We start from the raw sequence: 57671 nt of genomic DNA on the forward strand, positions 1-57671 counted from the left end.
TGATGTCCTTGAGGGCTATGATGCCGCTGAGTGAACCAAACTCATCGAACACGAGGCCGCAGTTGTGGTGCGCCAGTTTAAGTTCCGCAAGCGCTTTGTAAACGGTCATGCTCTCGGGTATGTAGGTGGGTTCCTGTATGATGTCCTTCAGGTTGAAGTCTTCCTTACCTATGATGAGTACGAGGTCCTTGAGCGAGATGATGCCTAAGGTCTGTTCTATTGTCCCGTTAACCACGGGATAGTTGGCAAAGGAATGCTCCGTGAGCACTTTTAGCACTTCAGCCTGCGTCATGTTCACATCGAGTGCGACGAGGTCGGTGCGGTGGGTCATGAGCGACACCACCCTCTGGTCGCCGAGGAAGAGTGCGCGCTCCATGATGTCCTGTTCCACTTCCTGCACTTCTCCGCTTCGGGTGCCTTCTTCGATGATTGACTTGATTTCCGCCTCCGTCACTCTTGAGTCCTGGGGTTTGAGCCTGAACATCCAACTGAGCACGTTGTTGTTCCACGTGAGGAACGTAACGATGGGTTTGGTGATTTTTGCCAGGAAAAGCATGAAAGGACCTACGGCGCGCGCCAGTTTGTCGGCTATGTCGAGCCCCACGCGTTTCGGGAAGAGTTCTCCGAGTTCCACTTGCAGGTAGGTGGCAACGATGACGATGATGGTCTGCGACACTGTGCCTGCCACAGCGTGCGCCATGCCGATGTTTTCTAACAATGCAGCAAAATCGTCGGCGAGTTCTTTGCCCGAATAGATACCCGTAAGGATGGACACCACGGTGATGCCTATCTGGCAAGTGGAGAGGTACATGTCTGGGTTTTCCTGCAACAGGAGTGCAGCCTTTGCGGCTCGGCTGCCGTTTTTAGCATCGGTTTTTAACTTTGTTTTCCTGGCTGAGATGAGCGCCACTTCTGATAGGGAGAAGAAGCCGTTGATGGCAACCAGGATGAGTATGATGATTATCTCTGTCATTGTTCAGTGGGAGGCGTAATCTTTTTTCGTTATTACGTTATGACGTTATTTCGTTATTTCGTTATTTCGTTGTTCTTTTTAGTGGTTTATTGCCTGCGTTTCGGTTTGAGTTCCACAATAGGTATGAGCATTTCTTCGAGCGATATGCCGCCGTGCTGGAACGTGCCTTTGTAGTAGGAAACGTAGTAGTTGTAGTTGTTGGGATAGGCAAAGAATTTCCTGCCGAAGGTGTAGATGTAAGTAGTGGAGAGATTGGGCGATGGCAGCCCGAACTGTCTTGGCTCTTTCATTTCGAGCACGTCTTTCTTGGGGAAGGTCAGGTTTTTGCCGAGTTTATAGCGCAGGTTGGTGTTCACGTTTCTGTCGCCCACCACTTTCACAGGTGTGTCCACATAGATGGAGCCGTGGTCGGTGGTGATGATGATGTCGTAGTCGAGTGTGGCGAGCGTCTTGAAGAGGTCCTTGATGGCAGAATGTCGGAACCAGGAGAGTGTGATGCTTCGGTATGCCGCCTCGTTCTGTGCCAGTTCGCGCACCATTTTCGACTCTGTACGCGCGTGGGAGAGGATATCGATGAAGTTGACCACGAGCACGTTGAGGGGTGTCTGTGTGAGTTTCCCGAATTGCCCCAGGAGGTGGTCGGCAGCCACGGAATCGTTCAGTTTGTTGTATGTAAACGCTTCTTTCCTGCGGTATCGCTCCATTTGCAGGCGTATGAGGCTTTCCTCGTTGAGGTTCTTGCCTTCGTCCTCCTCTTCTTCCACCCAGAGGTGTGGGTACATCTCCTTGATCTGCTGCGGCATGAGCCCTGAGAAGATGGCGTTCCGGGCATATTGTGTGGCTGTGGGCAGGATGCCGAAATAGAGGTCTTCGTCGATGTCGAAATCGTCGGACAATGCCTGGCTCAGCACGCGCCATTGGTCGAATCGGAAGTTGTCGAGCACGAGGAGGAACACTTTCCTCCCTTCGCGCAGGAGGGGGAACACCTTCTTCTTGAAGATGTCGGGACTGATGAGTGGGCGGTCGTCGGGATTGTCGAGCCAGTGCTTATAGTTGTTCTTTATGAACTTTACGAACTGCAGGTTGGCTTCTTCCTTCTGACTGGCGAGCATTTCGCTCATGGGTCCGTCGGTCTCGCTGAGTTCGAGTTCCCAGTACACTAGTTTCTTGTAAAGGTCCTTCCATTCTTCTGTGGTGAGGTGTTCGCTGATTTGCATGCTGATTTGCGCAAACTCCTTGCTGTAGGCGGTTTGCGACACGGTTGATACTATTTCGCGCTGGTGTATGTTCTTCTTCAGTGCGAGGAGTATCTGGTTGGGGTTGACGGGCTTAATGAGATAGTCGGCTATCTTTGAACCTATCGCCTGGTCCATGATGTCTTCTTCTTCGTTCTTCGTGACCATCACCACAGGCACATTGGGCTGTATCTCCTTGATGCCTTGCAGTGTTTCAAGTCCGCTCATGCCCGGCATGTTCTCGTCGAGAAGAATGAGGTCGAAATTCTCCTGCTTACACTTCTCTATGGCATCGGCACCGTTCGTGGCCGCCGAAACGCTGTAACCTTTCTTTTCGAGGAACATCACGTGCGCCCGGAGCATGTCGAACTCATCGTCCACCCATAAAAGTCTTGCAATCATAATGCTGTTTTTTCTATTTTCATGCGAATTTAGTGATACAGACTGGATTGGCGAAATAATTGGTATTTAAAAAAGGTTAAGAAGTGTGTGCTGCCTGCAGATATAGCACCCTGAAATCATTATCTTTGCACCATGAAGCGCTTATCGTTCCTGATGATTACTTTTTTTGTGCTGTCAGTCTGTCGTGCACAGGAGGCAGTCAGCATTCCGATGCCTTCCATTGATGGCGACACGCTTATGCTGGTAGGGACGGGATTTGCAGTGGATGGGAAGGATACCGTCAGCCTGCGCGGCTTTCCCACCGACCGGTTTTATGCCATGACGGTGAAAACATGCATGGCAGGCGACTTCGACAGCGACGGCACGCGCGATATCTGCATCGGGTGGAATGAGGATGGCATAGGCTACACCAAGTTCTATTTCGGCAACGGCGACATCAAGATGCGCACACATTCTGCCACACTGATGCAACTGCTCAATTTCAAGGGACGCCTTGCTGCCATCACGGTCAATGCCGGGCTCTACTGCCTCGTGCGCTTTTCTTCAAAAATGCGGCTTTGGCACAGGCTACTGCCACTTTATTTCAACCATAAGAGCAGCACACCGCTCGAATTCTGGTACGAAGCGCCTTCACTCCGCTTTCGCGACAATAAAGGTGCTGTGTGGTACAACAAGCGCGGGAAAACACAGCGGCTTATGGACAGGGGGAGTTGATTGTTGGCAGATAATCGGAGTATTCTGAGTTTTCTGATTATTCCGAAAATTCCGATTTTGAAAATTCCGTTAAAAAATGTATAAACGCGCCTTTATTTAAAAAGGACGTTGTATTTTTGCAGCCCAAACCTGAATCGGGGCTGAATGGATTTGACAGCGACTGAAGGGGTTTGTAAGCACGCAGTGCGCCTGGGAGTGGGCACTTTAATATCGGCTTCCGAAAATTTAATTGGCGAAAATAAATACGCTCTCGCTGCCTAATCTGAAGTACAGTAGGATTGCTTAATTCCGTCTCCAGGAGGCGGAACGGGACATCGCCCGAAACAGCCGTTTTTTCCGAGGCGGTTTCATAGTGGCGGTGCTAAGAATATCGGGAATAGTCAGGGTGTGCCTCGGCATTTTGGCGAAATTTAAGAGGATAAGGCGTTGGTTGGTGGCTCCGGTCTTGCCAACGCACGAAAAACGAAGCGGAGATAAGCGTGTAGAAAGCAGATTCACTCTTCGTTTGGACGAGGGTTCAATCCCCTCCAGCTCCACTAAAACAATCTTGCAGGCATTTGTAGATGAATTGCTTGCAAGATTGTTTTTTTGCTGAAAAGAAGAGAAAAACCATAATTTTTATGTAATAAACATGTCATGTTGCATAAAAAAACGGTTTTTTATGCAATAAGAAATGTAAATTACACAATATTTTTTATCTTTGCCTGTGTAAAAACTGAACAATGAAGACAATTCTTTTCAATCAGAAAAAGGAACGCGATGAGCTGATGTCGCGCCCTTATTTGATTCGCCGGACAAAATTGGATGCACGGCTTTTGTTAGGCAGTAATCTTATCAAGTTAATCACCGGTCCTCGGCGTGTCGGCAAATCCACTCAGGCTCTGTTGATGTTGAGGAATACGAACTTTGCCTATTTGAATTTTGACAGTCAGGCTTTGTTGGAATCCTGGAATTCTAATCTCGTAATGCGTATGTTGGATGATGTATATCCCGATTACGATTATATTCTTCTTGATGAGGTACAGAATTTAGATGGATGGGATTTGTGGATAAGTGAACTTTATAGGGAAGGTAAGAATCTTATAATAACGGGAAGTAATGCCAAGATGCTTAGCAGTGAGATGGCAACTGCGCTGACCGGAAAGTATCTTCAGGTGGAGATGTTGCCGTTCAGTCTTGAAGAATTCTTTGATTGGAATGGTCTTAATCTTAAAGAACTTGGTTCAGAGCAGACTACTGAGAGGGCAGTACTTATAGACGACTACCTGAGAAATGGCGGTTATCCTGAGGTGGTGAAAGCGCGCCAGTTGACCCGCACTTATCTTGACACGTTGTTCGATTCAATCGTGTGGAAAGATGTGGCAAAGCGGCATCATGTGCGTAATGTATCCGACTTGAACAACCTTGCATTGTACTTTGTCTCCAATTTCTGTAATGCCGTGAGCGCCAATGAACTGACAAGGGAATTAGGGTTCTCCAGTGTGAATACTACTAAAAAGTATATGGATTATCTTCATGAACCATTCATGTTCTACTATTTGTATCGTTATAACAATAAGTTAAGACTAATGAAGAAGGCATCACGAAAGGTTTATGTGGTAGATAATGGTTTTGTAGCAGCAAAGGCTTTCTCGTTAAGCGAGAATCTGGGGCGTTTGCTTGAAAACCAGGTGTTTATAGAGCTCCTACGTCGCGGATACGATTCTGAAAAGTCAATTTTCTATTATCGTTCACGCAATGACAAAGAAGTGGACTTTGTGTTGCGTGATGGAGCGCGCATAGAGCGGCTGGTTCAAGTGTGTTATGACATGAGTTCTCCCAAAACACAGAAGCGTGAGACAGATAGTCTGGTAGAGTGTGCTGAGGAATTGAACTGCAGAAACCTTGTTATCGTGACGAACGCTGAAAAACGAACGATTGAGAAAGATGGTTACAAGATAGTTGTAGTACCCGTTTTCGATTTTTAGAATACCTCCCAAGCGTGCCCTCAACTCAGTTTTTTGACTATCGGGCTGAAGAGGAAGGAGACTGCAAGAGAGAGCAGGAATACTGCAGGTACCGCGACGAAGAACCAGATGCCGAACTGTCCCTGTGAGACGAAGTAGCGGTCTTTCAGTAAGGGGTACACCAGCATGTCGAACATATAGCTGAGCAGATACATGTCGAGCGAGAGGAAGGATACCTTTACAAGGATTTTCTTCGTCGTAGCATTGCTGACATCGCGCTGATAGAGTAGCAAGAAGACGATGACGGCGATGATGACGCCGAAAGCACCATCCACACCGCCTGTGATTTGTATCAGCGAGTGGTTTTTCACAAAAAGCACGTTGAAGAAGGGATTGAACAGGCTGATGCCGAAGATGGTGGCGAGCCCTTTTGCTGTGTTGACTATAGGGCGGTATTCCCGGATATAGCATCCGATGAAGAAGAACAGCAGTGGCCAGATGGTTTGCCACCAGTCGGGGAAGATGTGTTGTTCGTAGCGGTTGGTGAGCGATGGCACAGCCGTCATCAGAAACAACGTGGCTATGAGCACTTGTTTTGTGCGCTTGTCGGGGATGTGTTTGTAAAGTATGTTAAGGAAAGGCGTGAGCAGGAAGAGACCTATCCACATCTCAATGTACCAGCCATAGTTGATGGCAGAGAAATCAAGGATTTTCCTGACCCATGCCACAGCCGTGAGGTCCTCGTGTATGTAGTACTTGCGGAAGAGGATGGTGATGACGGAATAGAGCAGATAGGCGACGAGTACCCTCACCATGCCACGATAGTATTTCTTGCAGACTACCTTGTTGATGTTGAGGTAGCCCGTGAGCATGAGGAACAGTGGTACGCCTATTTCAAAGATATTTCTGAAAACCGCCTGAATGAACATTGAAACACCGGCAAATGGTGTTTGCATGAAAGGTGTATTCAAGAAGAAATGCCCTGCTATGACGCAGAAGATGGCTGTTACACGGACAATGTCAAGTCCGGCTATGCGTTTCTTTACATCTTGCCCCTTCCGTTTAGTTTCTTCTAAATTATTCATTTTCAGATAGTTATAATCGGATTATTGTTGTCGGTTTCTTTGGGTTTTCAGAAAAGAAAAATCCTGCAAGTTGTTGGCTCGCAGGCATTTTTCATGTTATTTTATTGACCCCTCCTTTATTTCTGAAGCAGTCTTGCTGAGAGTCTCTCGAGCATGTCTCGTGTCATGGAGTCGAGATTAAACTCAGGATTCCAGTCCCATTCCTGTCGTGCGCAGACATCGTCAATTGAATTGGGCCAACTATCGGCAATGCTTTGTTTGAGTGGGTCGATGTTGTATTCCATTTCGAATTCCGGGCGATATTTCTTGATGTTGGCGAAGATTTGCCCTGGTTCGAAACTCATAGATGCGATGTTGAAGCCATTACGGTGGATGAGGCGCGAGGGGTCAGCCTCCATCAGTTGGATAGCACCATTAAGTGCATCAGGCATATACATCATGTCCATATAAGTGCCTGCTCCGATGGGACAGATGAATTTTTCGCCTCTCACGGCGCTATAATAGATGTCCACTGCATAGTCGGTAGTACCTCCGCCCGGAGGAGTAACGTAGGAGATGAGGCCAGGGAAGCGCACAGAGCGTGTGTCAACGCCATACTTGTTGTGGTAATAGTCGCTGAGGAGTTCTGTGGTTACCTTGCTTACACCATAGATGGTGCGCGGACGCTGAATAGTGTCCTGAGGTGTGTGGTCGCTTGGTGTTTCGGGACCGAAAGAACCGATAGAACTCGGTGTGAATACAGCACATTCATTTTCGCGTGCTACTTCAAGCACGTTCCAAAGGCCGTCAATGCCGATTTTCCAAGCCAGTTTTGGTTTACTTTCTGCAACTACAGAGAGGAGAGCTGCAAGATTGAAGATGGTATCGATTTTGTGTGTCTTTACCACTTCTGCGATGGCTGCACCATCCGTTACGTCGCATACTGCTGATGGTCCTGATTCTGCAAGTCTGCCTGTTGGTTCTGCGCCATGTATGTAACCTGCCACAACATTGTCACTACCATAAATGCTACGCAATTTCATTGAGAGTTCGGAACCGATTTGTCCAGTTGCTCCGATAACTAATATATTTTTCATCCGTCTTGATAAAATTAGTTTTATTTCAATTCGATTTTTTTCTTTTTTACACGAATTGTGTTCTGTTGTGCAAAGGAAATTCTTTTTTCTCAAATTAACTCAATTTTCGTAGGTTATTTTTAAAAATAATTGTGTTACTTTGTGTGTTTTTATCAGAAAGAATATCTATAACCTCGCCCAAACAGCGAAAAACAATATCTTAAAACAATGTACGGTAAATTTCAAGAACATCTTCAGAAACAACTGCAGGACATTAAGGATGCAGGTCTTTACAAGGAAGAACGCCTTATAGAAAGTCCTCAGCAGGCTGCCATTGAAGTTGGCGGCAAAACAGTGCTCAACTTTTGTGCAAACAACTATCTCGGACTGAGCAACCATCCTCGTCTTATTCAGGCTGCAAAGGATGCTATGGATAAGCGCGGTTTCGGTATGTCAAGTGTTCGTTTCATCTGCGGTACGAGCGACATCCACAAAGAACTTGAGGCTGCCATCTCCGATTATTTCAAGACAGAGGACACCATTCTTTATGCTGCTTGCTTCGATGCCAACGGTGGTGTGTTTGAACCTCTGCTCACCGATGAGGATGCCATTATCAGCGATGCACTGAACCATGCTTCTATCATTGACGGTGTACGTCTCTGCAAGGCTAAGCGCTATCGCTATGCCAATGCCGACATGGCAGATCTCGAACGTTGCCTTCAAGAAGCACAGGCACAGCGTTTCCGCATCATTTGCACTGATGGTGTGTTCTCAATGGATGGCAATGTAGCCCCGATGGACAAGATTTGCGACCTCGCTGAGAAATATGATGCCCTCGTGCTCGTTGACGAGAGCCACTCGGCTGGTGTGGTAGGTCCTACAGGTCATGGTGTGAGCGAATTCTACAACACTTATGGCCGTGTGGATATCTACACTGGTACGCTTGGCAAGAGTTTCGGTGGTGCTATGGGTGGTTTCACCACAGGTCCTAAGGAGATCATCGCCAAACTGCGTCAGAGCAGCCGTCCATACCTCTTCTCCAATAGTCTCGCTCCTGGTTTAGTGGGTGCTGGTATCGAAATGTTCAAGATGCTGAAGGAAAGCAATGCCATCCACGATAAACTCGTGGAGAATGTCAACTATTTCCGCGACAAGATGATGGCAGCAGGTTTCGACATCAAACCTACACAGAGCGCCATCTGCGCTGTGATGCTCTACGATGCTCCTCTGTCGCAGCGCTATGCAGCCGCTTTGCAGGAAGAAGGCATTTACGTTACGGGTTTCTATTATCCTGTCGTTCCGAAAGGTCAGGCACGCATCCGTGTGCAGATTTCTGCCGGACACGAGAAAGAACACCTCGACAAGTGTATCGCAGCCTTCATCAAAGTGGGCAAAGAACTCGGTGTGCTGAAGTAAGCAGAGACCAATCGCCACTCATGGCGGGAGGCAAAGAAAAAAGCCTTTTGCAGCGCTTTATGCTGCGAAAGGCTTTTATGATGTATGTGTCGGACGACAGTTCTCACACTTCAGGCACATTGGCGAGGTTCTCCTGTATTACACTGTCCTCGAGGGTGTAGTTGTGGAGGTCGCCATTGATGTAGCTGTCGTATGCCGTCATGTCGATGAGGCCATGTCCGGAGAGGTTGAAGAGGATAACCTTTTCTTCTCCGGCTTCCTTGCACCTGATGGCTTCGCGTATGGTGGCTGCTATGGCATGGCAACTTTCAGGTGCGGGTATGATGCCTTCTGTGCGGGCAAACAGCATACCGGCATCGAAACTTTCAAGTTGCGGAATGTCCACGCCGTGCATCATGCCGTCCTTGATGAGTTGGCTGACGATGGTTCCTGCTCCGTGGTAGCGTAAGCCACCGGCATGGATGTTGGCAGGTTTGAAGTCGTGCCCAAGGGTGTACATAGGGAGCAATGGCGTGTAGCCGGCTTCGTCGCCAAAGTCGTAGCGGAACTCGCCGCGTGTGAGTTTCGGACAACTTGCGGGCTCTGCTGCTATGAATTCTGTGTCCTTGCCGTCGAGGAGGTTATGGCGCATGAAGGGGAAGGCAAGCCCTCCGAAGTTGCTGCCGCCGCCAAAGCAGGCTATAATGGTGTCGGGATACTCGCCTGCCATCTCCATCTGCTTTTCTGCCTCAAGGCCTATGATGGACTGGTGGAGCGACACATGGTTGAGCACTGAGCCGAGGGTGTACTTACAGTTGGGTGTCGTTGTGGCGAGTTCTATGGCTTCGCTGATGGCTGTTCCGAGCGATCCCGGGTGGTTGGGGTCTCGGGTGATGATGTTCTTTCCTGCGCGGGTGGACATGGATGGCGAACCTACCACTGCTGCTCCGAATGTGCGCATCATCATGCTACGGTATGGCTTCTGCTGCAAACTGAGTTTCACCTGATACACTGCGGCTTCAAGTCCGAACACCTTGGCAGCATAACTGAGTGCTGCGCCCCATTGTCCTGCACCAGTTTCGGTGGTAACATTCGTTACGCCTTCCTCCTTGCAGTAATAGCATTGCGGCAGTGCGGAGTTCACCTTGTGCGAACCGAGCGGATTGACGCTCTCGTTCTTGAAGTAGATGTGCGCCGGTGTGTCGAGTGCCTTTTCGAGTTCGTAGGCGCGAACGAGCGGTGTGGCACGGTAGTACTTATATTTATCTAAAACGGGTTCGGGAATGTCTATCCACTGGTGCTCTTGGTCGAGTTCCTGACTGCAGCATTCCTGTGCGAAGATAGGATAGAGGTCTTCTGCCTTGAGCGGCTCTTTCGTCGCGGGATTGAGGGGTGGGAGCGGTTTGTTCTTCATGTCTGCCTGAATGTTGTACCACTGCGTGGGTATCTCATTCTCCTGCAGAATGAACTTCTTTTGTTTTGCCATAAAGTTCTGTCTTTTGTTAATGATTGTTTGATTTGCTAATAATACCACTGCAAAAGTAATGAATTGCAGCCAATGTGCAATACTTTTATTTGAAAATAGTTGTTCTATTTCCAAAAAAAGTATAGGCAGGAGTTCTCTTTTTACGTTTCTCTCCTGCCTATAATTCTATTCTTCCGTTGTGTTGCGAGGTTTCCTCGCTTTTCTTACTTTGTGATGAGGTCGTTGCCGGTCATCTCTTTGGGCTGTTCGATGCCCATGATGTGGAGGATGCTGGGTGCCACGTCGGCGAGTATGCCGTCCTTCACTTTTGCGTCCTTGTCTTCCGTAACGTAGATGAAGGGCACGGGGTTCAGCGAGTGAGCCGTGTTTGGTGTGCCGTCTTCGTTGAGTGCATGGTCGGCATTGCCGTGGTCGGCTATGATGATGGCTTCGTAGCCTGTCTCCTGTGCTGCTGTGATGACGTCTTTCACACAACTGTCGATAGCGACAACTGCCTTCTCAATGGCTTCGTAAATACCGGTGTGACCCACCATGTCGCCATTGGCAAAGTTGACAACGATGAAGTCGTATTTGTCTTCTCTGATGGCTGCACAGAGTTTGTCCTTCACTTCGTAGGCACTCATTTCCGGCTTGAGGTCGTATGTAGCCACTTTCGGTGATGGCACGAGCACGCGGTCTTCGCCTTCGAAGGGTGCTTCGCGTCCGCCGTTGAAGAAGAAGGTAACGTGTGCGTATTTTTCTGTCTCTGCCGTGTGGAGTTGGGTAAGCCCCTTGCTGCTGAGGTATTCGCCGAGTGTGTTCTCCACGTTCTCTTTCGGGAAGAGGATGTGCACGCCAGTGAAGGAAGCGTCGTAGGGCGTCATGCAGTAGTATTGCAGGTTGGGAATGGTATGCATGCCTTCTTCGGGCATGTCCTGCTGTGTGAGTACGATGGTGAGTTCCTTGGCGCGGTCGTTGCGATAGTTGAAGAAGATAACCACGTCGCCTTCCTTGATGCGTCCGTCAACGTTGGCGTTAACAAGCGGTTCCATGAACTCGTCAGTGTTTTTGTGCTCTTCCGTGTCGGAGTCATAACATTCCTGCACACCCTGCACCATGTCGGTGCACTGCTTGCCTTTGCCTTCGATGAGTTGGTCGTAAGCCACCTTCACACGGTTCCAGCGCTTGTCGCGGTCCATGGCGTAGAAACGGCCGATGATGGATGCCACGTGTGCGCCCTGCTTGTCGCAGTGGGCTGTAAGGTCGGCGATGAAACCCTTGCCACTCTTGGGGTCGGTGTCGCGACCGTCCATGAAGCAGTGTACGTATGTGCGCTCGGCAATGCCGTATTCCTTGGCGATGTCCACGAGTTTGAGCAGATGGTCGAAACTGGAATGTACACCGCCGGTAGAGGTCAGTCCCATCAGGTGCAGACCCTTGCCGTTCTCCTTGGCGTAGGAGTAGGCACTCACGATTTCAGGATTTTCAAGTATGCTGCCGTCTTTGCAGGCACGGTTTATCTTCACGAGGTCCTGATACACGATGCGTCCTGCACCGATGTTGAGGTGTCCCACTTCCGAGTTACCCATCTGTCCGTCGGGCAGACCCACATTCTCACCGCTCGCAAGGAGTTGCGAGTTGGGGTATGTGGCGTTGAGGTGGTCAAGGAACGGTGTCGGCGTGTTGTAGATAACGTCGTCCTTTTGGCGGTCGCCGATGCCCCAACCATCGAGAATCATTAGTAATGCTTTCTTTCTCATATTGTTTTGTTTTTTTATTGTCTTTTTATGGCACGAACCCCCATGCCGTATATTTCAACCTGCAAATTTACGCATTTTTCGGCTGATTACCATACAGGTTGCAGTTTTCTTTAGGATTCTCATACAATTTGTCAGTTTCAACTGACGAATTAGGTTTAATGATGTCCTAAACCTCGTAGAACTTGCTCATACTTCAATATGATGATTTTTTCAAGAATTTGAGAATTATAGAATTTTCTTGAGCTGGTATGTTATAAATAATTCTCGTAACTCAACTTTCGCAAGTGATTATATGTCAAGAATTTGAGAATTATAGAATTTTCTTGAGCTGGTATGTTATAAATAATTCTCGTAACTCAACTTTCGCAAGTGATTATATGTCAAGAATTTGAGACGTGTTGTTGAGCGTATGCGAAAAATTTAAGAATTATTATTATCAGTACACCCATTTCTTCCATTCATACCCTTTCAGATAATCGGCAATGAAATAAATTCTTTAATTCTTCAATTCTTGAAAATACAACAATCTGATATTGAAATACTTGACAACTTGCAAAACTTGAATTCTCGTAATAGGAGTTTCATAATCTTGAAGGTTTGTAGTCTTGATGGTTTGGTATGAATTTGTACTGTAAACTTGTCGTGCCAAAGTTCAATAATAGTCCTAATTGATGGTTTCCAACGTGAAGATAGTTAATTAGTTGGGATTCAAACTCTCCAAGAATATCATTATGTGCCTTGAGTTCGACTCCGATTTTATCATAACATAGGAAATCATAGTAGAAGTCGTGCTGAAGTAAGACTCCGTGATAGGTCATTTGAATGTGTTTTTCCCTTTCGTATGGGATGCTGTTTTCTTGCAGCAAAACTTCAAAAGCATCTTGATAAACTTTCTCTTTGAATCCACATCCTAATTCGTTATGCAGTTGAAACGCTAATCCCAACAAGATTCTCGCCTCCTCTTGATGTATGTAATTACTCATAGAAAGTTATTTATTATCAAAAATTTGAGAATTATAGATCTTATTTATAGTTGGCTTCAAGCGCAAAGTTAATATAATTATGGAAGTTTTCTAAGTCAACAATATCATTTTCTTAATCAAGAATTAGAGAATTATAGAATTTTTATGACATCTCTTCGTGTCCAGAGTTTCTATAATTCTGAAATTCTTGATATTTCTCTGTCACATGTTTTATCTAATCAAGAATTGGAGAATTATAGAATTTTTATGACATCTCTTCGTGTCCAGAGTTTCTATAATTCTGAAATTCTTGATATTTCTCTGTCACATGTTTTATCTAATCAAGAATTAGAGAATAGATGATCTCTTTGAGATGTTGAAATTCTTTAATTCTAAAATTCTTGAAAATAAATCATGATGCCAATGACAGAATAAACGGGAAATGCCGTGTTGAGCATTTCCCGTGGTGGGCATACAGTGTATGGTGTATGCAGGTTATGGTTAGCAGATGGAAATTTCTTTTATGGTGGTTGTCCTTTTCAGGTGTCAATGACCGGTTGCATAGTCTTTCTTGCAGGCATAGATGCTCAGTGCGAACCATGTGAGGCAGATGGTTGTAACGACTATGCCGGCGTTGGCGGTGAGGCAGAGCGCGAAGAGGGCGAGTTGTGCGTTCAGGATGCGCAGTGTGCAGATGGGGGAGACGGGCTCTTCGAGCAGCGCGCTGTAGAGTGCTGCAAGGCGGACGATGGGTGTCCAGTTGGCTATGCGTGATGTGAGGTTCATATTTTTTTCAGATAAGGTTGGTTTGCTGATTGAGATGGTCTGTTTCATGATGCTTTTGTTTTTACAGAGCCGCAAAAAAAAGCGGACCCTTGCTTGATTTCTGTTGCAAAGGTCCGTACAGAAAGTGTCAAAATTTGACACTAATGAATTTTAAATGTTAAATTTTCAGGAAAAACCATGAATTTCACTAACACGTTTTTTTGTTTAGTGGAATTTGGATATTAAATGCTCAGCGATTGTTTTCAGATAGTTCTTGAATTCTTCTGACTGTTCCACTTCGATATCGTCGGCGAGTCCGATGACGAAGCGTCCTACTCCTATGAAACTGCAGACTTCCGTTCGGAGTCGGCTGGTGCCGTCGTCGTAGCGTTCGAGTTCTGCGATGGATTCGGGGTATTCTTCTATCAGTAGGTTTGTGGCGAGTTTTCCGAGTCGCAGGCAGATGGGTTTGCGCTCTTCGCCGGAGAAATGGAAGATGTCGCGGCTGACCTGTTTGTGTTGTTTTTCGTTGCTCCAGTTGAGGTCGAGGAGTTTGACACTTTGTGCGCGACTGATTTTGAAGGTCTTATTTTTTTGCGATGCTATCTCGAAGCAGCGCACTTCGGAGTTTCCTGCGAGGAGTTGGTAGGGCTCAACGATGCGGTTGGACGTTTTCCGGCTGTTGCCCGAGGTATAGTTTTCGAGCACGCAAATTCTGCGTTCTCTGATGGCTTGGTAGATTTGGCTGATGTTTTGCGCCACGTGCTCATCTATGCTGTGCGAAGCGATGATGCCGGCATCGTACAGGGCAGCGAGTTTGTCGCGCAGGTGGCGCACGCCGGGCGTTTTGTCGGTTACGCTGTTGAGCACACGCTGCAGGGTGATGGCTTCGTCTTCTGAGAAGTGGATGCGCCCCGTGAGTTGGTTGAAGAAGGGCGATGCGGGGTCGATGCTGTAGCAGCCGTTGCTGAGGCGTATGCCGAATCCCATGTAGCGGAGTGTTTCGAGGTATCTGAAGAGTGTCCGTCGGCTCATCTCGAGTCTTTCGCAGAGTTCATCGGTGGTGATGCCCCTGTTCTGTGTCAGTATGAGGAGCAGCCGGAGTTCTTTTGCGCCTGTAACGTGCGACATGGCGGTTTGTGCTACTGTTTTGTTGGTCTATTCAGATGTGATGCCTGTGTCTTCGCGATATTTCCGGAGCAGCGTGATGGCTTGGTTGATTTTGTATTCACGCCGGTCGGCTCCTTTTGCCTTGACGTGCAGGTAATACACCCCGTCGGGTGCGTCTTTGCTGCCGTCCTTACCGTCCCATCCGCCTTCGGGGTCTTTCCATTCATAGATTTTACGCCCGCTTCGTGTGAACACAGCGGCTTCAAACTCTATTATACTCTGCTGATTTCTCGCCTTGAATATATTGTTTGGTTCTTCATCGTTGGGTGTGAAGGCATTGGGAAATTCCAGTTGCGACTGGCTGATGAAAACGCTGAAAGGTTCTTCCTGCACGTACTCGATGGTATCGCCTTCGTTGTAGAACGTGATGAAAAGTTGTATGACGTACGAGCCCGACTGTTCGAAGTTGTATGTGGTGTTTTCCTGAAAACGCTTGATGGTGTCGTTAGCGAGTGTGGTGCCGTCCTTGTTGGTGTAGGTGCAGTAGATGTCCCATTCGTAGTATGCCTTGTAATTGCCTACGTCCTGCGGGTTGGCGTAGAAGTTAACGCTGATTGGTGCACCGTCGTAACTGGTTTCATCGGTTACGGTGGCGCCCGTGGAGTCCACATATTCCATGATGGGCATGGCGGATTGTGCCATAGCGGTGAGGGGCAATATAAGCAGTATGAAAGAGAGGAGTTTTCGCATATTTCCTGATTGTTTTCTGCAAAATTAGTGGTTTTCGTCCGAAATGCGAAAAAAAACCGGTAATTCTTGAATTTATCGACGTTACCTCATTTTTCTTTGAAGTTAACGACGTTACCTCATTTTTCTTTGAAGTTAACGAAGTTATTGAAGTTATCGCTTCGCTCGAAGTTAACGACGTTACCTTGTGCTGATAATATTTATCGGTCCAAAGTATCGTCATTAACTTCATTAACTTCGATAACTTCAATAACTTCGATAACTACATAATTATCCTTATGCTAATTCACTCGAGCGTGATGTTTCCTTCGTTGTCTATGCGTATTGGTGAGCCTGTGATGTCTGCTTCGGTGAGGCTTTTAATCTGTTTTGCCACGGCATTTGTCGGGTCTTTACGCGGTCCGGCACCCTTCTGCTGTATGAAAGAGTGGATCTTTCCTTTCTGGAAGGCGCCATCCTTGCCTATGCTGATTTCCACTACCGGTGCGTAGCCGGAGATGCCTGAGAGGCTCATGCCGTAAGGTGTGCAGAAGTTGCCAAGGCTGTAGGCGATGAAACGCCCCTTATACACTTCCATGGCACGGCAGACGTGTGGTCCGTGTCCGAACACCACACTTGCCCCGTTGTCGATGCAGAAGTGGGTGAACTTGCGCAGTTCTCCGCGGTTCTCTCCGAGGAATGTTTCTTGTCCCTGCGGCAGATGCGCGCGGTCCTTGCCTTCTGCTCCACCGTGGAAGGTAACGATGATGATGTCGCTCTTTGTCTTGAGGTCGTCGATGATGCGCTTCACGTTGGCGAGGTCGGCATGTTTCAGCGTGTAACTGTTATGTCCGAAGGCGCAGATACCGTAGCGCACGCCATTGCGCTCCACCACAGCCGATTCGGTGCGTCCGGCAATGCCACTGTATTTGATGCCTTGCTCGTTGAGCACTTTCTCTGTAGAGACGATGCCTTCGTCGCCAAAGTCCTTGGCGTGGTTGTTGGCCTGGCAGACGTAGTCGTAACCGGCGTCTTTGAGCCATTGCCCGTAGGTGGTTGGAGTGCGGAAACTGAAGCTGTGCGGTCCGCTGCCCTTGCGCGACCTGCCACCGTCGAGCAACGTGCCTTCAAGGTTGCCCAGAGCGATGTCGGTGCGCTGTGTAATCGCCTTTGTGTCGATGAATACGTCGCGTCCCTCGTGAGGTGGCAGTTGTACGGACGGATAGGTGGTGCCCATCATGATGTCGCCCGTCATCGAGATGGTCATCGTGTCTGGCAGATTGGGGTTCGGCTTCTGCTGAGCCTGTGTTGCCTCGCTTTTTGTGCTGTCTTGATTGTCGGTGCCGTTGGTGCGCCCGTCGTTACCGTTGCACGAAACGGAACACAGCAGTGTGGCAATAAGGATGAATACGCTTTTTTTCATTGTTTGTTCTTTTGTTATGTTTTGTTCTTGAGTTGCAAAGATAGGGCTTTGGAACGCGAAGGACGCAGATTGACACGAAGTTTTTTCGTTTATGTCGCCAATTATGCCATTGCTTCGCTCGGCGATGACGCGAATGGCCTTGCGGTGAAAAACTGACTTTCCATTTTCCACAATACTGCGCCGTAGGCATTCGCGTCGCTCGAGTTTTGCTCGCTTGCTACTGCAAGAATCATCAAGCGAAGCGAAGATATAATCAGCGTCAAGAGTCAGATTCTCTGCTATCTCCTTATTCCTCGTCGAGTCTGTTCTCCCAAAGGTATTTCTTTGTTTCTCTCGCCATTACGCCGCTCAACAGGAGGAGCGAGATGAGGTTGGGTATCGCCATGAGTGCGTTCAGTGTGTCTGCTATGTTCCAGATTATGCTGAGGTTGATGATGCTGCCGATGAACACCGCAATGACGTACACGCTTCTGTAGAAAAACCGGCTTTTCTGTCCGACCAGGTATTCCATCGCCTTTTCGCCGTAGTAACTCCACCCGAGGATGGTGCTGAGTGCGAATGTTACGATAGCGACGGTAAGGATTTCCGGTCCGAAAGGTATTTTAGAGAAAGCCATCTTTGTCAGCATCTCTCCGCTACTGTAATCAATGTCGGGATAGGCGAGTATGCTGCTCACCAATACGATGCCCGTAATGGCGCAGATAACGACAGTGTCCCAGAATGTGCCCGTTGATGAAACGAGTGCCTGGCGCACAGGGTTTTTCGTCCGTGCCGCTGCCGCTATGATAGGTGCAGAACCCATACCGCTCTCGTTAGAGAACAGTCCGCGTGCTATGCCGTAGCGTGCTGCAATCATCACACTGGCTCCCAAAAATCCGCCACCTGCCGCAGATGGGTTGAATGCACTCTCCACAATCAGTTTGATGGCGGGCCATACGTATTCAGCGTTGTAGATGAGCAAAATGATGCAACCGATGATGTAGAACGCTGCCATGAACGGCACGAGTGCTCCGCAGAACTGTGCTATGCGCTTCACACCGCCCAACAATACTGCTGCAGCGAGGAGGGTGATGATGAGTCCTGTCATCCATGGTGCCACGCCATACGTGTCGAACGACAGTGTGGATATGGCATTCGCCTGCACCGTACAGCCTATGCCGAATGCCGCGAGGGCAGTGAATATGGCAAAAAGCACAGCCAGCCATTTCATGTTCAGTCCGCGCTCCAAGGCATACATCGGACCTCCGAGCATCTTTCCGTCGGTTGTCTGCACACGATATTTCACGGCAAGCAGGCCTTCGCCATACTTCGTGGCTATGCCAAACAGTCCGCACACCCAGCACCATAGCACGGCACCCGGTCCGCCGGTGGTGATGGCAAGCGCCACACCGACGATATTACCCGTTCCTATCGTGGCTGCAAGTGCGGTGGCAAGTGCACCGAACTGACTCACGTCGCCTTCTGAATTCTTGTCCTTCTTTACGGATAACTTGATGGCTGTCAGTAACTTGCGCTGGGGAATACGCAGTCGGAAAGTCAGGAAAATGTGTGTGCCAAGCAGCAACACAATCATGGGCCAACCCCAAAGGTAGCCGTTGATAAAAGTGAAAATTTCGTTAATCCCTTCCAATGTGAATAATTTATGTTATGTCTTTTTGTTTGTTATGTCTAAGCCATTATCCAGTAGGCGAGGAGCGCCACGATGTATGCCACGGCAAAGGTGTAACACGTGCCCCACAGCGCATATTTCCAGTTGCCGCTCTCATTTTTCAACGCTGCTATGGTAGCGATGCATGGGATGTAGAGCAGGGCAAAGATGAGGAAACTCAGTGCCTGGGCTGGTGTGGTGCCTTCAGCCTTGATGCGTGTTGCCAGTGAAGTCTGTCCCGCCTCTTCGCTGTTTCCGGCTTCCATATCCCTGTCCACTTCATCGGCATCTACACCATAGATTACGCCCAGCGTGCTGACCATCAGTTCTTTTGCGCTGATGCCGGTAAGGACGCTCGTAGTCATCTGCCAGTTGTAGCCGAGTGGTGCGAAAACAGGCTGTACCGCCTTGCCTATGGTGGAGAGATACGACTGTTCCTGTTGCTGTTGCTCCGTTTCGCCTGCTTCACCCCTCGGGAAGTATTGCAGCACCCAGATGATGACGCTTGCCACAAGGATGACGTGTCCCATCTTGTATAGGTATTCGCGTCCGCGTTCCCATGTATGGCTGAGCACGCTCTTTGCCATTGGGCGGCGGTAGGGGGGTATCTCCATCACGAAATGACTGTCGCCCTGTTTATGAAGTAATCTGTTGATGAGGATGGCAGAAAGGAATGCCACCACTATGCCGCCCATGTAGAGGAGGAACATCACTGTTCCTGCACTTTTGGGGAAGAAAGCGCCGGCAAAGATGAGGAATACGGGTATGCGTGCGTTGCACGGCATGAATGGTATGACGAGCATGGTAACGAGCCGGCTTTTCCTGCTTTCGATGGTGCGTGTTGCCATCACTGCCGGTACGTTGCAGCCGAAACCCATGAGCATGGGTATGAACGACTTTCCGTGCAGTCCCGCCTTTTTCAGCAGTGGGTCGGCGAGCGTGGCAGCACGGGCGAGGTAGCCGGAGTCCTCGAGCAGAGATATGAGCAGATAGAGGATGAGAATGTTCGGCAAGAACACGATGACCGCTCCCACACCGCCTATGATGCCCTCCGTCAACAGCGAATTGAGCCAACCTTCAGGCAGGACACCGTTGATGGTATCTTTCAGCCAATCCACACCGGCTTCTATCCAATCCATGGGATATTGTCCTACGAAGAACGTGAGTTGGAAAATAATCCACATGATGAGCAGGAAGAAGATGTAGGACACAGGGTTCGACACAAGCAGACGGTCCAGGAATAGTGTCCGTTTCTTCTGTTTCCCTTCTTTCAGTTCATAGATGCCTTCCAGCAGTCCGCGCACTTTGGCATTGGCTTGTGCATTGCTGCGCTCCTTGTTGCGAATGGCTTGCAATATCTCGCGGCGGTTTTCGCGGTGTTCTTCGGTGGCAGCCTTATTGGAGAGGGCTGCATCTAAGGCTTGCCGGATAGTCTCTTTCACACCTTCGCCGCTACTGGCCACGGTAGGTATGAATATCATTCCGAGCCGCTCTGCAAGCGTCTCCATTTGCAGGGTGCTGCCGCTGCTGCGGAATTCGTCGTACATGTTCAGGGCACCGACAACGGGAAGCCCGAATTCTTTCAGTTGCAGGGTAAGCATCAGGTTGCGCTCAAGGTTGTTCACATTGAGCACATTCACGATGACGTCAACCTTGCCTTTGCTCAGTTCCTGTGCCACGTATGCCTCTTCCGGGCTGTAGGCTTTCAGTGAGTAAGTGCCCGGTAAGTCGATAATGCGCAAATGATGGCCGTCAAGGTCCATTTCGCCTACCACACTCGTTACCGTTACGCCGGCATAGTTTCCCGTTCGCTCGTGTCCGCCGCTTGCTGCGTTGAAAAATGCCGTCTTGCCGCAGTTGGGGTTGCCCACGAGTGCTATAGTAATATCGTCCGGATTGGCAGGTTTCACCACGTTGGGCTTCGAACAGTTGGGGCATCCGCCACAGCCTTCGAGCACGGCCTCATGGCAGTTGGTACAGACGTGTGTCCCATCGCCTTCTGCCTCCTGGGCATCGTGGCAACTCACGTCGGCAGAAATATGGTGGTGGTCCTCCTCAATTTCGCTGCCTGTCATGCCGGAAGAGTCCTTGCCTGTCTTGGTACTGTTTGGGGAATGTATCAGTTCTTCTGTGGAAATCGGCTCATTGGCAATGTTCACGCGCCGTGCCTCTTCATCGCGCAGTGCCACCCTCTCTCCCATTACGGCATAAACCACGGGTGTGCCTATCGGAGAATTGTATATACGCGTAACCTTCTGCCCAACGACAAACCCCATCTCTTCAAGGTGGGTGCGGAAAGCCAGGGTGCCCTCTATGCGCTCCACATATCCTGATTCGCCATTATGTAATTCCGAAAGATTCACAGTTATCTTGATTAGTCCCTTTTGTCAGCCGAAAGGCCTGTCTTGGTTTATAAACTGCAAAATTACTTCATTTTTTTATACTTCAAATACCCAATAGTGGTGATTTTGCAGATAGGTTCCCGCTGAGCGATGTATAGCAAATGTTAAAGCAGTTGTGAAAAAACTCTCCACTCTCAATTGTCTATTTTGAGGAATGTGCTCTTCCTGAAGAAACAGATTTCTCTGCTTCAGGTGCTTTTCCTGCCGGTGGTGTGTCGTCCTTTTTTGTGGCGTGTGCCGCGTTTTCTGCCTTCTTGGGCTTTTCAGCGTTGGTCTTTGGTTTTACCTGTTTTGCAGTTTTTTGGTTCTTTTCAGCACCTTTTCCGGCAGCATTCTTAGCGTTGCTGTCCTGCTTCTTCTCTTGCGGCTTGTCTGTCTCATTTTGAGGTGTGATGGCGCCGTTTTGGTTGAGGAAGCGGGTATAGACATCGCAGATATTGGGAGAATATGCCCTGAAAATGCCGTTGGCAAAGAGGATGTCCGTGATGTGGTTGTCCTCCACATACTTTTTCATGTTTTTCGTGAAATAGCGATTGTCGATGACGTGGATTTCCTCGAAAGAGTAGAAGAGGTATCCTGGCAGTGCATTGCCGTAACTGTCCTTGAGGATGATGAGGCGTCGTCCGTTCTTGGTGCCTGTACGTATTTGGGCAATCTTCGTGTCGCCGCCCATGAATGTGCAGTAAGCACCACCGCTACCGTCGGGGTATTTGAAGAAGAAGGCACCTGTGCGAGGTGATGACTCCGCTGTTACTTTGTAATCCTTATCAACGGTATAGTTAATGTAGGTGGTGTTATAGTCGATGTCTCTCGGTGTCCAATAGACAAAGTCTTCCGGTGCATTCTTCACGGCGATGTCCTTGGAGTAGCCGTACATGGAACCCACATAGCCATGTACGACGTGGCGGTCGTACGAATCGAGGCTCTTGAATGGAACTCCTGCCACTTTCGCAAATTGCTGTGCGGCATAGAAGGCTCCGAGCGGTGCCCAATGGTGGTCTGTACGCAGATAGATGTCTTCGTTGGCATGTTGCCCGAGGGGTGTGTAAATGTCCACTGCCTTTACGTCCGGGTCGAGTAGGCTGTAGATGTTGTTGATGGTGAGGTTCTGCGGTTTTGTGAGTTTCTTTGCCTGTTCGGGACAGTAGTATGCCGTTGCGGTCGGGATAACCATGCAATATACGTTCACTCTGTCGCCAAAAGTGCGCTTGTAGGTGTTGGCTGCTTCGGCATACCTGCTGCCTCCCGTTGCCTCGCCGCCGTATGCCTGAAGGGCTCTTACGTTTGGTCCGCTGCCCACGATGATGATGCCGCGGCTTGCCACTTTTGCTTTCTCGTCGCGGGTAACGTTGTTGGTGTATTCGCCCACCTCGCGGTTGTCGTCATCCAATATGGCACTTTCGGGGTCAGCACTGCCCGCTTCGGCGTGGAACGACACGGAGTTCTCGTCCTTGGGCAGTCCGAGATGGTTCTTGATTTCCATACTGAGTTGCAGGAACTTGTCGCGGAAAGGTTCGGTGTCGCTGAACCATTTCGAAACAGAGTCGGTGTAGTGCCCCTTCGTGAGTTTGTCCACGGAGAAGTCCGGGAGTTCTGCCAAATCCCTTTTTTCGAGTTGTGAGAAACTGCTTCGGGGGAATGTGGTGAAAACTATCGTCAGACCTGCAAATGCAGTCATGACTAAGCCTGTGTATATGGACGATCCTTTCATCTTTTTGGGTGTGCTGTTTTAGTCGGTATATGGTCTTTACTGTACGAGGTATCTCTCGTAGGCTCTTGGTGTTTGCGGGGCTTGTGCCAGGACGATGCAGTTGCCGAACACGATGTCGGTGATGCCGTTGTCTTCCACATATTTCTTGATATTTTTCTTGAAATAGCGACAGTCCACGATGTGTACTTGTTCGAAAGAATAGAAGAGATAGCCGGCTATGGCATTTCCGAAACTGTCCTTGAGCAGAAGGACGCGCCTGCCGTTGTTGGTGGGTGTCTGCACGCGTACAATGCGCGAGTCGCCGCCTACGAAGGTGAGGTATGCCGCGCCCGTGTTCTGCCGTTCCTTGAAGAACGGTCCCTCGAACGGCTCCGAGGTACCGATGATGGTCTTCCGGTCCTTGGAGAGTTTGTAGTCTATGAAAGTGGTGGTGTATTCGATGTCCTTTGGCGTGTAGTACACGAATTCTTCAGGGTTGTTCTTCACTTCCATGTCCTTGGTGTACATATACATCGTGCCTACGTAGCCTGGTATGACGTGTTCCTCATACGAGGAGAGGTCGCGGAAGGGCACTTCTGCCACAGCGGCAAATTCGCGTGCAGCGTAGTATGCGCCGAGGGGCGACCAGTGGTGGTCTGTGCGGTTGTATATGGGCTCTGCGGCATGTGCACCAAGCGTGTCGAACACATTGACGGGAATAACGTCGTCGCGCAGTTGCGAAAAGATGCGGTTGATACCGTCTGCTTCACTTCTCGACCATGCACTTGCAGCATCGGGTGTGTAGAACGAACTTTGCGTGGGCACCGGCATACAGTAAACATCCACTTTGTCGCCAAATGTTTCCTTGTATTTGTTTGCTGCGGCAGCGTAGGCGTCACAACCGCTTGTGGATACACTGTAAGCCGAGAAAGCGCGCACTTCTGCACCCTTGCCGGCAATGATGAGTCCCTTTGCCGTTTTGCGGGCTGGCGCATCGGCATTCACTGTGTTCACATACGTGCCGCATCTTACGGGCGGGAAATCGTTTTCCTGTGCTTCAGCCTGTGTGGTGAGGCAGAATGCTATGACTGCTAATAATATGATTTTTTTCATCCGGATTAAAATCTTGTGTAGAGGAACGGGTTGTTTGTGGCGCCTACAAGTAGCGACACACTGATGACAAGCACTGCGAGCGTAAAAGCGAGGCGCGTCGTGGTGAAAATCACATCTTCAGCCTTGCTACCTTTGCCTGTAATCACCGTAACAGTCCTGGCTGCATATTTGCGTATAGGCAGGCAGAACAAAATGCCTACTATCCAAAGCCAGAAGTTGTCGTAGATAACAGATTGGGTGGTCAGCAGGACGTTTTCCTTCCCGCCACCGAAGAGTGCCGTGAAGAAAGAACCGCACTGGCTGAGATCTTCAAAATAGAAAATGCCCCAGCCCAGCACGAGGAAGAAGAGAGCGTATGCGTGCATGAAAACCCATCCGGGAAAGAGGATGAAAGTTCTCGTGAATAGGTTTTGTTTCCTATCCAGCACAGCCTTCTTCATCTTGAGGAGTGTGTGCTTCTCGAAAACGAGGAGAACGGCGAAGTAGAGTCCCCAGAGGATGAAGTTCCAACTGGCACCATGCCACATACCTGTGAGGAACCATACCACGAAGATGTTGAGCATCTGATGCCTTCGGTTGCCACCGAGCGGGATGTACAGATAGTCGCGGAAGAAACTGCCGAGGCTGATGTGCCAGCGGCGCCACAGGTCGGTCATAGAGTCGCAGCAATATGGGTGGTTGAAGTTCTCCTTGAAATGAAATCCGAGGCATCTGCCAATACCTATTGCCATGTCCGAATAGCCAGAGAAGTCGAAATAGATCTGCAGGGTGAAGGCGGCTATGCCCAGCCATGCGCCATGGGTGGTGAGGTCGCCTATGCCGTCCTTGAGGAACTGGTCTGCTATGACGGCGAACTGGTTGGCGAGAATCACTTTCTTGCCCAATCCGAGGGAGAAACGGAACACACCATCGGCAAAGTCGTCCATGCTGACATGGCGGTTGCTGATTTCGCGTGCCACAGTGTCGTAGCGCACAATAGGACCTGCTATGAGTTGCGGGAACATCGATATGTAGAGCAACAGGTTGTAGAACTTCTTCTGTGCCGGCGACTCCCTGCGATAAACATCGACGAGGTAGGATATCGACTGGAAGGTGTAGAAACTGATGCCAATGGGCAATGCTATGTGGGGGTTGTCAACGTGCAGTCCGATGTTGGACAGTATCTCGGTGAAGAAGTTGAGGTATTTGAACACGGCGAGTATGCCGAGGTTGCAAATGAGACCTATGATGAGCGCCAGTTTGCGGTGGCGTTCCTGACTGTCGATGACTCTTCCCGCAAAGTAGTTGACCACCACGCTGCCCAGCATGAGGAATACATAGACCGGTTCGCCCCATGCGTAGAATATCAGTGAGAAGATAACGAGCGCGAAGTTGCGGCAGGTGCAACTCTTCCGGATTTTGTCTCCGGATGTGGCATTGTCTATCCACGTTGCTGCCAGATAGAAGAGCATGAACGCGGGGAGGAAGACAAACAGGAAAAAAAGGTCGGAGAAAACCATGATGTGATATATCTGTTTTAAGGGATGTTAATGTGTGTCCTGAAGGATGATTACATGTTCAGTATCGTGCCCACTTGGCGCGCTACGTATGCACCTATGCGGCGTGCGCCAGCCTCGGAGGTGTGTGTGCCGTCATAAGTGTACCTGAAAGCCACCTTTTCCTGTGTGGCATAGATGCCTGCATCGCGATCCAGACGGATGACGTTTAGGCTGAGATGACTGCCACAACCTTCAATGATTTCGGCTGTCTTGCGTATAAGTTCCGGGCTTGTTGCCGTGGTCTGTAAGGGTGCAAGCAGGATGATCTGCGCTTCGGGAAAAGCCTCCATTAGTATCTCACAGTTATAGCGTACACTTTCGGCAAGAGAGAGCACCTGGCTGGGCTTTTTCGATGTGATTAAACCATCGCGATAGGCAAAAGCCTGGTCTGCAGTTGTGTCTAAAGCCTTGGGGCGTTTGCTGAGGAACCATGCATCGTTTGTACCGCAACCGATGATGATAAGGTCGGGCTTTACCTGACTGCCGCTCCCGACAGCGTTTTTCAGGCGGCAAACCTGATTGTAGATGACGTTGTCGTTGCCCAGACGGCCGATATTTTCTTCCACATTGTATTTGGTCACGTTGGTATTGGTCCACGTGGCTCCGCTCCGGGCATAACTCTTGCATGTGGCAGGCGCAAAGAAACGCCTGAACCAATAGTTCCAGCCTTTGGGCTTGTCGCAATCGTCGCCGCCTATCCATGTGTTGGAGTCGCCGAGAATGACCACATTGACGGAGTCGTTGCCCTGCTTCGCAACACTTTCGGCAGCATTGCCCTGCTGTGCAGCATTGTCGGTATTTTCTGTCTGTGCGCAGGCAGACAAAACAAATGCAACGGCAAGGATTGCCGTTATAAAATAATTCCTCATAAAGATGTGAAGGTTTATCTTTTTCTTTTCGTCGCAAAATTAGAGAAAAAGCATGAAAAATAGCGATTTATGTGCTTTATTTCTGAGAAGATTTAAAAAGTTGTGTACCAACGTACCATTTTGCCAAGAACAAATTGCATTTGGGTTATTCTGCCCGGCAGGGCACACACTCCCTGATTTCAATGGGTATGGTCTCTGTATGGGACGAATCTTTGGTGATGATCATCTTCACCATGCATGCCTTCGAGTTGACAGGTTTCTTCTGGTCGAAGATGAAGTTGCCGATGCTGTAATAGATGGGTTTCCCTTTGTATTGTTCGATGGTCTGCATGGTATGGGTGTGATGGCAAATCAGGGCATCGGCACCGGCGTCAATCAACTGATGGGCTTGCCGGCGTTGCTGGGGTGCCGGCTTCAGGGTATGCTCTGCTCCCCAATGCAGGGAGACGATGACGCAGCATTGTGGGTCTGAGGTTTTCAGCCGATGAATCTTAACGAGCAGGGAGTCGAGGGGTTCGTTACTGACCGATGTCTTTTCGGGCAGGTAGGAGAAATTCTCAAGCGGCATCTGCAGGGAGGTCAGGAGATAAACCTTACGCGGCGATGAAGCCAGCAGGACAGGTCTTGCAGCCTCTGTCATGTTGTCGCCTGCGCCTACCGGAATCATTCCTGCCGCTTCGATGTTCCTCTTCGTGTCGGCAAGTCCTGTCCTGCCTTGGTCAACGCTGTGGTTGTTGGCAAGGTTCAGGTGGGTGATGCCATGCCGTTTCAGTGACAGTAGCCATTCGGGTTCGGCGCGGAAGATGTAGCGTTTGTAGGCAGGCTGTCGGATTTTCGTGGCAGGGCATTCGAGGTTGGCTACGACGAGGTCGCTGTGCCGGAAGACAGAATCCACGAAATGTGAGAAAACATAGTCTGTGCCGCGGTGTTCCACGTATTGTCGAACACCGCGGTCGAGAAGTATGTCGCCGGTAAACGTGATGGTCAGCGTGTCGCTTGCCATCAGCATGGCGATGAGCAGTTGGCTTAGCATCCTGAACTGTAGAAAATATACTCGTTGTCGAGGCTCTCTTTCTCCAAAGGTACGATGATTTCCTTCATCCAGTTGGGAATACCCTTGTCGGGCTGTGTTTCCAGACTCTTCTGCCATTCCTCGTCTGTGGTACGCGGAGCGGCAACATCTTCCTGGAACTCACGATAGGAGAATACGGCACCGCGCGTGAGGTAGAGGTAGCCGTCGATTTCCACTACCACATAAATCTCGTGGGCAGGACCGACTGCTTCATAGAGGACAGACTTGTTTGGGTTGTTAAGGCCATTCGCCGTATAGACATCTGCCACGACGGCTATCGACTTGTCAGCGCCGTTCACTTCGCTCCATTCCGACAGGAATTCATCAGGTTCTGTAACGAGGTTCAGCGTGATATATTCGAAAGTAGAACCAATCACTCTTATCTGGTTGTATTCCTGTTCAGTGAGTTTATGTCCTGCAAGTTCTTTCATGCTGCAGTTGAGCAGGAATTCGGCTTGTTCGCGCAAGTCGGCAGCCGCAGTGGTACCTTTCTCTGTTTCGAGGCCAAAGCGTTTCAGTACGTCCATCGTGGCATCAATGAGTTCAATCGCTTTGGTCCAGTAGGCGATGTTGGGCTCCACATAGCCCTTCACGATGGGGTCGGGAGGTCCGCCGCCGCCACACTCGGCAGCCATGGGTTGTTTGGCATAGAGGATGGCATCGTGCTTGAGTTCTGCCCATGAGGCAAGTGCCGTGTTCAGGTTTTTCTTCTCCCATTGTGGTGTCTGCATGAAGTTGGGATATTTTTTATTCTTGCTGTTGACATCCTTCAGCGAAGCAATCCATTTGTTTGCCACTGTTTGGTCCCAGTCAATCTCTCCCATGCGGGTCTTCATGCGTTCCAGGTTGCTGGTGAACATGTTCCAGTTCTGCTGCTCTTTGAGTTCTTCGATAAGTATGCGCTCTGCAGGTGAAATGCCGATGGAAGCGAGTACGTCGAGTCCCTTGGGTGTGCCGCGCAATGTGGGTGAATTGTCATAGTCAACCATTTCTTGCAGTACTTCTCCGTCGGGCATATAGCGCTGTGGCATCAGGCATATTTTGTATGCGCTCGACATCAGGAATTTGGGCTTGATGCGCGACTGTTTCTTCGACAATTCTTCCAAAGCCGTGCGGATGGCTTCGAATTTGGCATCGTCGTTGAAGAGTTCGGTGAGTGTGCAGCCGCTCTTCTGTATTTCTTTATACACCTGCAAGATGCTGACGTCATCGGGCATACCCATCAGGTAGGTGATAGGCGCGGTCAGGTCGTTGTACATCTTGGTTAACTTATGATTGCTACCCACAGTCTGTGCCATGAGCAGGGCTTGCTGCAACTGGTCGTCCTTGTCTGTGCCGAAGGGCACATTCTGCAGCCACATCATGGCGCGGAAATAGCGTTGCAGCGTTTCGTTGCGGGTGTAGTGTCCGCGTGGGCGATAGATGTTGTAGATGAACTTGGGCATCTCTCTTTCAGAGGTGTAGCCCAGGAATTCGGAGTAGAAGGTCCCGGCATCATTCACGTGTGCTATCTCTTCCTTCACCATTTCAGTGTAGGATGCTGCCACTGGCAGAACTTTCCCCGTAATCAGGGCGTATGCAATGGCATAGTAGGCGGTGTTGTGCTCTGCTGCAGCCTTTATTTTAGCATCGGTGGCTGTGGCTGCCTCTTGCTTCATCAGGTCGTAGTTCTGCTTGATGAAATCCGTTACCATCGGCGAGAATTTCTGTTGCTCCGTCTCTTTGAGCAGGCAGTCGAAGAACATGTGGAATGCCTGGAGATAGAGGTCTGTCGTTACGAAACTGGGGAACTGGCGGTAGTCGTTGTTCTCATAGATGTGGAAGAGTTGATCTTTTTTGTCAGGCACGATGGCAAAACCATTCTTGGCGATGGCGTTGTAGAGGCGTGGTTCGAAATCATTCAACTGGAATGGGTTGATGATGTTGTCCATATTGGTCATCATGCCGTCAGGCACATCGTTGTTCTTTGCCTTCAATTGGTTTTCATGGTCTTCTAACTTTTTGATGAAAGCCTTCTCTTCTGGTGAATACTTAATAGGTGCTGCCTTGTTGTCTTCTTCTTTCGAATAGCGGTCCCACATCTTTTCAGAATACCACGAGGTGGCATCAAAGAGTCCGCGCAGGTCGCCTTCCATGAAGCAATAGCCCTGTCGTGCTGCCGGGGCATTGCGCAGGATGCGTGTCTCTGCAATGGAGAGGCTGCTCACGTCAATGTTGAGGGGTAGTTTCTTGTTGAGTCGCTCCACGTCGATGTGGGCTTTGCCCGGAATGATGACGGGGTGGGGCTTCTTCTGTGCGTTCATTGTCATTGCGACAATAACGCTTGCTAAGGTTAAGAATAACTTTTTCATGGGTATAATGATTATAAAGTCCGGATTGTTGTTTTAGTCTTGATAGAAAATACTTATCGCTTCTTCTCTTGTAACGTTCTTGATGAGGAACCGCTCAAAACCCATACCGAAATGCGCCCAGCGGTATTCTGCCACCACATATTTTCCGTCTTTCGTGGTTTCAAGGCTTCGGATGAGTCCGTCCTTGAAACGGAAGTCTTCCAGAATGCCGCCCAATTTTGACCCCATCCAGAGTGGACGCACATAGCCGTTGTAGTTCTTGAAGATAAAAATTCTTCGCCCTTTCTCCTTGTAGTAGCGCGTACTCTTCACCACTCCCACCATGGCGTCAGTGCTGCCGTTGCCGTCCACATCGCCTGTGCAGAACTGATAGACGGGGTAGGGCAGTTCCCAACGGTCGCAGGTGGAGTCGGTCTTAAGCGTCAGAAACGAAAGTGTGTCGTTCTTCTGCTCCAGAGAAAACTCCTGTCCGAAGGCAGTCGTGGCAACCAGCCAAATGCCTATAACCAATAACCGATGGCAAACCGTTCTCATCACATCATTCTTTTGATTTCTTTCTTCAATACTTTAGACGAAAAATTTGCAACAAAGTTAAAAATTGTAAACAAAAATTTTATAGCCGTTAGGTAAAAAATAATTATTGGTGTTCGGTAAAAGTTTCTATAGGTGTCCGGTAAACGGGCTGAAAGCCCCAAAAGCGCAAAGCCCGGGGTAGCGCCCTGGGTGTATGATCAAAAGCATTGGCGCGCTGTAAGCGCAAAAGCAGATATGCAAACAAAAAAGATTTGCGTAAATTCTTGATTCATAGCGCTTTTGCCCATTCAGAGCGTATTTACCAACATCCATAGAGAGGGTGTGTCAAAATAAATTGAGTGCGCTATCGCGCAGAAATCCTACAAATCTACTCAAATCTATCAAATTGATTTTCAGACGATTATTTTTTCATGATTTGTAATGATTTGCAAGATTTCTCGCCTTTTTGGCGACTTTATCAATTTTGACACACCCTCCTATGTGCTTTAAGGCTTTCAGCCTAATTCATAGTGCTAAAACTGACGCAACAAAGTCAAAGCGTAAGCCATCAAAGATTGCTCCCCCTTAAAACACCCATTCTTAGAGCGTGTAGGAATTTTTCCTATCGATAAATCAGAAAGTTAGCCCTGCAAATCGCCTTTTTGCAAAGGAAAAATTGCATTTAGTTGGGATGGGCTACTTAGAAGTACGTGAGTTGGGTATAAAAAACTATTTCTGTCGTATGGCAGTCCCATAGGGACGTTACAACCATAGGCAGGGGTGGAAGGAGCGAAGCGATTGGAACCCCTGTTATATAGGGAATAGCATTGTGAGCCCAGTATGGGCGACACAGGAATTAACAGATTAAAACATCATGTTCATTGTGTGCAGATGTACCGTTATTTGTTTTTTCTGTACCACCCCGATGGGGTTCATTTTTCATATATGCCGTAAAACAGGGGTTTCAGTCGCTTCGCTCCTTCCACCCCTGCCTAAGCTGTATCGCCGCGCTGCGGCTAACGGATACCAATGATTATTTTATACCAAACTCACGTTAGAAATGCACGTTCAGGTCGATGCCGAAGTGTCGCGGTGTGCCGTACTGTGCAAAGGTGCGGTTCATGTTGACGAACCGGAACGTGCGGTAGTCGTTGCCTGTGAGGTTCTTGCCCCAGATGCCGATGGAAATGTTTTTGGCGAATTCTAAGCCGATGCGTGCACCCATCACAGCATAGAAAGGTTCGCGCATGGTGTTCGCTTCGTTCCAATACACATTGCCTGCTCCGAATACGTCCACGCCGGCACTGACAGCCTTGAGCCATGTGGTGCTGACGGGCTGGCGGAAGTCGAGGGCAGCATTGACGGTGTGTTCAGGCACGAAGGGCACGCGGTTATCGGTGTAGTCCACGTTGATGCCATTATTCATGCCGAGATCGTAGTTGGTAAATACTGCGTGGGTATAGCCATAACCTGCTGTGAGAAGCAAGCGGTTGCTGAGCATGGCAGCACGGAGTGATACCTCAGCACCGCAACTGCGGCTCTTTCCGGCATTGACGAGGACGCGTCCGAATCCGCTCTCGGTGAAGCGCGCCAACTGCTGATTGCGCGTTTCTATCATGAACAGCGAGGCATCGAGTTGCAGCGCCTGTCCGAAGAGGTTGAGGTGTGTGCCCACTTCGTAGTTCCACGAAGTTTCGGCTTCATATTGCAGTTGGTCGATGGCGGGTTCTTCGGGTATGTTGGCTGCCATGGCGCCCGTCATGCCTGCGATGGCGCGTTCCTTGCTGGCGTCGGGCAGCGGCATGGCATTGATGGTTCGGGTCACGTAGTCCTGCACGTTGATCATCATCTGGCGGCGCAGCAGTGTCTGACTGAGGTCGGAGTAGTTCTGGATGTTGTAGCCCCCACTACGATAACCACGCGACACGAGGGCATAAACATTTCCCTTGTCTTTCCCGAAGTCGTATTGCAAAGCAAATTTTGGCAGGAGTTGCCACGTGTCGTAGTCTGTTTTCCCTGCGAATGCAGGATTGGACGACATCACCGCGTTAATCCTAAACGAAGGCATAGCGAAAGCATAGTATATGTCGCGCGCGGTCATACTGTTCAGTTCGAGTTTGTGGCGGTCGTAGTCGAGGCGCAGTCCCACTGTGAGCGAGAGGCCTTTCACGAAGAGGTCGTGCAGTGTGGACTGGTGGAAGATGGCTGCGTTCATGTTGGGTGTTCTGAACTTAGCCGTGAAAGGTATGTCCTGCTCGTTGAAAGCGAGGCTCATTGCTGGCATGGCGGGGTTGGAGAAGATGCGCGTAAATTGGCTGTTGAGGTAATCTACACCATCGCCGTAGAACGTTACAGGGCACGACGTGTTTGTCCATTGGTGGTTAGCGAAGACACCCGTTGTCCACTGCCACCACTTTCCAGGCTTACTCTTGACGGAAATCTCCTCAGAGATGCCGTTGAGCCTTTGTCGCTGTTCGAGGCTGAAGATGTCGATGGCGGTGAAGTCTTGGTCCATGAAGAGGCGGTCCTTCAGGTGCTGATATGCCGTGATGGAACTGAGGATGAAGTTCGGTGCCTCCCATGTGATGCCCAGTCCCGCATTGAAGAGGTTGCGCTGATAGAGGCTCTGTCGGTTTTGAGGAATCACACCTGTTGTGTTGTGCGTTATGGTATCTGCCAAGAGAACATACGGACAAGCGCGCTCGTCGCTGTATTCGTAACTTAGGTTGACATCAAATCGCAGGTTTCGATTCGCTTGCCATGCTATGCGCGATTTCACGCCTGCGGCATCGCTCTTATCTGCTTTGCTACCCCTCGTTACGTTGCGGAAGAAACCGCGCTGACCCTCGTAGAAGGCACCTACGCTGGCGGCAAGCGTGTTGTCCTTATTGTGGAGGAACGTGTTGAATTGTGCCTTCTTGCCTCCGCTGCGCGATGTGGCACCGAAGGCGATGTCTGTGCCATAGTGAGTGAAGGGATCGGCGGTGTGAATCTTGATGAGTCCGCCCATCGTGTTGCGCCCATAGAGGGTAGATTGCGGACCGCGAAGCACATCCACGCGGTCAACGTCGATAAAGTTGAAGTCGTATGCCGTCTTGTCGTGGAAAGGCATGTTATCTACGTAAAGCCCCACAGCAGGCGAATTGATGCGCGAGCCGATGCCCCTAATGTAAGCCGCCGAAGTGAGGCGCGAACCATATTGCGGCATATAGAAATTGGCAGACAGTGTGGCAGCTTCTTTGAGCGAGTTGCTACCTCTATTGTCGAGGTCATCCTTACTAATGAGCGACACCGACAGGGCTTGCTTTCTGAGCAGAGATGTCTCTTTCGGCGAAGCCACCACAATGGCAGTCTCAAGGTTCGTTACGCGCGACGTGTCGCCGTCGGCGGTGATGTCCGTGGGAGGAACAATGTCTGTGTTGGCAGGATTAGTGTTGCCCTTTGCGGAAACGCCTATCGCCACCGCCAGGAGCAGAAGTAGTGAGCCTTTTTTCATGCTGAATTTTACCTAATTATAATTATGCCGCAAAATTACGCACAGCAACCTCCCCCCACAATCCTTATTTGTTAGGAAAAACACGATTTAAGCAGAAAATAAGGTTTGTCGTGAATTTTTGTTATATTTGTAGCCAATAGTCAGAAAACAAATTAGACTACTAATAATACAAAAAAAGTTCCCACCGAAGCAGGAACATAGGTTTTACCCTTCGGCCATTATAAGGCCTTATTGTGATAAGATGTAGGAATCTTACACTGCAAAAGTAAAGAATAAATCTGAATAATCAAACAAATTGAAAAAATAATAATAAAAAATACTGAAACGTAGATTCAAGTAGCAAGTGCAATATTAGTCTAAAAGTTTGTAAAATTCGTTTTTTGGGTTATTAAAGTTGAGTTTTTTTCTTGGTCTGCTGTTAATTTGCTTTTGTACTTCCATAAGATATTTGTCTGTGTATTGTTCTAAATTCGTTCCCTTAGGTATATATTGTCTGACGAGTTTGTTGTAGTTTTCTACACCTCCCTTTTCCCATGAGCTATAAGGGTGTGCAAAAAAGATTTTCGTGGAGAGTTTCTTTGCCAATTGACTATGCCTGGCGAACTCTGTTCCATTATCTGTAGTAATAGTGAGTACTTGTTTCTTGTAAGGAATCAACATTCTGTATACTGCTTCTTCCACGCCTTTTGCCTCTTTTCCATCAGGCAGCCTTTTGACCATCCCATATCCAGTACGTCTCTCGTAGAGTGTAACTAGCGCTCCTTTCCCATCCTTACCGACTATGGTGTCCATTTCCCAATCTCCGAAACGCGTGCCGTCTGCCTCTTCCGGCCTAAGGTCTATACTCACGCGGTCTTTTATGGGAATCCGTTTTCCCTTGTCTGTCTTCCGTCGCTTCTTCATTGCGTGACGGCAGAGTTTCCAAAGCATCCCTCCGCACTTCCTGTCGGTTCTGATGAATGCGTATATTGTTTCATGGGAGACGCATTCGCGCCCTTGTCTCTTTATATACCCGCATATCTGTTCGGGCGACCATTTCTTTTGCAGCAGACTTATGACTTCCCGCTTAAGGGCGTGTGTGAATCTTCGCGGTTTCTGAAGACGCGTCTTGCGGCGGTCTGCTTCGCGCTGTGCCTTTTCTGCATTATAAACCTTGGCACCGCCATTTCGATGGATTTCCCTGTAAAGGGTGCTTTCGTTCACCTCTATGAGGGCGGCGATCATCTTTTTGGTCAATCCTTGCTTTAATCCGTTCTGGATTGTGTACCTTTGCTGCGAGGTTAGCTGTTTATATTTCATATGCAACACAAAAGTAGTTAATCTCAGGGAGATGAAAATCTCCCTTTTGCTTTTATGTTGCTACTTGATGTCTCTGACTTACCTTTCAATCAGTGAATCCCACAGGACGAGTCTTGCACTTCTTATTTGAATTTAAGAAAACTATGGAAAAGATATTGGGCATAGACACTGGTACTAACAGCCTGGGATGGGCTATTGTTGAAAAAGAAGGCGACGAATATCGTCTTTTGGACAAGGGTACAAACATTTTTTCAGAAGGTGTTAAAATAGAGAAAGGAATAGAGTCCTCAAAAGCCTCAGAACGCACGGGTTATCGCTCTCTCCGCAAGCACTATTGGCGGCGGAAAGTGAGAAAGATCAGGTTGTTGACCATTTTGGTGGAAAACGAGCTTTGTCCTAAAGTTTCTCAAAAAGCGCTTCGAGAGTGGCGTCTGAAAAAGAATTATCCCATGGATGATGATTTTTTAGGTTGGCAACGAACAGATGAAAAAGAAGGTAAGAACCCCTACCATTACCGATATATATGCCTGACAGAGAAACTAGACCTTTCTAAACTCTCTCAAAGGTATATATTGGGTCGTGCCTTGTACCACCTGAATCAGCGACGTGGCTTCCTGAGCAATCGAAAGGAATCAACAGCGGAGGTGGACGGAAAGGTAAAGACAGATATTGCTTCTTTATCTGATGATATAGAAAAGGCTGGTTGCTCTTATTTGGGAGAATACTTTTATAAGTTGTATCAGCGTGGCGAAAAAATAAGAAAGCATTATACGGCAAGAAAAGAACACTATCTAAAGGAATTTCATGCCATCTGTGAGAAACAAGAATTAGATGCGTCACTTGTAGAAAAATTGGAAAAAGCCATTTTCTTTCAGCGCCCCTTAAAGTCGCAGAAGGGTACTGTCGGTAAATGTACATTCGAAAAGGATAAACCACGTTGTCCTTCTTCACATCCGCTTTTTGAGGATTTCCGCATGTACCAATTTATCAATTCTATAAAAATAGAATATTACGAGGGTGAGTGGCGGCAACTGACAGAAGAGGAAATATAATCCGCAAAACGAAATGTTCCGAAAAAATAAAACGACGCGTTTCGCTCCGCAAAACGAAATGTTCCTTTTTCGGGTTCCCCCCACAACGAAAAAACGCCTCAGATTTCTCTGGGGCGTTTCCTTTTTCTCCATGTTGTTTCAAACGTTCAAATCAAACTTCACATTCTCGTCGCCATCAAGCAGTTGGCGTGTGCGTTCCTGGTTGTTCTCGTATATGTGTACGTTGCCAAGGTTCAGCGTTATGCTTTTCAGAGGCAAATCTATCTGCCGAGCCATGAGGTAGAGATGGTAAATGTCAGCCGGCAAGCCAAGGTTCGCGTCGCTGCTTCGCTGGTATGCTGACAGTACCAGTTCCCCGTCGTCTATCTGGAACTGCACGAGGCTCAGGCATGGGGCTTGGTTACTCTCTGCACCAGTCTCGCCGAGGAATAGCACATAGTTCTTGCTGTTTCGCTTCTCGCGGTTTATCTTCGCAATGAGGGGAGGCAGTTTTTCAAAGTAGGTCGGGTAACTGTTCACCAGGACAGAACCGCAATAGTCCCACCAGTTGATGCCCACGTCGCGGTATCGTTCCACGTTCCGCTCACCCTGCATAAACAGTTGCAGTTCATTCTTCAGTTTCTTTCTGGCTATGCCGTGGCTCTCGAATATGTCGAGCAGGTCTGCAGGGGTCAGTGACAACTGTTCATTGAGCAGGTAGCGGATATTCCCTTTTTTGTTCGTCTGGGTCTTTCCTTTCTCCAGAACCTTGCCCAGTATCTGGTAGTATTTGTTCATCGTTCAAACGGTATTAGAATCTTGTTCAAGCGGCTTTCGTATATAGCATGATGTCCGTGTAGGACGCGCTGTAATTCATGTGGGCATTGAATTCCCGACGCAGGCAGTTCTCAAACGGGTTGCCCAGTTCCGGATGCTTACCCATCCAGTCGCACAGTTCAACGATAGAAGACTTGTTGGAGGTGAAATAGATAAAGCGGTGGCCGGCAAGCACCGTCAGCACATCGAGATAGTCAGACAGTTTCCAGTACATCTTGTAGGTCTTGGAATCTGTGCTCAGATAAGGAGGGTCAACCAGGAACACAACGCCTGGCACATCCTTGTATTGGTTGAACACCTCCCTGTAGTCGCAGGAGGTAATAGTCAGGCCGTCGAGGTAGTCCAGACATGGCTCATAGTCTGTTGTTCTTATATTATTATATAATGTCTCCTTCTCCAGATCCGCGAACTCGGTGGCATATTTCATGGAGAACATTATCGATGAGGACAGCGTAACATAGTCAATGTAGCCGTAGTCGCGCTCATATTTGCGGACACATGACAACAAACGTTCCTTTGCCTCTCCCAATATGGGCTTGTGGCGTGGCACGTCCACTATCTCCCTCAGTTCTGCCAGTAGCACATTGGTTACGGGCAATGCTTCCAACCGCTGGCAGTAGCCGTCAAAATCGTTATATACTACAGTGGAATGCGGCTTCTGGCACTTGGCTATGTGAGATAACAGGCCAGAGCCGCCGAACAAGTCCACGAATGTCGTACCGTCAGGGAACTGCTGGAGAACCTTGATGTACTCCTTGGCAAACATCCGCTTCTGACCCTGAAAAGGAAGCGGTGCCGATAGATATTGCTTTCTCATTGTCTCGAAATTTGGTACTGCAAAGGTAGGTGTCTCATTAAAGAAGCAATATAATTTACCACAAATCACACTGCACCGGCCGTGCAGTCAGTCTTAAACTTCTTGATGATGTTGTACACCTTGCGCTCGCTCACCTTGTACTTGTCAGAGAGCAGTGCCACGATATATGTCATCTTCTCGCCTTGCCTTTGCATCTTCATATAGTCAGCATAAAGTTCCACATAACGGCAGTCGCTGGGTTTGAAACCTACAGAAATAAGCCTGTCGATAGATTCTTTTTGGAAGTTTAATATCTCAAATAGTGTCATTTTCAATATAATTATGTATCTTTGAACCGTCCTACTTTTAACACGTAAAAAACCACAAGTGCGGCAAAGAGCATAAGCTACCCAGCTGCGCACTTGTGGCGTTAATGTGTTTATTAGGAAGTAGGACGTCTAATTAACAGGCTGGGGGCTTTTTCTATGCCCGCCCCCAAGGGCTTAGTCAGATAACATTCAACCGGAAATATCCGGGTTGTATTCAACTAAAAATCAACGCATGGATGGACCAGCCTGCCGCAGTTCCGAGCACAGTCAGTCCGAAATCAATCCAGTCCCAAGCGGTGATACGCTTGTTGTACATGCAGTCTTTGTATTCCAGCGCCCCTGCCGTGCAGAAACCAGCAACCAAAGCCATATACCAGCCGTTGCTGACCAAACCAAGCACCATGCCGCCAAGCAGGTGCAGGTATCTGTGGCTTGTTTTAAGCCATTTCAAAATCTTTCTTATCATGCTAAATGTATTGATATTTTCTTGCTTACGCACATCTCAGTAAATTCCTGCCATGTCGGTGACGCTTCCTCGTCCGCGTTCCATGCTGTATATATGCCAGAAGGAATGCGCAGATTCTTCTCGTAAGCAGTGCCGGCATTTTCGACGATGAAGACAAGGCTCTCACGAGTTAGTTTGGGGCTTTTGCTAAAATCAAGCGTGCCGTCCGTCTCATGTCCCGTCCGTATGTCTTTCTGTGCGTCGAAGCCTTTGAGGTAGCACTCCTCGAGGTTACCGCAATTAAGGAATGCGTTTCCGAAGCCAGCGTAGTTCGTCACCCTGCTCACATCCAAGTACTTCACCACCCTCAACGCGGAGCAGTTGGCGAAGCCTGCAGAAAGGTTGCTCACGCACAGCAAGCCGCTGGCATGGTACGGCGAATAGAATACTTCGAGCGACTTGTTGCCGTTCGCCATTGAGTTTGCAATAAGCGGAAAAAATTTGCTATGAATGCCGGTATATGTATATATCCGCCTGTTGGTCTTGCCGGCATAGGGAGAGCCCAGCGCACCAAAGAGGCTGCCCGCACCATTGATGTCCACGCCTGCGCAGATGACCTCCATGTCAGCCGCACTCAAGCCGGTTACCAGGTAGTCGTTGCCTACCTTGTGCATACGCCACGTTCCGGTCAAGGTGTCATAATCCGCACCATGCGCTGCGTAGCGCGTTTTCTGCCGCTGCAACGTACTGTACACATTCTCCACGATAACCACATTACCGCCATAGTCAGCTGCGTTGTCAACAGACGTACACTCGACTGCAATGGTTCCGGTGGTAAGCGTGGTGCGTATGCCGGTGCTGTTGCCCGTGGCATGGCAGCCTTGGCAGAGCATGGCGGTCTGTGCGCCCGACGTCGCCGCGCCCTGTGCCGAGAAACCCGTGCCCTCGCGCGTGCTGCCCGTCCAGGCATGACCCGGCAGGTTCTTTCGCGCAGTAACCCCGTAATAACTCGCCCGTCCGCCGCTCGCCGGCGTACAGCCGTTACCGTTGTATTCATAAAGCCCGCCGCGCGAGGTCACTGCACAATGTTCGTGGCAACTCTCCCCGTCGTCCGAATTGTCGTGCGCCCAGCAGTCTTCCAGCACGATGTCGGAAGGGGCAGCGGACGTGCCGTGTCCGTTGAAGCCGTCGTTCGAGCAGCCGAATGCCTCGCAGCGGCGCATGAGGAAGTCGGTCGTGCCGTCGTAACGCACCGCACCGGCAGCGTTCGTCATGCCCACACTCACGTTTTCCAGCATGCCGTGCATGCCGCCCAGCAGCAGCCCGGAATAGAGGAAACGCACGTTCCTCACCTCAATGCTGCCGCCTTCGGAGGCTGCAACGGTCCGGCGCGGAATGACGACAGGGTGCGTGGCAAGGTCGGTGCCGGCAGCTATGGAGAAATAGAGCGTCGTGCCGCTCACGTACCATTTCAGCACGTCCGCACTCTCTTCTATCTCGGCTATCGACGCAGCAGGATAGATGCGCGTGGAGGGCAGGCGGTGCGTCGCGCCTTCCTGCACGGGGTGCACCTCGTCCGGAGCAATCGCCGTTGCCGCGTCAGCCACATCGTGCTGCCAGAGATACGTGCCGCGCACGGGCGGATTGTCGATGGTGGCACTCATCACACGCGTGTAGCCGCTCATAGCCGTTGCCGCCGTCACGCGGTAGCAACTGATGATGCGGACACGCCCGCTGCCCGTCAGCCTGCCGTAGTTCGAGAGGTCGAGCGGCAGGTTGTAGTAATCGCCCGCGAGCATCACGAGTTCGCCGTCCGGTGCAAGCAAAGTGTTGGCCCGGCGCAGGGTCTGCACGGGGTTGCCCTTGCTCAGTCCATCGTTCTCATCGCTGCCCTCCGGCGAGAGGTATATGCGGTGCGCAAATGGGGTGGCACTCACGATGTCTGCATGGCACACAATTTTGTCGGTCTGCACCACGAAAGTACGCAGAGCATTGAACACCGCTAACGTAGCCCCCAAAGGCGGTACGAGTTCATAGTCGACCTCACCGGCGGTGCAGTTCACGTAGCCCACCACGTTATTATCGTCATCGAGCCATACCACGATGGGGAAGAAAGATGTAGCAGTATCGGCTACCAACTTGACATGCAGCATAAATCTCTCCACGCCGGCTACAGACATGGGAACTGTGTGCAGATAGGCACTGCTGGTGCTCACACTCCCGTCCGCACGCATCAGCCCCGTCTCGGTGAACACGTCATCAGCAAAGTAGCGATAAATACGGCGGCAATGGCTCCGCTCCATGGCTTCCAGAACTTCTGTCGCCTGCGATGCTGCCGTCTGGGCAAGGCCTGCTTTCTCATTGGCATTCTCGGCTGCCGTTCCGGCTGTTGCTGCTGCTGTCTCGGCCAGCTCCTTTGCCGCCATAGCCGCAGTAGCCGCCGTTCTTGCCGGGGAGCCGAGAAGACTTACCGGCACAATCACCAGTTCCGTACCCCGAAGGGCTGGCAATGTGTTGATACCGTCCAGGGTCTGCACCCTCGCCAGTTCCGTCACGTCCTGGCTCTCGGATTGAATCTGTGCAATAATCTCCTGCTTCAGTTCTTGTTTCTCTTGTTCTGTCATGTTGATGGAATTTTATGGTTAATCTTGCATGTTGATTATTCTCGCTGTAAACTCGGTCGTAAAACCGTCTATCGTAGCAGTGCGGGCAGGGTCATACACCAGCAGCACCTCCACCGTGCCGCCCTGACCGATTTCAATGTTCGTCCAACAGCCACCGTTCCAGTGCGTAATCAAGGGATAGTCCTCCGAGTTCCAAGGGGTGTTGTTGCTGCCGTCCGGCAGGCTGTTACGCCCGTAAATGTAAAAGTTCAGCGAGCCGAGGTCGGAGGTAACGATAAGTCTCACCGCAAACGGAGTACTCGTGCCGATGCTCAGCGCATTGCGCACGGACGACAGTCGCGGAAGGGCTATGCCGGCATTGGCCGCCGAGCAGTTCACGATGATGCGGTTGCTGTCCGCCAGACCCACATCGTATATCTTGTTCGCCTGGCTCACGGCCACTTTCTTGAACTTGTAACCGTCGATAAAGCCGTTCAGGGCACCGTTGCCGGTACCGGCGAATGCAAGGTTCGCGCTCCTGGAATTCCTGATGTCGAACAAAATACCATATTTCGGCAGAAGATTGTCTCCGGTGTCAACTAGGCGGCACAGCATGGGTTGCCCCATACTGTTCCACGTGCCGAAAATGGCCTGACGATCCGTGTCGTTGAAACCAATCATGCTGTCATAGAGGAACAGACCGTTCGTGTCATCGTGAATGACCGGCTGCAAATTGCCGTGTTCGTCCTCCTCGTAGGTCACGCTGCCCACGCCGATATGGTCGTCGGCTATCACAAATCCGCCGATATAACCGCTCTTGGAGTCGATGCTGCCCGCAAACTTACCGTTAACGGCCTCAATGCTGCCATCTGCCTTAATCCTGAAGTTCCGGTTCGCTGTCACCAGTCCCTCCAGCGCGATGTTGTCGGCAGTAAGCTTAATCACGGTGCGGGTCTGCTCATGCCCCTCCCCATCAATATAGGTCTCCTGTACGCCTACACCTATCAGTGCCAGTCTGCCGTCAGGTCCCTGAGCGTAGATGCCCGTGCCGTTCGCCTTTACCATAATGCCGCTCTCGGCAAGCACGTTGCCGTTCTGGTCGAAGTTCTGGGCGGATAGCTTAATCAGTTTCTCGCTCTGCTCAAAGAGCGTCCGGTATTTATACGCCAAGGCCTCTGTCTTGTCAGTGCTCAGAATGAGCATACACAGGAAGATGTCACCCGTGAAACTCAGCTTGAAGTCGCCCGTGCCGTTCCAAAGGCCGTCGCAGGTGTACTGCTTGTAGCCGTCGGTCACAGCCAGTTGCTCCTCCACGTCTATCGGGTTGAAGTTCTCAAAACCGGTCTTATCCACATTCTCGAACCTTACCCTCAGCGTGCCGGCACTCGCACAGCGGTAAAGGAAACTCAGATACACAGGCTTAGCCGCTTTCGTGCCGTCCGCGTTCGTCTCCATCGTCGGTTTGCTTCGTAGGCTCGCATTCTTCTGGATGATATACTTGTTCTTGATCCTGACCACCACGCGACCGTCGTCCTTCGTCACGCTCACACCGTCGCCTTTCTTCGACAGCAAGTTACGGTTGGCCCATATCCATTGGTTGCCAACGAGCCAGAACAAGGTCTCGTTCTCCGTCAGCCACTTACTCAGACCCTCGTCGAAACTAGGATTGTTCAGATAGCCTTTCTCCTGGGCGAAGTCCTGGCGGAGCGCACTCATGCTGCTCTCGATCTTGCCTTCCGTTATCTCGAACTTGGTCTTGATGTCCTCGCCCGTCGCAAGCAGGAACGTGCCGCGCAGGTAGGCGTTGTCGCTGTACAGGCCGTTGCCCTGCGGCTGGTTGTCTGCCGGGAACCAGTCATCATTGATGCCGTCCAGGTTGCCCAGACGCGCACGCAGGCAATCCGTGAAGTTCTTCGCCTTCACGCCGTCCATCACGTCGATTCTCGGCTGGCCGTCCTCGGTGGCGGATATGAGTATCAGGTTCTGGCGAAGGGGGTTCTCGCTGTTGCCCATCAGCACGCACTCATCGGCTGCTGCAGGAAGGCTCGCTTCAAACTCGCTCTTCGCCACCAGGATGCTATTGCAGGCAACAGCAGCCACCTCCACCCAGTACGATTTCAGGTTCCCGCCGGTGAAGGTCTGACAGCGCATAAGGTCATGTGCCTGGAAGGTATTCTCTTGCTCGAAGGTGATCTTGTAGTAGCCGTCCAACTCCTCCACGGTCTTTATCTTGCCGTTCGCCGCACTCACCACTATCTGACCGCCCACGCTGCGGATCTTCTCAACCAGCAACTCAAACACGGTCATCACCTGCCGAACCGTCAGTTTGTCAATGGTCAGGTTTGCCAGCTCGTTCTGGTCTATCCACAACTGCCAGCCCTCACCGCCAAATCCGTCCACAAACCTTGCGCTGCGCAACAACTGGCGGACAACCAGCGTCAGCAGTTCAGCATTGCCCAGACCATCTATCCTGCCGCCTTCCTCACCGGCCTCAAAGTCGCCGATGTCGATGCCCTCGTCGAAGATAATCTTCTTCTTAGCACGGTCAGCGTTGTTCTTGCTCAGGAACTCCTTGTGGCTGCGTCGCGCACTATACAGGTTGTTGTCCGTAGGACGTGTTGTGTCCCAGCTTCTGATGATGTCGGGAACATTCACGCTGCCTACCAACGTACCCGCGTAGTTCTTCACGTCACTGATGGCATCGTCTATTTTCTCCAGCGTCCGCGTCGAGAGGGCATCGCTTATTTCCAAGTCCATCTGACTGGGCAGCGTCACCTGTCGACTGATTCTTGTAATGCGACTTGCGCGATAGCCTGTGTCAGGAAAATACTCCTGGCTCTCCAGACGGATTCTGCGACCTATATACAAGTCCACTCCCTCATCCTCTATCCATACATGATCGGTCGGGGCCTTATAGCGTGACACATCAAGGGCGTGCTTCCTGTTGTATTCTTCCACCGCACTCTGGAACTCACGCTCTGCCAAACCGTAATACTCGTCCGGCATCCTGATATTCCAAAGGATGTATCGGTCATTAACCTCGGGTACCAGTGTACCACCTGGCAACTGTGTGTCGTCATCGTAGGGCCATATCGTGATAATCTCGAACTCCCTGGTCTCGCTGTTATAGTTCACCTCGAAATAGTGGTCATCGTCCACCCCCAGTCCGGCAAGCTCGCTGCCTTCCTGGAAACTCACATGCTTTACCAGTCCACCTATCTCGTAGTCATTGGGGTCAAACGTCAGACTGTTGTCCTTGAAATAATAGATGGTGAACGGATTGCCGTCGCTGTCCTGCACGTTCTCACTGCGCACGGAACTAATCACGCCTACACGACGCGGATAGATGCCGGAGAAGGCTTCCTGCTCGTAGTGGTGGATGACACCGTAGCGTTCTGCGTTCACATCCACATACTTCACGCCGCCAGGCAACTGCAATCGGCTTGCGCCATATCTCTCAGGATCAATATTCCTGCTACTGCCTATCGGGAAAAGGCGCGTGTAGAACTTGGCATTGTCGGCCACGTCCCTGTCAAGGCTGGTCAGACCGGCACCGTAGGCCAGTGCCAGTTCCTCGCCATGCTCACAGCGGCACAGGTTCACAGTTTCACCCTCTATCCACCATTCCACACCGACGGCTTCAGCAAGTTCTTTCAATCCCTCGTCGCAGTATTTGCCGGTGTAGTCTATGACAACGTTGTCCGTGCCTTCCACCGTGCCGACCTTGAAATTGGTCGTGTGGTCCATGCCGTCGTTGATGTTCTGAACAATAAGGCACATGTGCTCTATCGGACGGGCGGTCAGCGTGAACACTGCTTCATTGGCATCGTCCACCGTCTTCAGCACCAGAAAACGCTTGATCAGACTCTCAATGCCGTACAACTTCACGTTGTATTCCCATTCCACCGTGCTCTTCTCATTGGGAAGGTATTTCTCAACAGCCCAGTAACGCTCACCCTCAAAGTCCACATAGTCGTTCACGTCAATGCTCACATACTCGTAGAGCGTGAACGAAAGGCTCAGCACGTTGTCGCCCTGAATCTCCTTGTCCTGGGTGCTCGTGTCGTTTGGCGAGAGCGCTGTCTTCACACTCCCCGTCTGGTCGTATAGCGTAAGAAGCATATTCTAATCGTATTATAATATCAGTCCAATTAAAACCTCAATTGTCAATTCTCAACTCTCAACTCTCAACTTAAATTATCGGGTTAGGCTCCCTGAACTTCACCTTGTAGCGGCTCGCCTGCACACCCTCTTTCCACAGGTACGTCAGCGGACGGTAGGCACTGCTCTCTACATAGAACACGCGCAACGTAAGGTTCAGTTCCGTGAACGTGATATTCAGCCAGCCGTTAGTGCCAGCCTTCAGGAACTGGATAAACTCCATGTAGTTCTGCAGCCAGTCGCTTTTCGTGGCGGCATACTGTGCGAAGTGGAGCGTCACGTCGCGCTCCTCATTCGCCACAACCAGACTCTGGGAATAGCGTTTGCCGTTCTGCTCCCTGATATTCACGCCGACATGCCCTTTTACCTTGCTCGCCGTCATGATGGCGGTCAGGTTCTCCCGACCGCCTTTCTTCTCCTCCGTCAGGAACACGCCGTACTCCTGCCAGATGTCGGTGCCGTTCACCAGCACCTGACCGCTCAATATATGTTGTCCTGTTGCCATCGTTATTTCATTTTTAGTCCGTCACGTATCATTTTCTTGATGTCTTCCTTTATCTCACCCAATGACTGGGCACTGCTGCCTGTGTTCGTTGCTATCTGGCGCAGGTGGTCACCGGCCTCGTCCATCTGACGGGTCACGTCGGTCAACTTGTCGTCCATGCTCGCCCAATGCATCTGACCGCTTACGAACAGTCCCTCCAGTTTTCCTGCCTGGTCCTGGCTCATCGTAGTGAAGGCACCGGCCTTGCCGCTCTGAGTTACCCCGCTGTTTTCCTCCGTGGCTTTCACGATACCCTCCGTCCGCAGGGTCTCAATGTCGCGCTTCGCACTCTCCACATAGCCATCATACTCGGCTTTCAGGGCATCCAGCCTTTTCCTGTATTCCTCGTCGGTAATCTCGCCGTTTGTACGGGCTTCGTTCAGTTTTGCCAGATTCTCATACCACTCCTCCAAGTTCTTCTGGAATTTCGCACCCACGAGGTTGTTCACCGCCATCCTGTTCACCATCTTCTGCCAGTTGTCCGCGATATTGTCCATCACTTCCTCGCTGCCGTCGGCAAGGTCGTAGAGGGAACCGAGAAAGTCGTCAAAGACATTCTCCTTCGTCGTGGTCGTCAGGTTCTCATACAGGGCATCGGTTATCTCCTGCAGTTTGCCGGCTTGGTCAATGTAGGCGTTCAGTTTTTCCTGGACTGATTCGCCGTAGGGTCCTTTGCCTGTGTCGGCTATCAGTTTCCACATGTCAACATTGCTGCGCAACATCTTCATCTCCTCCGGGCTCAGGTCCCACAGGTCGCCGTTCCACTGCCTGCCTATCTGACCGCTCAGACGGGCTATCTGCTCTTGGCTGAAACCATCCCAGTAGTAGTTCCAACTGTGGTGCGCACTGTGATAGCCGGCTTGCGCCTGTGCTATGCTCTTGTAGTTGGCGTTGGTCTCTTCCTGTAACTGCCGGGCGCGCGTTGAGGCATCAATGGCCCTCGCGCCACGCGCACTCTTCATTTCGTCTGTCAGGTCTTCGATGGCTTGCTCCAGCAACTCGTTGCGCTTCGTCAGTCTGTCTATCGTCTCTGCCACCTCTGCGGCATTCGAGTTCGTGAACCAGTCGCTCACGCTGCTGCTCAGGGCTCCGAAGGTCAGAATGTTGCCTATCCTGCCTATCACACCGTCCAGCAGACCGCCCACGCCGTTCACCACGATACTCTCCAGCACCTTGAAAAGGTTCTCAGGCAGGTCGAAGATAGCGTCTATCAGATTGCCCACGGCATCCAGTATGCTCACCACAAGGTCATCTATCCAGCGCAGACTGATCAACTCTGTTAAAGCGTCGAGAATACCGGTCACGAAGTTCTTGATGGCACCCACCAAGTCCAGAATCAGACGGGGAATCTGTGCTACGATACCGATGACACTGCCAAGGCCGCTTGACAGCAGGCCTTCGATGCCGCTGCCGATACTGCCCAGTGTACTGCCGATGGTGCTGCTCAGCTTCGTGCCTATCGTCTTTGCCATTCCGTCGCCCATCTGGGGCAGAATACTGTCAAGCGTTCCTTTCAGTTGGTCAATGCCGCCAACGGCGCTCTGGATGTTGCCGAAGCCGTCGGCACCTGTCCAGCCCTTGGCATTGCTCAGGGCTGTAGTCAATCCGCTCGTGAAGTTGGCCACCTCTTCGCTCGTCCGGTTCAATGCTCCGCCGAAGGCTTCCATGTCCTCACGGGCCTGCGCTGTCGCGTCACCAAGTTCCTGGGCACGTTGCTCTAATGCCTTATACTCGTCTGCAGTAATCTCACCGGCATCCAGACGCTTCTTTCCTTCATCACGGGCGCGCACGGCTGCGTCTTCCTCTCTCTTCGCCTTGTCGTAGGCGGCGACGGCTGCCGTGAAGTCCTTGATGGCTTTATCAAGAGCCTGCCATGTCACACTCTGGTCCGTACCTACATACTTGCGCATCTCCTGAATCAGATCCGTCACCTTCTGCTGGGTCTCAGCGTCGGCATTCTTGTACTCGTCGGTCTTCACCCATGCCTGCAGCTGCTCCATCATCGGTGCCATCATTTCCTTCGTCAGGTCACCCACACCGCTAAACAGCGCGTGCCAGTCAATACCGCGAGATATATTTTCAAAGGACAGGCTCGCTTCTCTCTGGAGTCTTTCCTTATTCAGTTTCTTCTTTTGCCATTGCTTGGTGGCTTCGTCGGCTTCCGACGCCTCCACGTCCGCAATCTTCTGTGCGTACTCCTCGGCAATTGCCAGCTTCTGCTGCTGGTAGGAGCCGTATTCCTTCAAATACTCCACCATTGCCTGGGTCTCTGCACGGCGACGCACACGTTCCAGTTCTGCCTCCTCCTTGTCTATCTCTGCCTCTCCGTTATCTAACTTGGATTGGGCTAATTTCCGGGCTTCTTCCAGTGCGTCTGTCTGGGCTTTGGTCAGTTTCCCCTTCTGTGCGGCGCTCCAATCCTTTTCAAGCGCGTCAAGTTCCGCTTTCTCTTCGGCATAGTCCAGACGTAACTGGGCGCGTTTCTTCTTAGCACCCTCTGCCATCTGGTCTATCTCTTCCTGGCGGTTCTTGGCTTGTAATTCTTTAAGTGCCTCGGCGCGGTCTTTCTCGTCTTTAAGGTCATTGCCGCTACCATTCCCTCCGCTACCATTCCCTCCGCCATTCCCTCCGCTACCATTCCTTCCGGAACCGCTGGAACTTCCGCCACCTCCGCCACCGTTGTAACGGAAACGCGAAGGAATTCTGGAAAGTGCCACAGTAGCTTTCTGTTGCGAAGTTTCTGATTTATCGCGATAATAATTTACCTCTTCGTCCAGACCTTTTTTAAGTTCCTTATTAGTTTTTATGGCTTCTCTATTACGATCGGCATTGACTTTATCTGCACCAGACTGGTTCAGGCCAGATCTGATTAATCCGGGATGCATTGGTGAGTTTATGGTGCGATGATTGTAGTCTTCTTCAGTTAATCCGGCAGCCTTATGTTCTTCATCAGAAACTTTATCTCCCGGTTTGGCTGTGGTATAATAATCACCTGTCGCGCGGGACTTCACTCTATATTCCCATTTCTGAGCACGTTTAATGATGGCTTGTTTGTAAAGGTCGCTATAAGCCTCTGCCTCTGCAACCGCCCTAAGTGCTTCTATTACTTGTGGAGCCATATTCACCAAAACCTGCTCGGCATCTGACACTGAGTTTACGTTAAGCCCCAATTCATGGAATTTGTTGGCGTTTTCCTTTATCCATTTGTTTTTCTCGCTCTCGGTCTTCAGACGGCTCCATTGCTGCTGAAGGGAGCGATATTTGGCCTCTACATTTCCTGTAGCCTGTCCGAGAGCGTTGGACATGTCTTCCTGCTGTTTTCTCAGTCGCTCGCCTTCCTCCCGTTGGCGTTTCTCTGCTGCAGTCGCTTCATTGGAGCCGGTAGTGAAAGCCACCAGCGCACCGACCACGGTCAAAATGGCTGTAGCCAACAAAACATAAGGGTTGGCATTCGCCACGGCATTGAAGGCTGCCTGAGCTATGGTCGCAAGTTTTGTTACAATAACACCGCGACCCTCTGCAGCGGTTCTGAGGGCAATGGCGGCAGCATGGGCTTTCTCCTGAATGGTGCGGATACCCAACATCAGGGAACTCTCTTTCTGCAGGTTGTTCTGAATGACCGTCAGAGCATTGCTGATGGCAAGTGTTGCCTGCAGTTTTGTCTGTATATTAATAAGGTCTTCCTGCTTTGCACCGAACATCTGAAATACACTCGTAGCCGCTCCGGCAGAAGAAGCGACCACGTTCAGACCTTGCGAGATAGCATCGAAGGTCTTGGTGTCCGAAGCAGAGCCACGCACCTGACGGTTTACGTCGTCCATCGCATCGCGGAGGTCTCCTGCTTTCCTTACGAGTTCCTCCAGTTTGCGCTTCAATTCCATGCCGGCTGCGGAGTTTCTTTCCGCATCAGTCATACGACGATATTCAAGTGTTGTTGCTGCAATCTCGTTCGTCAGCTTACGCAGCTGTGCCCTCATGCTCTCCACCTGCTGGTCCGGGACTTCAGTAGAGGCGTTCTCCACGATGGTGGGTATTAGTTTCGCATTGTTCTGAATGGAATCGAGGGCTTCATTAATCCATGTCTCCACCGTCTCCATCTCTTTTCTGGTCGATTCGGCCAAGGCCGTGTTGCCACTTTCCAATGCCGAGCGTAGCATTTCTTCCATACTGCGGAGTCTTGTAGCCTGTGCCTCAATGAAATTCACATTCTGCTCACTCGACTTCATAAGCACACCGGCTGTGTCCTTTTCTGATACACCCATTGATTTCAGGGATGCCGACATCTTCTCCACAGCCTGGCGCAGACCACTAAGTTTGCTGCTATATTTGTCGGAAGCTCGTGCGCCCTCCTCTCCGCTCCGGCTCAGAATCTCGCGAACACGACGGGAGGCATCAAGCAGTTGTTCGATACCTTCACGACTTTTATCGACTCCTTTCGACAAGCCGTCCTTCATCAGGAACTCTACCTCTACTGGTTTCATGCTTATTTGTTTTCTATGCTGCGATACCATCGCAGCCCTATTATTTGCTTAACTCGCTACGGAAAAAGCCTACAATGTCGCCGGCTTCCTCCTCGGCACTTCTGTTGTCATTCTCTTTTTTCTTCTGGTCCACATAGCGCGGCGCGTCTGCAATCATCATGATCAGCGTTTGGTAGTTCACGCCGTGCAAGATGTAGTCAACACTCCAGCCTGTTGCACTCGCTATCTGCCATATAAATCCGAAAGGGCTATGGGAGCCTTCCCAACGGCTCTTTAACTCCCCTTCTCTCTGCGGCTCAGTCTCAGCTTCATCGGATTCGCTATCTCGGCTGATCTGATAATAGGCGTAAAAGACTCCGTGCCAATCAGGGTCACGAACTTCTCAAACGCGCCTTTCTGATACTCCCATTTCATGAAGTGGCGGATAAACCACGACAAGACACAAGTAGGCAGCCACCAGTGGGGCATCGTTAGTGCAATCATGCGGCTCAGTTTCTTGCCGTGCTTCGCCAGGAACTGCATCTGACCATCGTAGTCCAGACCCTCAAATTCCGCCAGCGTCATGCCGACACTCAGCCAAGTCCTCGCAATCCGTATCTGGCAGGCCATCGTCGGGCGGCGCATCGTCAGACGCATACGCAAAGGCGACTTTCGGAAAGGCACCTTAAAATCCTTGAGAGGGAGGGAAACACCCACGTTCAGCAAGGCTTCCGCTCCCTCTCTCTGGATCTCTTGGATAATACGCGCGTCCATCAGCCTTCACCAGGAGTGTCGTTGATTTCGTATGGAGCGCCACCGTTGGCAGGTTTATTCACCTTCAGCTGGCATTCCACCTTCGACACTTCGGTCAAGGTCAGCTTGCCGCCAAGGTTCGCCAGGATAGTACCGTTCGGAATGGTCATCGTCTGACCGCTCACGAAGTCGATGGTCCACTGGCCACTTTTCTCCACAAGGCTCGTCGGAGCTTTCCAGCCGGTATAGTTGGGCGAGGTGCCCACCAACTCGCCGCCAAGCACGTTGTGCAGATTCTCGTAGTCCAACTGGATAAGGTTGAACGTCGGACTGATCTGGCCATTCTTCTGAACCAGGGTCAGTACCGGGGCATCGGGCACCTGTTCGGCTTCCACATCGGTGGTCTCGGGCTTCGTGCCGCCCCAGTCCCAACTGCCTTTCTCAATGTAACCGATCACTGCGGTTCCAAACTTCACGGCTGCTATGCCGTAGATAAAATTCTTGTTCATTTTTTTAGTTTTATAAAGATGATTATTGTTCCAATGATTCCGGATACAAGTCCGGCTAAATACCATTTCAATGCCGTTCCAATGCCGTTAGGAGATTTCTCTTTCACCTCCTGAACTTCTTGCCTGGCTTCGGCAAGTCGGGTCACCATGCCATTAAGTTGTTCGCCATAGTCTTTGTGCAGATTCCTAATGTAACGCTCATATCGCTCACACTGGAGCTGCAGACTGTCGCATGTGGCATAAATATAGATGTACTCGGGGTCGGTGGCTGTAGCAGCCTTGCGCGAAACCTTCACACTGGCCTGACCGCTGCGGTCGCTGTAGCTCGCACCGCTCGGAAGACTAAGGAGGCTGTCCGTCGCTATCGTCAGCGTCACCGACGACATCGGAACAGTCACAGGTTCCGTCCGGATCTCCACAAGCTCGCTTACGCTGTCTATCGACTGGCGAATCACGCTGTCCGTGCGAAGCGTTGCAGACACTTGCGCGTGGCTTGACGCTGCTGCGCTCTTTCGGTGTGTCGCGCATCCGCTCAAGAACAGGACAGTCATCGCTGTAACGGCAACTGTTAGCACTGTCAACAGCCTTACGGAAACGGGCCACCTCGCGTTTGAGCGATGACAGTTCCTTTCGCGTTTCATTCAATTCTTGTTTTAAGGGTTCAACAATGTTCTGTATCAGAATCCGGGTCGCCTGCTCAGTGTTCGTAATCTTCACCGTGTCGCTCTCGGCAATCGCCCTCTCCGCCTCCGCACGAGCCTTCTTCAGGGCACTGCGGATGGTCACGATGGAGATAAGCGCACCGACAAGGCTGCCGCCTAATAACCAGTTGAGGATTTGACTGAGGTCCGTTTCCATATCTGATAACTATTGATGGTTGATTATTGATTGATACCAAAATACTGCTTCAGAGCATCAAGATGGAGTGCCGCGACAGCCTCCTTGCCGGATGGCGACATCAGGAACTCCACATCCGCGCGGTTGTCCTGGAACAGGTTCTCACTGAGTACCGCAGGGCAGACAGTGTGCTTCAGCACATAGAAGCCGGCCTGCCAGTAATGCTCACCGGGTACCGAGCGGTTGCCGCGCAGACCGCGGACAAGCGCAAGGTCGCACAGCAACTTCGCCAGGCGCTTGCTCGACGATGAGCACGAACGCGACACATACACCGCAAAACCGCGGGCGTCGTGCCACTTGCCATCACCGCCGGCAGCATTCACGTGAATGCTCACATACACGCAGTTCTCCTTGCCATATTTGCCGCAGATGCCGTTCACAATCTTGCAGCGCTGAGACAACTCGGTGCTCATGGGGAGAGGGACAACGTCCTGAGGCATGTCAACAAACACCGTCAGACCAAGAGACTCAAGACGCGGCTTCAGCATCGAGATAATCTCACGGCTGAACCTGTACTCGCGGAACCTGCCGTCCGGAGAGCATTTACCTGCCACGTTCGAACCGTGAGCAGTACCGAGAATAACAACCTTGCTCATGACTGCCTGACTTTAGGTTTTACGACTGCCTGTTTCACCACCTCGGCAGAAGCCACGGAAGCGTCGCTCTTGTCTTTGTGCTCGGCGCACAGACCGCGAACAATCAGGTCCGAGGCACGAGCCTGGTCATCCATCTCTAAGATGGAGCCGGGCTCATACACCGTAACATGGTCCGTCTTGTCGCGGAAAATCTTCTTTACAATCAGTCTCATGTTTCACATCATTTTAAGGTTGCGCTAATTCCTGGCCGACAACCACGGTCTTCGTAACACTCGTGCCGGCAATGCCGATGGTTACATTGGCATAACGCATCGCCTCCGCGTTCTCAGTGAAGGGGTAAGCCTCACGGGTAAACGTCACCTTGTTGCCGCTCACGGATACAGTCAGCCATGACGCATCGCTCTCAGCTGTAACACCCGCACCGTTGCTCGTCGCGTATGTACGGACGTTGCTGCCTGCTGTCGAAGGCACAGTCAGTTCGGCGTCACCGGAGATGGTGGGCAAACCACTCGTCTCATAGCCGCTCATAATCACACCGCCCGCATCAGCCTTCTTAGGCATGCAAACGAAGTAGTGGCGGAAGTTGATCTTGTTTCTCTGATACTCGGGGTCAGTACCCGCCTCGCTGTAATACATCTTCGTACTTCCAGTGGCCTTGAACACGCGAGGAACGTAGAACGCAAAGCTGCACTGGAACTCACCGGTATCGGCACTCGCACCGACAGCTTTCTTCTGCCCCGACGTGGTGTAAATCGGATTGTTCGCGAACTCGTAGATGTCAAAACCGTACTGACGACCTACCGTACCGTTGCCGCGGTCGATGTTGTACTGTTCCTTGAAGCGCTGGTCGGTCTCCAGCAGGTCGTTCACGTGGTCCGTGCAAAGCACCAGACGGCGACCGTCTGCAGGGACTTTCAGTTTATCAAGCGCACGCTTCAGGTTGATAACGTCCTGCATGCACAGCTTGATACGGCCCGTGTCTGCGTCACGCGCACCAGTCGTAACAAGAACCGGAGTGGTGGAACCGTTCTGCTGCGCACAAAGGGCATGAGCAGCCTTCTGGAACTTCGATACGTTGATGGCATTGCCGTGGCTCTCCTTAACACGCGACATCTTGTCGTAACTGATGGCATAGAGCTCATCGTCGGTCACGGGAGTAACCTTCGTCTGGAACTTGTCAAGCTGAACGGCAATGTCATCATCGTCCAAAGCCTGCAAGGGAATCGGATAGGTAGTGTTGTTGATCAGTACGTCAGGGTCAACACCGACCTCCACAAGGTGAATCACGTCGTTGTTCACAATACTCGAAGAGTCTGGAATACCGTCAAGCCAGGTGGCCTCCAGACCACGGCGAAGGAACTTCACCAGCTCGCCCGTCCAAATCTCGGTATAGACTCCGGCACCTAAGGCACCAGAGGGGAACACGTTGCCGACAGTGGCGGCAAACACATTCAAGCCGATGGCACCCACCGTTGGGGATACACCGACCATGGCAGCAAGAGCGCCGCCCATCAAGCAGTTCAACAGAACCGCAACGATCATTCCAATAAATCGAATCATTGTCTTTGTTTTAGTTGGTTTTTAAATATTCTCTCGTCTCGTTTAGTATGTTGCGACTGTGTCGCAACCATTAAATCTCACATTCAATGCCGTACTCGGCCTTGTACAGCTTCTTGTACTGAGCAGGGTTATCCTCACGCAGCTTCGCCAGCTCGTCGCTCGGCACGTCACTCAGCTTCTTGTACTCAGCATGGCCACCCGCTGGGGCACCGCCACCTGTCACGATGTTGCTCAGCTTCACCTGGGGCGACATGGCGTCGAAGGTCTGCTTCAACTCGTCGGCACCGATTTTCTTGCCGAGATCCAGGAACTGCTGTTTCTTGTCCTCGCCGATCTTTTTCTCCGCTATCGCAGAGTTTACAAGGGTTTCAATACGTGCGGCACGCAGCGTGTCGCGTTCCTGGCGCAGGGTCTCCGCCTCTGCACCTTCTGCCTTCAGCTTTGCCAACTTCTCATTGATGGCGGATTCGTCGGCATCCTTGGGCAAGCCCAACTCAAGGGCTAACTTCTCTTGATCCATTTGATTTGGTTTTTGGTTTTTGTTGTTATTAATATGCAACAGCGGCAACACTCGAGCCGCGTCTTTGCCTAACTCTATGCGCTGACCGTCCTTCTGCAGAACGATCGCATCGTCATTCGCACCGATGTCAACAAGCGACACCTCAAACAGTTTGCTTTTGCTGATGGTCGGACTGGTCTGACCCTGCACCAAATGCTTTGGGTCTTCACTCAGCTCCAGAATGTCGATACCGACACTCACCATCTTCAGGCTGCCGAACTCCCACTGCTTCTTGCAGCGCTGACTCAGTTCCGTGGCCTCGTCAAACATCAGTTCGCCAGTCACCTCGTCACCTTCCACCTTCAAGTCTTTCACGTAGCCGATAACCTGACCACGCTCGTGCATATAAAGTAGTACGGGGTTCCTGTTGTACTGCTCAACGTCCATGCCGGTCGTAAGTACACGCGTGCCGTAGCTGTTCAGGCGCTCGTTGCTGATTCTCACTCGTTTTGTCTTGCTCATTTTTTTCCAGTTCTTTTACGATGTTTCTACCGCAAAGATGAGGGCTTCAGACAATCCCGCAAAAAAAGTGTGAAACCGTTGCACACTTCTCTGAAACCATTGCACACTTTTTTCCTGCACCACCTGAAAATAACCACTTTTGCAGCAAGAACAATCGCGTATGTTGCGACTATGTCGCAACTGAAACAAATAAAAAGAACAATGACAAAACAAGAAAAGACAACGAAGAGAGAGGCAAACGGAACTGGTTCCGAATTGCCCGAACGCACCAGGCTTTCGCGAGAGCAAAAGACAACGAAGAGAGAGGCAAACGGAACTGGTTCCGAATTGCCCGAACGCACCAGACTTTCGCGAGAGCAAAAGACAAGGAAAAAGACACTCGGACGATCACTGTACATGTCCGGCATGGAACTTACAGAGATTGCAGACCAACTGGGCGTGTCACGACAGTCTGTCTCCAAATGGTGCAGCAACGACGGATGGAAGGAGGCACGTGCAGCAAAGAACATCTCACGGCCCGAACTCGTCAACAAACTGCTACTCGCCATCGACAACCTCATCGCGCAGGTCAATGCGTCAGGCGACCCCGAAGCCATCGGAGCACTCGCAGACAAACTCTCGAAACTATCATCCACCATCGAGAAACTCGACAAGAAAGCAAACGTCATCGATGCCATAGAGGTATTCATGGCATTCAACCGGTGGATTCAGGACCAGGCATGCTACGACCCCGAAATCACACCCGAACTCATCAAGGCAATCAACAAGTACCAGAACAAGTTCCTCATGGAAAAGATGGCATCGCCGTCTGCACTATAGCATCTATAAATTCTATAGCATCTATTCACTTCTATGGCGACAATCTCAGAATTCAGGAAAATACAGGAGGAGTGGCGCGAACATTGCCGGCAGATACAGAACCTGACCGACACAAAAAGTCTCGTCCGCGAGAATGCCACACAGAAGGAGCAGCGCATACGCCGCCTCCAGCGCGACTATGCCGCATTCTGTGAGTATTACTTTCCGCATTTCCTCACACTCCGCGACAAGGTGACAGGCGAAGCCATACGAACCATACACAACGCGCCGTTCCACAATGCCGCTGCCACGAAGGTTAAGAACACGCCTAACCTGAAAGCGGTCTTCAAGTGGCCGCGTGGTCACGCTAAGTCCACACACTTCGACATCTTCATGCCGCTCTGGTTGATGTTCCAACCGAAGCGGCTCATCAATTTCATGGTGATTGTCGGAAAGTCTGAGGACAGTGCCGACCGACTGCTGGGTGACATCCAGGCGGAGCTCCAGTATAACAAGCGCATCATTGCCGACTTCGGAAAACAGATGTCAATCGGCAACTGGACCGAAGGGGAGTTCACCACAAAGGACGGCGTGTATTTCCTGGCTTGTGGTCGCGGGCAATCACCGCGTGGTCTCCGAAAGCGTGAGTCACGACCGGACTACATCGTCATCGACGACCTCGACGATGACGAACTCTGCCGCAACGAGCGACGTGTCAGGGAACTCACCGACTGGGTGAAAGAAGCACTCTTCGGAGCACTTGACGTGGGACGTGGCCGTTTCCTCATGGTAGGCAACCTTATCTCCAAAACCTCCGTGCTGGCGAACATCTGCGCCACGAAAGGCGTTCATGTCTCAACGGTATATGCCGTTGACAACGACGGCAACCCCGTATGGAAAGAGAAATGGACAAAGGAGGAGGCACGTGAGTACATGGAGTTCGTGGGCTATCGTGCCTGGAACAAGGAGATGATGCACAACCCTATCGTCGAGGGAACAGTATTCCACCAGGAGTGGATACGCTGGGCCAAGCGTCCGGCATGGAAGGACTTCACCGAGTTTGTACTGTACATCGACCCGTCATGGAAAAGCAAGAAGTCAAACGATACGAAAGCCGCCAAACTATGGGCGAAGCACAAGACACACCTGTGGCACCTCCGCGCTTTCGTGCGCAAGGCATCGCTCGCCGAAATGGTACGATGGTGCTACGACCTCTACGAGTGGAGCCTGGACGTGGGTATCTCCATCCGATTCGCAATGGAGGCATCCTTCATGCAGGACATACTCCTCGATGAGTTCACTACAGAGGGAAACCTCCGAGGCT

General features: G+C 50.6%; 45 protein-coding genes, 1 other RNA gene and 1 pseudogene (2 of these 47 running past the window's edge). 7 read left to right on the forward strand and 40 right to left on the reverse strand.

Features of this window, described 5'->3' with window-relative positions; translation table 11 throughout:
- Both C7Y71_RS08315 and porX read right to left on the reverse strand, forming a co-directional pair.
- Nucleotides 1-973, reverse strand: the 5' portion of a protein-coding gene (locus C7Y71_RS08315; protein WP_111899225.1) for a hemolysin family protein. The gene continues 302 nt to the left of window position 1, outside the view; the window shows 973 of its 1275 coding nt (coding positions 1-973); the start codon lies at nucleotides 971-973; its stop codon lies off the left edge, out of view.
- A gap of 86 nt (nucleotides 974-1059) precedes the next feature.
- Nucleotides 1060-2610 carry a T9SS response regulator signal transducer PorX gene (gene porX, locus C7Y71_RS08320; RefSeq protein WP_111899224.1) on the reverse strand — a complete coding sequence of 517 codons (1551 nt, stop codon included), beginning with the start codon at nucleotides 2608-2610 and terminating at the stop codon, nucleotides 1060-1062.
- A 132-nt stretch (nucleotides 2611-2742) separates the two neighbouring features.
- On the opposite strand from porX, the gene C7Y71_RS08325 reads away from it, so the two are divergent.
- From C7Y71_RS08325 to C7Y71_RS08335, 3 genes are all read left to right on the forward strand, one after another.
- Nucleotides 2743-3324, forward strand: a complete 582-nt coding sequence (locus tag C7Y71_RS08325) for a hypothetical protein (protein ID WP_146739486.1) — start codon at nucleotides 2743-2745, stop codon at nucleotides 3322-3324.
- A 136-nt stretch (nucleotides 3325-3460) separates the two neighbouring features.
- Nucleotides 3461-3863, forward strand: a transfer-messenger RNA (tmRNA) gene (ssrA, locus tag C7Y71_RS08330).
- Between the two features lie 183 nt (nucleotides 3864-4046).
- A complete protein-coding gene (locus tag C7Y71_RS08335) occupies nucleotides 4047-5291 on the forward strand; it encodes an ATP-binding protein (protein ID WP_111899222.1) in 1245 nt (414 codons plus the stop codon).
- A gap of 20 nt (nucleotides 5292-5311) precedes the next feature.
- On the opposite strand, the gene C7Y71_RS08340 is transcribed toward C7Y71_RS08335, so the two are convergent.
- Nucleotides 5312-6355, reverse strand: a complete 1044-nt coding sequence (locus tag C7Y71_RS08340) for an acyltransferase (protein ID WP_111899221.1) — start codon at nucleotides 6353-6355, stop codon at nucleotides 5312-5314.
- A 116-nt stretch (nucleotides 6356-6471) separates the two neighbouring features.
- Nucleotides 6472-7431, reverse strand: a complete 960-nt coding sequence (locus C7Y71_RS08345) for an NAD-dependent epimerase/dehydratase family protein (protein WP_111899220.1) — start codon at nucleotides 7429-7431, stop codon at nucleotides 6472-6474.
- A gap of 207 nt (nucleotides 7432-7638) precedes the next feature.
- On the opposite strand from C7Y71_RS08345, the gene kbl reads away from it, so the two are divergent.
- Nucleotides 7639-8826 (forward strand): glycine C-acetyltransferase, encoded by a 1188-nt coding sequence (kbl, locus tag C7Y71_RS08350; protein ID WP_111899219.1) that lies wholly within the window; start codon nucleotides 7639-7641, stop codon nucleotides 8824-8826.
- A gap of 103 nt (nucleotides 8827-8929) precedes the next feature.
- Here the strand turns inward: kbl and C7Y71_RS08355 are convergent, their stop codons facing one another.
- From C7Y71_RS08355 to C7Y71_RS08440, 19 genes are all read right to left on the reverse strand, one after another.
- On the reverse strand, nucleotides 8930-10291 hold the full coding sequence (locus C7Y71_RS08355; protein WP_111899218.1) for a TrpB-like pyridoxal phosphate-dependent enzyme: 1362 nt from the start codon (nucleotides 10289-10291) through the stop codon (nucleotides 8930-8932).
- Nucleotides 10292-10494: 203 nt separating this feature from the next.
- Entirely contained in the window at nucleotides 10495-12030 is a 1536-nt protein-coding gene (gpmI, locus tag C7Y71_RS08360; protein ID WP_111899217.1) for a 2,3-bisphosphoglycerate-independent phosphoglycerate mutase, read from the reverse strand.
- A gap of 581 nt (nucleotides 12031-12611) precedes the next feature.
- Nucleotides 12612-13013: a GxxExxY protein gene (locus C7Y71_RS08365; protein ID WP_111899216.1), complete on the reverse strand. Its 402-nt coding sequence runs from the start codon at nucleotides 13011-13013 to the stop codon at nucleotides 12612-12614.
- A 525-nt stretch (nucleotides 13014-13538) separates the two neighbouring features.
- On the reverse strand, nucleotides 13539-13826 hold the full coding sequence (locus C7Y71_RS08370; protein WP_146739485.1) for a hypothetical protein: 288 nt from the start codon (nucleotides 13824-13826) through the stop codon (nucleotides 13539-13541).
- A 156-nt stretch (nucleotides 13827-13982) separates the two neighbouring features.
- Nucleotides 13983-14888 carry a helix-turn-helix transcriptional regulator gene (locus C7Y71_RS08375; protein WP_111899214.1) on the reverse strand — a complete coding sequence of 302 codons (906 nt, stop codon included), beginning with the start codon at nucleotides 14886-14888 and terminating at the stop codon, nucleotides 13983-13985.
- Nucleotides 14889-14915: 27 nt separating this feature from the next.
- Complete coding sequence (locus C7Y71_RS08380; protein ID WP_111899213.1) at nucleotides 14916-15617, reverse strand: T9SS type B sorting domain-containing protein; 702 nt, start codon at nucleotides 15615-15617, stop codon at nucleotides 14916-14918.
- A 283-nt stretch (nucleotides 15618-15900) separates the two neighbouring features.
- Nucleotides 15901-17016 carry a CapA family protein gene (locus C7Y71_RS08385; RefSeq protein WP_111899212.1) on the reverse strand — a complete coding sequence of 372 codons (1116 nt, stop codon included), beginning with the start codon at nucleotides 17014-17016 and terminating at the stop codon, nucleotides 15901-15903.
- Between the two features lie 101 nt (nucleotides 17017-17117).
- On the reverse strand, nucleotides 17118-17279 hold the full coding sequence (locus tag C7Y71_RS11865; RefSeq protein WP_193215885.1) for a hypothetical protein: 162 nt from the start codon (nucleotides 17277-17279) through the stop codon (nucleotides 17118-17120).
- 23 nt (nucleotides 17280-17302) lie between these two features.
- Nucleotides 17303-18646, reverse strand: a complete 1344-nt coding sequence (locus C7Y71_RS08390) for an alanine/glycine:cation symporter family protein (RefSeq protein WP_226943422.1) — start codon at nucleotides 18644-18646, stop codon at nucleotides 17303-17305.
- A 38-nt stretch (nucleotides 18647-18684) separates the two neighbouring features.
- Nucleotides 18685-21027, reverse strand: coding sequence for a ferrous iron transport protein B (gene feoB, locus C7Y71_RS08395; RefSeq protein WP_111899211.1), 2343 nt, complete (start codon nucleotides 21025-21027; stop codon nucleotides 18685-18687).
- 181 nt (nucleotides 21028-21208) lie between these two features.
- The gene (locus tag C7Y71_RS08400; protein ID WP_111899210.1) at nucleotides 21209-22777 is read right to left on the reverse strand and encodes a DHHW family protein; all 1569 of its coding nucleotides are present in this window, start codon (nucleotides 22775-22777) and stop codon (nucleotides 21209-21211) included.
- Nucleotides 22778-22813: 36 nt separating this feature from the next.
- Nucleotides 22814-23869: a DHHW family protein gene (locus C7Y71_RS08405; RefSeq protein ID WP_111899209.1), complete on the reverse strand. Its 1056-nt coding sequence runs from the start codon at nucleotides 23867-23869 to the stop codon at nucleotides 22814-22816.
- A 5-nt stretch (nucleotides 23870-23874) separates the two neighbouring features.
- Nucleotides 23875-25368 (reverse strand): MBOAT family O-acyltransferase, encoded by a 1494-nt coding sequence (locus tag C7Y71_RS08410; RefSeq protein WP_111899208.1) that lies wholly within the window; start codon nucleotides 25366-25368, stop codon nucleotides 23875-23877.
- Between the two features lie 50 nt (nucleotides 25369-25418).
- On the reverse strand, nucleotides 25419-26276 hold the full coding sequence (locus C7Y71_RS08415) for an SGNH/GDSL hydrolase family protein (protein ID WP_111899207.1): 858 nt from the start codon (nucleotides 26274-26276) through the stop codon (nucleotides 25419-25421).
- A 145-nt stretch (nucleotides 26277-26421) separates the two neighbouring features.
- Nucleotides 26422-27309 carry a CapA family protein gene (locus tag C7Y71_RS08420; protein WP_111899206.1) on the reverse strand — a complete coding sequence of 296 codons (888 nt, stop codon included), beginning with the start codon at nucleotides 27307-27309 and terminating at the stop codon, nucleotides 26422-26424.
- Nucleotides 27303-29699 (reverse strand): DUF3160 domain-containing protein, encoded by a 2397-nt coding sequence (locus C7Y71_RS08425; RefSeq protein ID WP_111899205.1) that lies wholly within the window; start codon nucleotides 29697-29699, stop codon nucleotides 27303-27305. Before C7Y71_RS08425 ends, C7Y71_RS08420 begins: the two co-directional genes overlap by 7 nt.
- A gap of 33 nt (nucleotides 29700-29732) precedes the next feature.
- Entirely contained in the window at nucleotides 29733-30233 is a 501-nt protein-coding gene (locus tag C7Y71_RS08430; protein WP_111899204.1) for a hypothetical protein, read from the reverse strand.
- Nucleotides 30234-31266: 1033 nt separating this feature from the next.
- Complete coding sequence (locus C7Y71_RS08435) at nucleotides 31267-33708, reverse strand: TonB-dependent receptor (RefSeq protein ID WP_111899203.1); 2442 nt, start codon at nucleotides 33706-33708, stop codon at nucleotides 31267-31269.
- A 351-nt stretch (nucleotides 33709-34059) separates the two neighbouring features.
- A complete protein-coding gene (locus C7Y71_RS08440; protein WP_151908877.1) occupies nucleotides 34060-35007 on the reverse strand; it encodes an IS30 family transposase in 948 nt (315 codons plus the stop codon).
- Between the two features lie 143 nt (nucleotides 35008-35150).
- Here C7Y71_RS08440 and cas9 point away from each other — a divergent pair, with 143 nt between their 5' ends.
- Nucleotides 35151-36059, forward strand: a complete 909-nt coding sequence (gene cas9 / locus C7Y71_RS08445; RefSeq protein WP_193215886.1) for a type II CRISPR RNA-guided endonuclease Cas9 — start codon at nucleotides 35151-35153, stop codon at nucleotides 36057-36059.
- A 138-nt stretch (nucleotides 36060-36197) separates the two neighbouring features.
- Here the strand turns inward: cas9 and C7Y71_RS08450 are convergent, their stop codons facing one another.
- The 17 genes and pseudogenes from C7Y71_RS08450 to C7Y71_RS08535 form a co-directional block, all read right to left on the reverse strand.
- Nucleotides 36198-36836: a thymidylate synthase gene (locus C7Y71_RS08450; RefSeq protein ID WP_111899430.1), complete on the reverse strand. Its 639-nt coding sequence runs from the start codon at nucleotides 36834-36836 to the stop codon at nucleotides 36198-36200.
- Nucleotides 36837-36861: 25 nt separating this feature from the next.
- Nucleotides 36862-37692: a DNA adenine methylase gene (locus C7Y71_RS08455; protein ID WP_111899431.1), complete on the reverse strand. Its 831-nt coding sequence runs from the start codon at nucleotides 37690-37692 to the stop codon at nucleotides 36862-36864.
- Between the two features lie 65 nt (nucleotides 37693-37757).
- Nucleotides 37758-38000 (reverse strand): hypothetical protein, encoded by a 243-nt coding sequence (locus tag C7Y71_RS08460; protein WP_111899432.1) that lies wholly within the window; start codon nucleotides 37998-38000, stop codon nucleotides 37758-37760.
- 214 nt (nucleotides 38001-38214) lie between these two features.
- A complete protein-coding gene (locus C7Y71_RS08465) occupies nucleotides 38215-38466 on the reverse strand; it encodes a hypothetical protein (protein WP_151908871.1) in 252 nt (83 codons plus the stop codon).
- Nucleotides 38463-41069, reverse strand: coding sequence for a hypothetical protein (locus C7Y71_RS08470; RefSeq protein WP_151908892.1), 2607 nt, complete (start codon nucleotides 41067-41069; stop codon nucleotides 38463-38465). The genes C7Y71_RS08465 and C7Y71_RS08470 overlap by 4 nt, the downstream gene beginning before the upstream one ends.
- An 18-nt stretch (nucleotides 41070-41087) precedes the next feature.
- Nucleotides 41088-45170, reverse strand: a complete 4083-nt coding sequence (locus C7Y71_RS08475; RefSeq protein WP_111899403.1) for a hypothetical protein — start codon at nucleotides 45168-45170, stop codon at nucleotides 41088-41090.
- 70 nt (nucleotides 45171-45240) lie between these two features.
- Nucleotides 45241-45714 (reverse strand): hypothetical protein, encoded by a 474-nt coding sequence (locus tag C7Y71_RS08480; RefSeq protein WP_111899404.1) that lies wholly within the window; start codon nucleotides 45712-45714, stop codon nucleotides 45241-45243.
- 2 nt (nucleotides 45715-45716) lie between these two features.
- Nucleotides 45717-50234 carry an SHOCT domain-containing protein gene (locus tag C7Y71_RS11870; RefSeq protein ID WP_193215887.1) on the reverse strand — a complete coding sequence of 1506 codons (4518 nt, stop codon included), beginning with the start codon at nucleotides 50232-50234 and terminating at the stop codon, nucleotides 45717-45719.
- Nucleotides 50235-50274: 40 nt separating this feature from the next.
- Nucleotides 50275-50469, reverse strand: a complete 195-nt coding sequence (locus tag C7Y71_RS12180) for a hypothetical protein (protein ID WP_111899405.1) — start codon at nucleotides 50467-50469, stop codon at nucleotides 50275-50277.
- A 38-nt stretch (nucleotides 50470-50507) separates the two neighbouring features.
- Nucleotides 50508-50930 (reverse strand): hypothetical protein, encoded by a 423-nt coding sequence (locus tag C7Y71_RS08500; protein ID WP_226943423.1) that lies wholly within the window; start codon nucleotides 50928-50930, stop codon nucleotides 50508-50510.
- Between the two features lie 56 nt (nucleotides 50931-50986).
- The gene (locus C7Y71_RS08505; RefSeq protein WP_111899407.1) at nucleotides 50987-51475 is read right to left on the reverse strand and encodes a hypothetical protein; all 489 of its coding nucleotides are present in this window, start codon (nucleotides 51473-51475) and stop codon (nucleotides 50987-50989) included.
- Nucleotides 51472-51861: a transthyretin-like family protein gene (locus tag C7Y71_RS08510; RefSeq protein WP_151908893.1), complete on the reverse strand. Its 390-nt coding sequence runs from the start codon at nucleotides 51859-51861 to the stop codon at nucleotides 51472-51474. The genes C7Y71_RS08505 and C7Y71_RS08510 overlap by 4 nt, the downstream gene beginning before the upstream one ends.
- Nucleotides 51818-52333, reverse strand: coding sequence for a hypothetical protein (locus tag C7Y71_RS08515; RefSeq protein ID WP_151908867.1), 516 nt, complete (start codon nucleotides 52331-52333; stop codon nucleotides 51818-51820). Before C7Y71_RS08515 ends, C7Y71_RS08510 begins: the two co-directional genes overlap by 44 nt.
- A 23-nt stretch (nucleotides 52334-52356) precedes the next feature.
- Nucleotides 52357-52968: an N-acetylmuramoyl-L-alanine amidase gene (locus tag C7Y71_RS08520; protein WP_151908894.1), complete on the reverse strand. Its 612-nt coding sequence runs from the start codon at nucleotides 52966-52968 to the stop codon at nucleotides 52357-52359.
- Nucleotides 52965-53180: a hypothetical protein gene (locus C7Y71_RS08525; protein WP_151908895.1), complete on the reverse strand. Its 216-nt coding sequence runs from the start codon at nucleotides 53178-53180 to the stop codon at nucleotides 52965-52967. Before C7Y71_RS08525 ends, C7Y71_RS08520 begins: the two co-directional genes overlap by 4 nt.
- Before the next feature lie 301 nt (nucleotides 53181-53481).
- Nucleotides 53482-54528 (reverse strand): annotated as a pseudogene (locus C7Y71_RS08530) (hypothetical protein); the annotation flags it as partial.
- 70 nt (nucleotides 54529-54598) lie between these two features.
- Complete coding sequence (locus C7Y71_RS08535; protein WP_111899414.1) at nucleotides 54599-55549, reverse strand: HK97 family phage prohead protease; 951 nt, start codon at nucleotides 55547-55549, stop codon at nucleotides 54599-54601.
- Between the two features lie 201 nt (nucleotides 55550-55750).
- Here C7Y71_RS08535 and C7Y71_RS08540 point away from each other — a divergent pair, with 201 nt between their 5' ends.
- On the forward strand, nucleotides 55751-56368 hold the full coding sequence (locus tag C7Y71_RS08540) for a terminase gpP N-terminus-related DNA-binding protein (protein WP_226943424.1): 618 nt from the start codon (nucleotides 55751-55753) through the stop codon (nucleotides 56366-56368).
- Nucleotides 56369-56401: 33 nt separating this feature from the next.
- On the forward strand, nucleotides 56402-57671 hold the 5' portion of the coding sequence (locus C7Y71_RS08545) for a hypothetical protein (RefSeq protein WP_111899413.1). The gene runs 293 nt beyond the window's last position; 1270 of the gene's 1563 nt are visible here — the first part of the coding sequence; its start codon is at nucleotides 56402-56404; its stop codon lies beyond the right edge, outside the window.

Origin of the sequence: Pseudoprevotella muciniphila (genome assembly GCF_003265305.2) — a bacterium.
Lineage (GTDB): Bacteria > Bacteroidota > Bacteroidia > Bacteroidales > Bacteroidaceae > Alloprevotella > Alloprevotella muciniphila.

Excerpts from the sequence above, each read along its gene's own strand:
- C7Y71_RS08525 (WP_151908895.1), bottom strand. The coding sequence starts at position 53,180 with ATGAGACTGATTGTAAAGAAGATTTTCCGCGACAAGACGGACCATGTT.
- C7Y71_RS08430 (WP_111899204.1), bottom strand. The coding sequence starts at position 30,233 with ATGAGAACGGTTTGCCATCGGTTATTGGTTATAGGCATTTGGCTGGTT.
- C7Y71_RS08425 (WP_111899205.1), bottom strand. The coding sequence starts at position 29,699 with ATGAAAAAGTTATTCTTAACCTTAGCAAGCGTTATTGTCGCAATGACA.
- kbl (WP_111899219.1), top strand. The coding sequence starts at position 7,639 with ATGTACGGTAAATTTCAAGAACATCTTCAGAAACAACTGCAGGACATT.
- C7Y71_RS08460 (WP_111899432.1), bottom strand. The coding sequence starts at position 38,000 with ATGACACTATTTGAGATATTAAACTTCCAAAAAGAATCTATCGACAGG.
- C7Y71_RS08470 (WP_151908892.1), bottom strand. The coding sequence starts at position 41,069 with ATGACAGAACAAGAGAAACAAGAACTGAAGCAGGAGATTATTGCACAG.
- C7Y71_RS08400 (WP_111899210.1), bottom strand. The coding sequence starts at position 22,777 with ATGAAAGGATCGTCCATATACACAGGCTTAGTCATGACTGCATTTGCA.
- C7Y71_RS08510 (WP_151908893.1), bottom strand. The coding sequence starts at position 51,861 with ATGTCGTCGGTGACGCTGACGATAGCGACGGACAGCCTCCTTAGTCTT.
- C7Y71_RS08325 (WP_146739486.1), top strand. The coding sequence starts at position 2,743 with ATGAAGCGCTTATCGTTCCTGATGATTACTTTTTTTGTGCTGTCAGTC.
- C7Y71_RS08415 (WP_111899207.1), bottom strand. The coding sequence starts at position 26,276 with ATGAGGAATTATTTTATAACGGCAATCCTTGCCGTTGCATTTGTTTTG.
- C7Y71_RS08345 (WP_111899220.1), bottom strand. The coding sequence starts at position 7,431 with ATGAAAAATATATTAGTTATCGGAGCAACTGGACAAATCGGTTCCGAA.
- C7Y71_RS08535 (WP_111899414.1), bottom strand. The coding sequence starts at position 55,549 with ATGAGCAAGACAAAACGAGTGAGAATCAGCAACGAGCGCCTGAACAGC.
- C7Y71_RS08515 (WP_151908867.1), bottom strand. The coding sequence starts at position 52,333 with ATGGAAACGGACCTCAGTCAAATCCTCAACTGGTTATTAGGCGGCAGC.
- porX (WP_111899224.1), bottom strand. The coding sequence starts at position 2,610 with ATGATTGCAAGACTTTTATGGGTGGACGATGAGTTCGACATGCTCCGG.
- C7Y71_RS08540 (WP_226943424.1), top strand. The coding sequence starts at position 55,751 with ATGACAAAACAAGAAAAGACAACGAAGAGAGAGGCAAACGGAACTGGT.
- C7Y71_RS11870 (WP_193215887.1), bottom strand. The coding sequence starts at position 50,234 with ATGAAACCAGTAGAGGTAGAGTTCCTGATGAAGGACGGCTTGTCGAAA.
- C7Y71_RS08355 (WP_111899218.1), bottom strand. The coding sequence starts at position 10,291 with ATGGCAAAACAAAAGAAGTTCATTCTGCAGGAGAATGAGATACCCACG.
- C7Y71_RS08465 (WP_151908871.1), bottom strand. The coding sequence starts at position 38,466 with ATGATAAGAAAGATTTTGAAATGGCTTAAAACAAGCCACAGATACCTG.
- C7Y71_RS08505 (WP_111899407.1), bottom strand. The coding sequence starts at position 51,475 with ATGAACAAGAATTTTATCTACGGCATAGCAGCCGTGAAGTTTGGAACC.
- C7Y71_RS08375 (WP_111899214.1), bottom strand. The coding sequence starts at position 14,888 with ATGTCGCACGTTACAGGCGCAAAAGAACTCCGGCTGCTCCTCATACTG.
- C7Y71_RS08435 (WP_111899203.1), bottom strand. The coding sequence starts at position 33,708 with ATGAAAAAAGGCTCACTACTTCTGCTCCTGGCGGTGGCGATAGGCGTT.
- C7Y71_RS08405 (WP_111899209.1), bottom strand. The coding sequence starts at position 23,869 with ATGAAAAAAATCATATTATTAGCAGTCATAGCATTCTGCCTCACCACA.
- C7Y71_RS08420 (WP_111899206.1), bottom strand. The coding sequence starts at position 27,309 with ATGCTAAGCCAACTGCTCATCGCCATGCTGATGGCAAGCGACACGCTG.
- C7Y71_RS08450 (WP_111899430.1), bottom strand. The coding sequence starts at position 36,836 with ATGAACAAATACTACCAGATACTGGGCAAGGTTCTGGAGAAAGGAAAG.
- C7Y71_RS08365 (WP_111899216.1), bottom strand. The coding sequence starts at position 13,013 with ATGAGTAATTACATACATCAAGAGGAGGCGAGAATCTTGTTGGGATTA.
- C7Y71_RS08385 (WP_111899212.1), bottom strand. The coding sequence starts at position 17,016 with ATGAAAAAAAGCGTATTCATCCTTATTGCCACACTGCTGTGTTCCGTT.
- C7Y71_RS08480 (WP_111899404.1), bottom strand. The coding sequence starts at position 45,714 with ATGGCAACAGGACAACATATATTGAGCGGTCAGGTGCTGGTGAACGGC.
- C7Y71_RS08455 (WP_111899431.1), bottom strand. The coding sequence starts at position 37,692 with ATGAGAAAGCAATATCTATCGGCACCGCTTCCTTTTCAGGGTCAGAAG.
- C7Y71_RS08380 (WP_111899213.1), bottom strand. The coding sequence starts at position 15,617 with ATGCGAAAACTCCTCTCTTTCATACTGCTTATATTGCCCCTCACCGCT.
- C7Y71_RS08340 (WP_111899221.1), bottom strand. The coding sequence starts at position 6,355 with ATGAATAATTTAGAAGAAACTAAACGGAAGGGGCAAGATGTAAAGAAA.
- C7Y71_RS08410 (WP_111899208.1), bottom strand. The coding sequence starts at position 25,368 with ATGGTTTTCTCCGACCTTTTTTTCCTGTTTGTCTTCCTCCCCGCGTTC.
- gpmI (WP_111899217.1), bottom strand. The coding sequence starts at position 12,030 with ATGAGAAAGAAAGCATTACTAATGATTCTCGATGGTTGGGGCATCGGC.
- C7Y71_RS08335 (WP_111899222.1), top strand. The coding sequence starts at position 4,047 with ATGAAGACAATTCTTTTCAATCAGAAAAAGGAACGCGATGAGCTGATG.
- C7Y71_RS08475 (WP_111899403.1), bottom strand. The coding sequence starts at position 45,170 with ATGCTTCTTACGCTATACGACCAGACGGGGAGTGTGAAGACAGCGCTC.
- C7Y71_RS08440 (WP_151908877.1), bottom strand. The coding sequence starts at position 35,007 with ATGAAATATAAACAGCTAACCTCGCAGCAAAGGTACACAATCCAGAAC.
- C7Y71_RS08370 (WP_146739485.1), bottom strand. The coding sequence starts at position 13,826 with ATGAAACAGACCATCTCAATCAGCAAACCAACCTTATCTGAAAAAAAT.
- cas9 (WP_193215886.1), top strand. The coding sequence starts at position 35,151 with ATGGAAAAGATATTGGGCATAGACACTGGTACTAACAGCCTGGGATGG.
- C7Y71_RS08520 (WP_151908894.1), bottom strand. The coding sequence starts at position 52,968 with ATGAGCAAGGTTGTTATTCTCGGTACTGCTCACGGTTCGAACGTGGCA.